Source organism: Paracoccus sp. P2 (genome assembly GCF_046335115.1).
In the GTDB taxonomy this organism is placed as follows: Bacteria; Pseudomonadota; Alphaproteobacteria; order Rhodobacterales; family Rhodobacteraceae; genus Paracoccus; species Paracoccus pantotrophus.
Window position 1 is genome coordinate 1 of record NZ_JBGOSN010000009.1, and the last position, 53,411, is coordinate 53,411.

The 53,411-nt window shown below is 69.2% G+C and carries 58 protein-coding genes and 1 pseudogene; 35 read left to right on the forward strand and 24 right to left on the reverse strand.

Features of this window, described 5'->3' with window-relative positions; translation table 11 throughout:
• Positions 1-102: 102 nt before the first annotated feature.
• Both ACDP63_RS07770 and ACDP63_RS07775 read right to left on the reverse strand, forming a co-directional pair.
• Positions 103-648, reverse strand: a pseudogene (locus ACDP63_RS07770) (AMP-binding protein); the annotation flags it as partial.
• A gap of 241 nt (positions 649-889) precedes the next feature.
• On the reverse strand, positions 890-3,169 hold the full coding sequence (locus ACDP63_RS07775) for an NADP-dependent malic enzyme (RefSeq protein ID WP_024843147.1): 2,280 nt from the start codon (positions 3,167-3,169) through the stop codon (positions 890-892).
• 160 nt (positions 3,170-3,329) lie between these two features.
• Here ACDP63_RS07775 and ACDP63_RS07780 point away from each other — a divergent pair, with 160 nt between their 5' ends.
• The 6 genes from ACDP63_RS07780 (at position 3,330) to ACDP63_RS07805 (ending at position 8,920) form a co-directional block, all read left to right on the forward strand.
• Positions 3,330-3,725, forward strand: coding sequence for a cytidine deaminase (locus tag ACDP63_RS07780; protein ID WP_011748510.1), 396 nt, complete (start codon positions 3,330-3,332; stop codon positions 3,723-3,725).
• Positions 3,722-5,002, forward strand: coding sequence for a thymidine phosphorylase (locus ACDP63_RS07785; RefSeq protein WP_024843146.1), 1,281 nt, complete (start codon positions 3,722-3,724; stop codon positions 5,000-5,002). Before ACDP63_RS07780 ends, ACDP63_RS07785 begins: the two co-directional genes overlap by 4 nt.
• Entirely contained in the window at positions 4,999-6,183 is a 1,185-nt protein-coding gene (locus ACDP63_RS07790) for a phosphopentomutase (RefSeq protein ID WP_028709926.1), read from the forward strand. Before ACDP63_RS07785 ends, ACDP63_RS07790 begins: the two co-directional genes overlap by 4 nt.
• Positions 6,180-7,148, forward strand: coding sequence for an adenosine deaminase (locus tag ACDP63_RS07795; RefSeq protein ID WP_024843144.1), 969 nt, complete (start codon positions 6,180-6,182; stop codon positions 7,146-7,148). Before ACDP63_RS07790 ends, ACDP63_RS07795 begins: the two co-directional genes overlap by 4 nt.
• The gene (gene upp, locus ACDP63_RS07800) at positions 7,145-7,780 is read left to right on the forward strand and encodes a uracil phosphoribosyltransferase (RefSeq protein ID WP_024843143.1); all 636 of its coding nucleotides are present in this window, start codon (positions 7,145-7,147) and stop codon (positions 7,778-7,780) included. The genes ACDP63_RS07795 and upp overlap by 4 nt, the downstream gene beginning before the upstream one ends.
• 69 nt (positions 7,781-7,849) lie before the next feature.
• The gene (locus tag ACDP63_RS07805; protein WP_028709925.1) at positions 7,850-8,920 is read left to right on the forward strand and encodes an SPOR domain-containing protein; all 1,071 of its coding nucleotides are present in this window, start codon (positions 7,850-7,852) and stop codon (positions 8,918-8,920) included.
• 7 nt (positions 8,921-8,927) lie between these two features.
• On the opposite strand, the gene ACDP63_RS07810 is transcribed toward ACDP63_RS07805, so the two are convergent.
• The 3 genes from ACDP63_RS07810 to ACDP63_RS07820 all read right to left on the reverse strand — a co-directional run bounded on the left by ACDP63_RS07810 (position 8,928) and on the right by ACDP63_RS07820 (position 12,276).
• Complete coding sequence (locus ACDP63_RS07810) at positions 8,928-9,947, reverse strand: hypothetical protein (protein WP_024843141.1); 1,020 nt, start codon at positions 9,945-9,947, stop codon at positions 8,928-8,930.
• Between the two features lie 331 nt (positions 9,948-10,278).
• On the reverse strand, positions 10,279-11,184 hold the full coding sequence (gene rpoH / locus ACDP63_RS07815; RefSeq protein ID WP_024843140.1) for an RNA polymerase sigma factor RpoH: 906 nt from the start codon (positions 11,182-11,184) through the stop codon (positions 10,279-10,281).
• A 66-nt stretch (positions 11,185-11,250) separates the two neighbouring features.
• Positions 11,251-12,276 (reverse strand): pseudouridine synthase, encoded by a 1,026-nt coding sequence (locus ACDP63_RS07820; RefSeq protein WP_024843139.1) that lies wholly within the window; start codon positions 12,274-12,276, stop codon positions 11,251-11,253.
• Here ACDP63_RS07820 and ACDP63_RS07825 point away from each other — a divergent pair.
• A complete protein-coding gene (locus tag ACDP63_RS07825) occupies positions 12,275-12,580 on the forward strand; it encodes a DUF6476 family protein (RefSeq protein WP_231486613.1) in 306 nt (101 codons plus the stop codon). The two genes, ACDP63_RS07820 and ACDP63_RS07825, sit on opposite strands and share 2 nt — an antisense overlap.
• On the opposite strand, the gene ACDP63_RS07830 is transcribed toward ACDP63_RS07825, so the two are convergent.
• Positions 12,571-12,864 (reverse strand): accessory factor UbiK family protein, encoded by a 294-nt coding sequence (locus ACDP63_RS07830; RefSeq protein WP_024843137.1) that lies wholly within the window; start codon positions 12,862-12,864, stop codon positions 12,571-12,573. The genes ACDP63_RS07825 and ACDP63_RS07830 overlap by 10 nt on opposite strands.
• Before the next feature lie 126 nt (positions 12,865-12,990).
• On the opposite strand from ACDP63_RS07830, the gene lgt reads away from it, so the two are divergent.
• Genes lgt through pgeF form a run of 3 tightly spaced genes read left to right on the forward strand, consistent with a single transcriptional unit; the run spans position 12,991 to position 15,690 of the window.
• Positions 12,991-13,881, forward strand: coding sequence for a prolipoprotein diacylglyceryl transferase (lgt, locus tag ACDP63_RS07835; RefSeq protein WP_024843136.1), 891 nt, complete (start codon positions 12,991-12,993; stop codon positions 13,879-13,881).
• Complete coding sequence (locus ACDP63_RS07840) at positions 13,878-14,942, forward strand: class I SAM-dependent methyltransferase (protein WP_024843135.1); 1,065 nt, start codon at positions 13,878-13,880, stop codon at positions 14,940-14,942. Before lgt ends, ACDP63_RS07840 begins: the two co-directional genes overlap by 4 nt.
• Positions 14,926-15,690 (forward strand): peptidoglycan editing factor PgeF, encoded by a 765-nt coding sequence (gene pgeF, locus ACDP63_RS07845; protein ID WP_024843134.1) that lies wholly within the window; start codon positions 14,926-14,928, stop codon positions 15,688-15,690. The genes ACDP63_RS07840 and pgeF overlap by 17 nt, the downstream gene beginning before the upstream one ends.
• A 96-nt stretch (positions 15,691-15,786) precedes the next feature.
• Here pgeF and ACDP63_RS07850 read toward each other — a convergent pair whose 3' ends face one another.
• The gene (locus ACDP63_RS07850) at positions 15,787-16,212 is read right to left on the reverse strand and encodes a hypothetical protein (protein ID WP_147277957.1); all 426 of its coding nucleotides are present in this window, start codon (positions 16,210-16,212) and stop codon (positions 15,787-15,789) included.
• Between the two features lie 92 nt (positions 16,213-16,304).
• A complete protein-coding gene (locus tag ACDP63_RS07855; protein WP_024843133.1) occupies positions 16,305-16,805 on the reverse strand; it encodes an Lrp/AsnC family transcriptional regulator in 501 nt (166 codons plus the stop codon).
• Between the two features lie 163 nt (positions 16,806-16,968).
• Between ACDP63_RS07855 and trxB the strand changes: the two genes are divergently transcribed.
• Positions 16,969-17,985, forward strand: coding sequence for a thioredoxin-disulfide reductase (gene trxB / locus ACDP63_RS07860; RefSeq protein ID WP_024843132.1), 1,017 nt, complete (start codon positions 16,969-16,971; stop codon positions 17,983-17,985).
• 30 nt (positions 17,986-18,015) lie between these two features.
• Positions 18,016-18,783: a transcription antiterminator BlgG gene (locus ACDP63_RS07865; protein WP_024843131.1), complete on the forward strand. Its 768-nt coding sequence runs from the start codon at positions 18,016-18,018 to the stop codon at positions 18,781-18,783.
• 127 nt (positions 18,784-18,910) lie between these two features.
• Here ACDP63_RS07865 and ACDP63_RS07870 read toward each other — a convergent pair whose 3' ends face one another.
• From ACDP63_RS07870 to ACDP63_RS07880, 3 genes are all read right to left on the reverse strand, one after another.
• On the reverse strand, positions 18,911-19,138 hold the full coding sequence (locus tag ACDP63_RS07870) for a DUF1150 family protein (RefSeq protein WP_024843130.1): 228 nt from the start codon (positions 19,136-19,138) through the stop codon (positions 18,911-18,913).
• A 13-nt stretch (positions 19,139-19,151) separates the two neighbouring features.
• Positions 19,152-19,562, reverse strand: coding sequence for an Hsp20 family protein (locus ACDP63_RS07875; RefSeq protein WP_024843129.1), 411 nt, complete (start codon positions 19,560-19,562; stop codon positions 19,152-19,154).
• A gap of 120 nt (positions 19,563-19,682) precedes the next feature.
• Positions 19,683-20,270 carry a hypothetical protein gene (locus ACDP63_RS07880; RefSeq protein ID WP_143091236.1) on the reverse strand — a complete coding sequence of 196 codons (588 nt, stop codon included), beginning with the start codon at positions 20,268-20,270 and terminating at the stop codon, positions 19,683-19,685.
• 161 nt (positions 20,271-20,431) lie between these two features.
• Here ACDP63_RS07880 and ACDP63_RS07885 point away from each other — a divergent pair, with 161 nt between their 5' ends.
• The 3 genes from ACDP63_RS07885 to ACDP63_RS07895 are packed head-to-tail and all read left to right on the forward strand — an operon-like array spanning position 20,432 to position 22,236.
• Positions 20,432-20,650 (forward strand): YdcH family protein, encoded by a 219-nt coding sequence (locus ACDP63_RS07885; protein ID WP_024843127.1) that lies wholly within the window; start codon positions 20,432-20,434, stop codon positions 20,648-20,650.
• A 52-nt stretch (positions 20,651-20,702) separates the two neighbouring features.
• A complete protein-coding gene (gene purE, locus ACDP63_RS07890) occupies positions 20,703-21,200 on the forward strand; it encodes a 5-(carboxyamino)imidazole ribonucleotide mutase (protein ID WP_409927888.1) in 498 nt (165 codons plus the stop codon).
• A complete protein-coding gene (locus ACDP63_RS07895) occupies positions 21,193-22,236 on the forward strand; it encodes a 5-(carboxyamino)imidazole ribonucleotide synthase (RefSeq protein WP_409927889.1) in 1,044 nt (347 codons plus the stop codon). The genes purE and ACDP63_RS07895 overlap by 8 nt, the downstream gene beginning before the upstream one ends.
• Here the strand turns inward: ACDP63_RS07895 and cobD are convergent.
• A complete protein-coding gene (gene cobD / locus ACDP63_RS07900; protein WP_024843124.1) occupies positions 22,220-23,182 on the reverse strand; it encodes a threonine-phosphate decarboxylase CobD in 963 nt (320 codons plus the stop codon). The genes ACDP63_RS07895 and cobD overlap by 17 nt on opposite strands.
• A gap of 226 nt (positions 23,183-23,408) precedes the next feature.
• Here cobD and ACDP63_RS07905 point away from each other — a divergent pair, with 226 nt between their 5' ends.
• From ACDP63_RS07905 to ACDP63_RS07930, 6 genes are all read left to right on the forward strand, one after another.
• A complete protein-coding gene (locus ACDP63_RS07905; RefSeq protein WP_024843123.1) occupies positions 23,409-23,909 on the forward strand; it encodes a YbjN domain-containing protein in 501 nt (166 codons plus the stop codon).
• Between the two features lie 39 nt (positions 23,910-23,948).
• Entirely contained in the window at positions 23,949-24,752 is an 804-nt protein-coding gene (proC, locus tag ACDP63_RS07910; protein WP_024843122.1) for a pyrroline-5-carboxylate reductase, read from the forward strand.
• Positions 24,749-25,090 carry a tRNA-binding protein gene (locus ACDP63_RS07915; protein WP_024843121.1) on the forward strand — a complete coding sequence of 114 codons (342 nt, stop codon included), beginning with the start codon at positions 24,749-24,751 and terminating at the stop codon, positions 25,088-25,090. The genes proC and ACDP63_RS07915 overlap by 4 nt, the downstream gene beginning before the upstream one ends.
• Positions 25,090-26,040, forward strand: coding sequence for a 2-hydroxyacid dehydrogenase (locus ACDP63_RS07920; protein ID WP_024843120.1), 951 nt, complete (start codon positions 25,090-25,092; stop codon positions 26,038-26,040). Before ACDP63_RS07915 ends, ACDP63_RS07920 begins: the two co-directional genes overlap by 1 nt.
• Complete coding sequence (locus tag ACDP63_RS07925) at positions 26,040-27,266, forward strand: glycerate kinase (RefSeq protein ID WP_024843119.1); 1,227 nt, start codon at positions 26,040-26,042, stop codon at positions 27,264-27,266. Before ACDP63_RS07920 ends, ACDP63_RS07925 begins: the two co-directional genes overlap by 1 nt.
• Positions 27,267-27,367: 101 nt before the next feature.
• Positions 27,368-28,429: a DUF475 domain-containing protein gene (locus ACDP63_RS07930; protein WP_024843118.1), complete on the forward strand. Its 1,062-nt coding sequence runs from the start codon at positions 27,368-27,370 to the stop codon at positions 28,427-28,429.
• Positions 28,430-28,596: 167 nt separating this feature from the next.
• Here the strand turns inward: ACDP63_RS07930 and ACDP63_RS07935 are convergent, their stop codons facing one another.
• From ACDP63_RS07935 to cobS, 5 genes are all read right to left on the reverse strand, one after another.
• A complete protein-coding gene (locus ACDP63_RS07935) occupies positions 28,597-30,414 on the reverse strand; it encodes an aminopeptidase P family protein (RefSeq protein WP_024843117.1) in 1,818 nt (605 codons plus the stop codon).
• 27 nt (positions 30,415-30,441) lie between these two features.
• Positions 30,442-31,695, reverse strand: a complete 1,254-nt coding sequence (epsE, locus tag ACDP63_RS07940; protein WP_409927890.1) for an exopolysaccharide biosynthesis GT4 family glycosyltransferase EpsE — start codon at positions 31,693-31,695, stop codon at positions 30,442-30,444.
• A 97-nt stretch (positions 31,696-31,792) separates the two neighbouring features.
• Positions 31,793-33,655, reverse strand: coding sequence for a cobaltochelatase subunit CobT (cobT, locus tag ACDP63_RS07945; RefSeq protein WP_028709922.1), 1,863 nt, complete (start codon positions 33,653-33,655; stop codon positions 31,793-31,795).
• An 88-nt stretch (positions 33,656-33,743) separates the two neighbouring features.
• The gene (locus tag ACDP63_RS07950) at positions 33,744-34,151 is read right to left on the reverse strand and encodes a hypothetical protein (protein ID WP_231486611.1); all 408 of its coding nucleotides are present in this window, start codon (positions 34,149-34,151) and stop codon (positions 33,744-33,746) included.
• A 26-nt stretch (positions 34,152-34,177) separates the two neighbouring features.
• Entirely contained in the window at positions 34,178-35,152 is a 975-nt protein-coding gene (cobS, locus tag ACDP63_RS07955) for a cobaltochelatase subunit CobS (RefSeq protein ID WP_024843113.1), read from the reverse strand.
• A gap of 154 nt (positions 35,153-35,306) precedes the next feature.
• Between cobS and ACDP63_RS07960 the strand changes: the two genes are divergently transcribed.
• From ACDP63_RS07960 to ACDP63_RS08000, 9 genes are all read left to right on the forward strand, one after another.
• On the forward strand, positions 35,307-36,275 hold the full coding sequence (locus tag ACDP63_RS07960; protein WP_024843112.1) for a DUF808 domain-containing protein: 969 nt from the start codon (positions 35,307-35,309) through the stop codon (positions 36,273-36,275).
• Between the two features lie 66 nt (positions 36,276-36,341).
• On the forward strand, positions 36,342-37,721 hold the full coding sequence (locus ACDP63_RS07965) for an FAD-binding oxidoreductase (protein ID WP_024843111.1): 1,380 nt from the start codon (positions 36,342-36,344) through the stop codon (positions 37,719-37,721).
• 81 nt (positions 37,722-37,802) lie between these two features.
• The gene (locus tag ACDP63_RS07970; RefSeq protein ID WP_024843110.1) at positions 37,803-38,261 is read left to right on the forward strand and encodes a DUF2267 domain-containing protein; all 459 of its coding nucleotides are present in this window, start codon (positions 37,803-37,805) and stop codon (positions 38,259-38,261) included.
• A gap of 171 nt (positions 38,262-38,432) precedes the next feature.
• The gene (locus ACDP63_RS07975; protein WP_024843109.1) at positions 38,433-39,215 is read left to right on the forward strand and encodes a GH25 family lysozyme; all 783 of its coding nucleotides are present in this window, start codon (positions 38,433-38,435) and stop codon (positions 39,213-39,215) included.
• The gene (locus ACDP63_RS07980; RefSeq protein WP_409927891.1) at positions 39,191-39,847 is read left to right on the forward strand and encodes a CPBP family intramembrane glutamate endopeptidase; all 657 of its coding nucleotides are present in this window, start codon (positions 39,191-39,193) and stop codon (positions 39,845-39,847) included. The genes ACDP63_RS07975 and ACDP63_RS07980 overlap by 25 nt, the downstream gene beginning before the upstream one ends.
• 60 nt (positions 39,848-39,907) lie before the next feature.
• The gene (gene aspS, locus ACDP63_RS07985; RefSeq protein WP_024843107.1) at positions 39,908-41,683 is read left to right on the forward strand and encodes an aspartate--tRNA ligase; all 1,776 of its coding nucleotides are present in this window, start codon (positions 39,908-39,910) and stop codon (positions 41,681-41,683) included.
• Positions 41,684-41,812: 129 nt separating this feature from the next.
• Complete coding sequence (locus ACDP63_RS07990; RefSeq protein ID WP_024843106.1) at positions 41,813-43,180, forward strand: DUF1800 family protein; 1,368 nt, start codon at positions 41,813-41,815, stop codon at positions 43,178-43,180.
• Between the two features lie 12 nt (positions 43,181-43,192).
• A complete protein-coding gene (locus ACDP63_RS07995; protein ID WP_024843105.1) occupies positions 43,193-44,374 on the forward strand; it encodes a DUF1501 domain-containing protein in 1,182 nt (393 codons plus the stop codon).
• A gap of 21 nt (positions 44,375-44,395) precedes the next feature.
• On the forward strand, positions 44,396-45,127 hold the full coding sequence (locus ACDP63_RS08000; RefSeq protein ID WP_051419471.1) for a GNAT family N-acetyltransferase: 732 nt from the start codon (positions 44,396-44,398) through the stop codon (positions 45,125-45,127).
• A gap of 3 nt (positions 45,128-45,130) precedes the next feature.
• Here ACDP63_RS08000 and ACDP63_RS08005 read toward each other — a convergent pair whose 3' ends face one another.
• A complete protein-coding gene (locus ACDP63_RS08005; protein ID WP_024843103.1) occupies positions 45,131-45,859 on the reverse strand; it encodes a response regulator in 729 nt (242 codons plus the stop codon).
• Positions 45,860-45,995: 136 nt separating this feature from the next.
• Here ACDP63_RS08005 and mce point away from each other — a divergent pair, with 136 nt between their 5' ends.
• Both mce and ACDP63_RS08015 read left to right on the forward strand, forming a co-directional pair.
• The gene (mce, locus tag ACDP63_RS08010) at positions 45,996-46,400 is read left to right on the forward strand and encodes a methylmalonyl-CoA epimerase (RefSeq protein ID WP_024843102.1); all 405 of its coding nucleotides are present in this window, start codon (positions 45,996-45,998) and stop codon (positions 46,398-46,400) included.
• Complete coding sequence (locus ACDP63_RS08015; protein WP_024843101.1) at positions 46,400-46,660, forward strand: DUF1467 family protein; 261 nt, start codon at positions 46,400-46,402, stop codon at positions 46,658-46,660. The genes mce and ACDP63_RS08015 overlap by 1 nt, the downstream gene beginning before the upstream one ends.
• On the opposite strand, the gene ACDP63_RS08020 is transcribed toward ACDP63_RS08015, so the two are convergent.
• Both ACDP63_RS08020 and ACDP63_RS08025 read right to left on the reverse strand, forming a co-directional pair.
• Positions 46,626-47,327 (reverse strand): EI24 domain-containing protein, encoded by a 702-nt coding sequence (locus ACDP63_RS08020; RefSeq protein ID WP_024843100.1) that lies wholly within the window; start codon positions 47,325-47,327, stop codon positions 46,626-46,628. The genes ACDP63_RS08015 and ACDP63_RS08020 overlap by 35 nt on opposite strands.
• On the reverse strand, positions 47,327-47,893 hold the full coding sequence (locus ACDP63_RS08025; RefSeq protein ID WP_028709919.1) for a nitroreductase: 567 nt from the start codon (positions 47,891-47,893) through the stop codon (positions 47,327-47,329). The genes ACDP63_RS08020 and ACDP63_RS08025 overlap by 1 nt, the downstream gene beginning before the upstream one ends.
• A gap of 105 nt (positions 47,894-47,998) precedes the next feature.
• Between ACDP63_RS08025 and ACDP63_RS08030 the strand changes: the two genes are divergently transcribed.
• Positions 47,999-48,247 carry a DUF167 domain-containing protein gene (locus tag ACDP63_RS08030; protein ID WP_024843098.1) on the forward strand — a complete coding sequence of 83 codons (249 nt, stop codon included), beginning with the start codon at positions 47,999-48,001 and terminating at the stop codon, positions 48,245-48,247.
• Positions 48,248-48,273: 26 nt separating this feature from the next.
• Here ACDP63_RS08030 and ACDP63_RS08035 read toward each other — a convergent pair whose 3' ends face one another.
• Positions 48,274-48,525: a hypothetical protein gene (locus ACDP63_RS08035; RefSeq protein WP_024843097.1), complete on the reverse strand. Its 252-nt coding sequence runs from the start codon at positions 48,523-48,525 to the stop codon at positions 48,274-48,276.
• Between the two features lie 128 nt (positions 48,526-48,653).
• Between ACDP63_RS08035 and ACDP63_RS08040 the strand changes: the two genes are divergently transcribed.
• The gene (locus ACDP63_RS08040; protein ID WP_024843096.1) at positions 48,654-49,391 is read left to right on the forward strand and encodes a M48 family metalloprotease; all 738 of its coding nucleotides are present in this window, start codon (positions 48,654-48,656) and stop codon (positions 49,389-49,391) included.
• Between the two features lie 239 nt (positions 49,392-49,630).
• Positions 49,631-49,987: a hypothetical protein gene (locus tag ACDP63_RS08045; RefSeq protein WP_024843095.1), complete on the forward strand. Its 357-nt coding sequence runs from the start codon at positions 49,631-49,633 to the stop codon at positions 49,985-49,987.
• Between the two features lie 5 nt (positions 49,988-49,992).
• Here the strand turns inward: ACDP63_RS08045 and ilvN are convergent, their stop codons facing one another.
• The 3 genes from ilvN to ACDP63_RS08060 form a co-directional block, all read right to left on the reverse strand.
• The gene (gene ilvN / locus ACDP63_RS08050; RefSeq protein ID WP_024843094.1) at positions 49,993-50,553 is read right to left on the reverse strand and encodes an acetolactate synthase small subunit; all 561 of its coding nucleotides are present in this window, start codon (positions 50,551-50,553) and stop codon (positions 49,993-49,995) included.
• A 15-nt stretch (positions 50,554-50,568) separates the two neighbouring features.
• Positions 50,569-52,323 carry an acetolactate synthase 3 large subunit gene (locus ACDP63_RS08055; protein WP_024843093.1) on the reverse strand — a complete coding sequence of 585 codons (1,755 nt, stop codon included), beginning with the start codon at positions 52,321-52,323 and terminating at the stop codon, positions 50,569-50,571.
• A 164-nt stretch (positions 52,324-52,487) separates the two neighbouring features.
• Positions 52,488-53,333, reverse strand: coding sequence for an arginyltransferase (locus ACDP63_RS08060; RefSeq protein ID WP_024843092.1), 846 nt, complete (start codon positions 53,331-53,333; stop codon positions 52,488-52,490).
• Positions 53,334-53,411: the final 78 nt, after the last annotated feature.

Consider the following 53,411-nt stretch of genomic DNA (forward strand, 5'->3'; position numbering starts at 1 on the left):
AACCGCTTCAATGCCCTCGGATCCGCCGAGATCAAACGCGTGGCATGAACTCAACGCGGAAAGGGAAAACTGCGCTCACACACTGACTTCTGCAACAACGCCGGCGGCGTCCAAGAGCGGCTTGTAATGCACCACCCGGTTCGGCTCGAGCCCGCAGGAGGCGGCGATGATCGCCTTGGGCTGGCAATCGTCGATGCGCACGGCGAGTTCGTTTGCCGCGAAGCCGCCGAAGACGACCGAATGGATGGCGCCAAGGCGGGCGCAGGCCAGCATCGCCTCCAGCGCCTCGGGGATCATCGGCATGTAGATGATGACCCGGTCGCCCTTTTCGACGCCGCGCATCCGCAGCGCCCCGGCCAGCGAGGCGACGCGCTCCTGCAACTGCCTGTAGGTGATGCCTTTGGTCGAAAGCGTGATCGGGCTTTCATGCTGGATGGCGATCTGGTCGCCGCGCCCGGCCAGCACATGGCGGTCGACCGCGTTCCAGCAGGTGTTCACCATCCCGTCCGAGAACCATTCGTAGATCGGGGCCTTGTCGTCGAACAGCGCCTTCGAGGGCTTGCGCTCCCAGTCGATCGCCCCGGCGGCCTGCATCCAGAAACCCTCGGGATCCGCCTGCCACGCAGAATAGACCTCACGATATCCCATGAAACAACTCCTCCCCGGATGAATGGGGCGGAGTTATGCGCGCCGGACGGCGAGGCGCAAGGATGTTATCGCCCACAGCCGGGGGGTGCGACAGAAAGTTTTGCAGAATGGCGCTGCGCGGCGCGGATTAATTTGCAAACGGCGCGGGACTTTGCTGCAGGCTGAAAAAACCGCGCGGTTTTGCAAAGCTGCGCGGACAGGCTGGGCCGCGGCAGAATCACCGCGGCCCCGCTGCTTGCGCCTAGCGATAGTGATCGACCGGGGTGCCGGCGATCGCGCTCATGTTCAGCAGCCCGCGGGTGGTGATCGAAGGGGTGACGATATGGGCGCGGTTGCCCATGCCCATCAGGATCGGCCCGACCTCGAGCCCGTTGGCCTTGAGCTTGAGCGCGTTGCGCACCCCCGAAGCCGAATCGGTGCCCGAGAACACCAGCGTATTCGCCGCGCCCTCGATGCGCGAGCGCGGCAGCAGGCGTTCGCGGATCGCGGGGTCGAGCGCGGAATCGACATGCATCTCGCCGTCGAAGATGAAATCGACGCCGCGCGCCTCGAGGATCGCCATCGCCGCGCGCATCTTGCGCCCCGACTCGGTGTCGAGGTTGCCGAACTGCGAATGGCTGCACAGCGCCACCTTGGGCGTCACGCCGAAGCGGCGCACATGGCGGGCGGCGCCGATGGCGGCCTCGGCGACCTGTTCGGGGGTGGGGGCGTGGTTGACCTGGGTGTCGGCGATGAACAGCGGCCCGTCCTCCAGGATCATCAGCGACAGCGCGCCATGCGGGCGCAGCCCGTCGCGGGCCAGGATCTGGGTGATATAGTTCAGGTGCCAGCTGTATTGGCCGAAAGTGCCGCAGATCAGGCTGTCGGCCTCGCCGCGATGCACCATGACGGCGCCGATGGCGGTGGTGTTGGTGCGCATGATGGCGCGGGCGATGTCCGGCGTCACGCCGCGCCGCGCCATCAGTTCGTGATAGGTGCCCCAGTAGTCGCGATAGCGCGGGTCGTTTTCCGGGTTCACGATCTCGAAATCGCGGCCGGGGCGGATCGGCAGGCCGGCGCGCTCGGCGCGCATCTCGATCACCTCGGGCCGGCCGATCAGGATCGGCGCGTCGGTGGTTTCCTCGAGCATGGCATTGGCGGCGCGCAGCACCCGCTCGTCCTCGCCCTCGGCAAAGACGATGCGGCGATTGGCGGTCGCCGCGGCCTCGAAGACCGGCCGCATGATCAGGGCCGAGCGGAAGACCGAACCGTCCAGCTTGCGCTTGTAGGCGGCGACGTCCTCCAGCGGCCGGGTGGCGACGCCGGTTTCCATCGCGGCCTTGGCCACGGCGGTCGAGACCACGCCGATCAGCCGTGGATCGAAGGGCTTGGGGATCAGGTAGTCGGCGCCGAAGCTCAGCTTTTCGCCGCGATAGGCCATCGCCGCCTCGGCGCTGGTGGTGGCGCGGGCCAGCGCGGCGATGCCCTCGATGCAGGCCAGCTGCATCTCGTCGTTGATCGTGGTCGCCCCCACGTCCAGCGCGCCGCGGAAGATGAAGGGGAAGCACAGGACGTTGTTGACCTGGTTCGGATAGTCGCTGCGCCCGGTGGCGATGATCGCGTCGGGGGCGACGGCGCGGGCATCCTCGGGCAGGATCTCGGGCGTGGGGTTGGCCAGCGCGAAGATGATCGGCCGCTTGGCCATCCGGGCCACCATCTCGGGCTTCAGCACGCCGGGTCCGGACAGGCCCAGGAACAGGTCCGCGCCCTCGATCACCTGATCCAGCGTGCGCAGGTCGGTCTTTTGCGCATATTCCGCCTTTTGCGGCGTCATCTCCTCGGTCCGGCCTTCATGGACCAGGCCGGCGATGTCGCAAAGCCAGACGTTCTCGCGCTTCACGCCCAGCTTCAGCAGCATGTTGAGGCAGGCGATGCCGGCCGCGCCGCCGCCGGTCGATACCACCTTGATGTCCTCGAAACGCTTGTGGGCGATGTGCAGGGCGTTGGTCGCGGCGGCGCCGACGACGATGGCGGTGCCGTGCTGGTCGTCATGGAAGACCGGGATGTTCATGCGCTCGCGGCACAGCTTCTCGACGATGAAGCAGTCGGGGGCCTTGATGTCTTCCAGGTTGATGGCGCCGAAGGTCGGCTCCAGCGCGCAGACGATCTCGGCCAGCTTCTCGGGGTCGGGCTCGTTCAGCTCCAGGTCGAAGCAGTCGATATTGGCGAATTTCTTGAACAGGACGGCCTTGCCCTCCATCACCGGCTTCGAGGCCAGCGCGCCGATATTGCCCAGCCCCAGCACGGCGGTGCCGTTCGAGACCACGGCGACAAGGTTGCCGCGCGCGGTATAGCGGGCGGCGGTGGCGGGGTCGGCCTTGATCTCCAGGCAGGCTTCTGCCACGCCGGGCGAATAGGCGCGGCTCAGGTCGCGGCCATTGGCAAGGGGCTTGGTCGCGCGCACCTCGAGCTTACCGGGGCGCGGGAATTCGTGATAATCCAATGCCGCCTGCCGGGCGTTGTCCTGTCTGCGTTCTTCCATCGCCAGACCCTCTCCTCTCAAGATGGTTCAGCGTTAAACTATTTTTTCGGCGGAGAACAGGGGGCATCGCGGCCGGGGGCGGGGATGCGCCGGACTTGCATCGCGATGGGCGGGCGCGCAAACTCGCAATCCGGTCGGGTGGCAGGCGAAAGGTGGGGTAATGGCGCTTCTGGATGCGGCGCGCGAGGTGCGCGAAAGGGCCTATGCGCCCTATTCCAATTTCAAGGTCGGCGCGGCGGTGCGCGGGGCCTCGGGGCGGATCTATGCCGGCTGCAATGTCGAGAACGTGGCCTATCCCGAGGGCACCTGCGCCGAGGCCGGCGCCATCGCCGCCATGGTCGCGGCGGGCGAGACCGAGATCGTCGAGGTCGCCGTCATCGCCGACTCGCAGGGCCCGGTGCCGCCCTGCGGCGGCTGCCGCCAGAAGCTGGCCGAGTTCGGCCGCCCCGAGACGCCGGTGCTGCTGGCCACGACCCGGGGCCACGAGCTGGCCACCACCATCGGCGAGCTGCTGCCGGGGCGCTTCGGCATCAGCCACATGTCGGGCACCGAATGAGCCCTGCCGATCCGCGTCCGGTGATCGCCGCCGTCCGCGACGGGCGCGGGCTGGACGCGGCGGGCGCGGCGCTGGTCGCGCGCGGCCTGGCCGATGGTTCGGTCAGCGATGCGCAGGCCGCAGCCTTCGCCATGGCGGTGCTGCTGCGCGGGCTGGACGAATCCGGCCGGGTGGCGCTGACCCGGGCGATGCGCGATTCCGGCCATGTGCTGCGCTGGGACCTGCCGGGGCCGGTGGTGGACAAGCATTCGACCGGCGGCATCGGCGATGCGGTCAGCCTGATCCTGGCCCCGCTGGTGGCCAGCTGCGGTGCCTATGTCCCGATGATCTCGGGGCGGGGGCTCGGCCATACCGGCGGCACGCTGGACAAGCTGGAGGCGATCCCCGGCCTCCGCACCGCGCTGTCCGAGGACGATTTCCGCCGCGTGGTGGCCGGGGTCGGCTGCGCCATCGTCGCAGCCGGGCGCGACCTTGCGCCGGCCGATGCGCGGCTTTACGCGATCCGCGACGAAAGCGCGACGGTGGGCTCGGTCGACCTCATCACCGCCTCGATCCTGTCGAAGAAGCTGGCGGCGGGGCTCGATGCGCTGGTGCTGGACGTCAAGCAGGGCAGCGGCGCCTTTCTGCGCGGACCGGATGCGGCGCTGGGGCTGGCCCGCGCGCTGGTCGAGACCGCGACGGGCGCCGGTTGCCGCACCCGCGCCTATGTCACCGACATGGACCAGCCGCTGGCCCGCGCCGCCGGCAATGCGCTGGAGCTGCGCGAGGCCATTGCGGTCCTGAAGGGCGGACAGGGCGCGCTGCGCGAGCTGTCGCTGGCGCTGTCCTCGGCCTGCCTCGACCTTGGGGGCCTGTCCGATGGCGCCTTGCGGGCGCTGGAGAGCGGCGCCGCGGCCGAGCGTTTCGCCCGCATGGTCGCGGCGCAGGGCGGGCCCGCCGACCTGCTGGAGCATCCCGACCACCACCTGCCCTCCGCGCCGGTGGTGCGTGCCGTGCCCGGCCATGGCCGCGTCGCGGCCATCGACACCGAGGCGCTGGGTCATGCCGTGGTGGCGCTGGGCGGCGGGCGGCTGCATGCCGGCGACCGGATCGACCCGCGGGTGGGGCTTGCGCAGATGCTTCGCATCGGCGAGGAGGCGGGCGAAGGGCGCCCGCTGGCGCTGGTCCATGCCGCCTCCGAGGCGGCGGCCGAGGCGGCGGTCGCCACCGTCGCGGCCGCCTATCTCATGGGTGATGGCCCCGAGCCCGGCCCGGTGATCCGCAGCGAGGTAACATGACCGACAGACGCGCCTTCCTGATCGTGATGGATTCGGTGGGCATCGGCGGGGCGCCCGATGCGGGCGCCTATTTCAACGACGGCCGGCCCGATACCGGCGCCAATACCGTCGCCCATATCGCCCGGGCGCGGCCGCTGCACATGCCGCATCTGGACGCGCTGGGCCTGGGCGCCGCGATCCGGCTGGCCAGCGGCGAGGCGGCCCCGGGCCTTGGCGCCCGGCCGCAGGGGCTCTGGGGCGCTGCGACCGAGATCTCGCGCGGCAAGGACACCCCGTCCGGCCATTGGGAGATCGCGGGCGTTCCCGTGCCCTGGGACTGGCATTATTTCCCCAACATCCGCCCGGCCTTTCCGGCCGATCTGACCCGGCGCATTGCGCAGGCGGCGGGGACCGAGGGCATCCTTGGCAACGAACATGCCTCGGGGACCGAGATCATTGCCCGGCTGGGGGCCGAACATCTGCGCAGCGGCTGGCCGATCTGCTATACCTCGGCCGACAGCGTGCTGCAGATCGCCGCGCATGAGGAAGGCTTCGGCCTCGACCGGCTTTTCCGGCTCTGCGAGCAGGTGGCCGCCCTGGTCCACCCGATGCGCGTGGGCCGCGTCATCGCCCGGCCCTTCCTGGGCACCGAGGGCAGTTTCGTCCGCACCCCGAACCGCCGCGACTATGCCATCGCCCCGCCGGCGCCGACGCTTCTGGACGTGGCGCAAGAGGCAGGGCGGGCGACCCATGCGGTCGGCAAGATCGGCGACATCTTCTCGCATCGCGGCATCGACCGACTGCACAAGGGCCGCTCCGATGCCGAACTGGCCGATCATCTGCTGGCGCTGGCCGATCAGGCCGAAGCGGGCAGCCTGACCTTTGCCAATTTCGTCGAGTTCGACAGCCTTTACGGCCATCGCCGCGACGTGGCGGGCTATGCGGCGGCGCTGGAATGGTTCGACGGGGTGGCCGGCGCGCTGATGGCGCGGCTGCGGCCGGGGGATCTGGCGATCTTCACCGCCGACCATGGCAACGACCCGACCTGGCACGGCACCGACCACACGCGCGAGCGCGTGCCGGTGCTGGGCTGGGGCCATGGCGCGCGGGGCATCGGCCAGGTCGGTTTCGCCGATATCGCCGCCTCGGTCGCCGCGCATCTCGGCCTGCCACCGGTCGGGCCGGGGAGGTCGTTCCTGTGAAATCGCTGAAGAAGATCGAGCTGCACCTGCATCTGGAGGGCGCGGCGCCGCCCGGTTTCATCCGGGCGCTCGCGGCCGAGAAACATCGCGACATCGCCGGCATCTTCGATGAGAAGGGCGCCTATGCCTATCGCGATTTCAAGGACTTCCTGCGCGTCTATGAGGCAGCGACCTCGGTTCTGACCACGCCGCGCGACTATGCCCGGCTGCTGTCCGAGGTGCTGGCGGAATGCGCCGAGCAGGGCGCGATCTATGCCGAGCTTTTCGTTTCGCCCGAGTTCTGCGGCGGCGCGGACCTGCCGGCCTGGCGCGACTATCTTGCCGCCATGGAGGAGGCCGCGGCCGAGGCCGAGTGCGGCGGCATCGCCAGCCGCGCCGTGCTGACCTGCATCCGCCATTTCGGCCCGGACCGCGCCAAGCGCACCGCGATCTGTGCCGCCGAGACCTCGGGCGGCTGGGTCGCGGGCCTTGGCATCGGCGGCGCCGAGGACGTGGGCGAGCTTGGCGATTTCGCCTGGGCCTTCGACTGTGCGCGCGAGGCCGGGCTGGGCCTGACCGCCCATGCTGGCGAGTGGCGTGGGCCGCAGTCGATCCGCGACGCGCTGGCGCTTGGCGCGACCCGCGTCGGCCATGGCATCCGCGCCGTCGAGGACGCGGCGCTGCTGCGCGACCTGGCCGAGCGCGGGATCACGCTGGAGGTCTGCCCCGGCTCGAACGTCGCGCTGGGGCTGGTGCGGGACTGGGCCGCCCATCCCATTGCCCGGCTGGCCGATGCCGGGGTGCGCGTCACCGTCTCGACCGACGATCCGCCCTTCTTTCACACCACGCTGTCGCAGGAATATCAGCGGCTTGCCGATGCTTTCGGCTGGGCCGAGGCCGAGTTTCGGCAGATGAACCTCTGGGCCGTCGACGCGGCCTTTTGCGACCAGACCACCCGAACCCGCCTGCGAAAGGAACTGACATGACCCAAGCGCATCTGACCGTCGTCGATCACCCGCTGGTGCAGCACAAGCTGACGCTCATGCGCGACAAGACCACCTCGACCGCCGGCTTCCGCCGGCTCCTGCGCGAGATCAGCCTGCTTTTGGCCTATGAGGTCACGCGCGAGCTGGAGATGACCACCATCCGCATCGAGACCCCGCTTTGCGAGATGGAGGCGCCGACGCTGGAAGGCAAGAAGCTGGCGCTGATCTCGATCCTGCGGGCCGGCAACGGGCTGATGGACGGCATCCTGGAGCTGATCCCGGCCGCGCGCGTGGGCTTCATCGGGCTTTACCGCGACCCCGAGACGCTGCAGCCGGTGCAGTATTACTCCAAGGTTCCCAAGGAGTTGGACGCGCGGATGACCATCGTCGTCGATCCGATGCTGGCCACTGGCAATTCCTCGGTCGCGGCCATCGACCTGCTCAAGGCGGCGGGGGCGCGCAACCTGCGCTTCTTGTGCCTGCTCGCCTCGCCCGAGGGGGTGGCGCGGATGCGCGAGGCCCATCCCGACGTGCCGATCGTGACCGCCGCGCTGGACGAGCGGCTGGACGAGCACGGCTATATCGTGCCGGGCCTGGGCGATGCCGGCGACCGCATGTTCGGCACGAAATGAGCCGGCGTTAACCGGGCCTTCAGGGCTTTCGGCCTATCACCGGGTCAGGCGTGATTCGAGGATGGGGCGATGCGGGTTGTTCTGTGGCTGATGCTGGCGCTGCTGCCGGGGCTTGCGCTGGCGCAAGCGCCGCGCCCGGCCGAGGAGCCGCCGGCGGATTTCACATCGCGGCAATATATCGACAGCCGCGGCTGCGTCTTCCTGCGCGACGAGCTGGGCGGCTGGGCGGCGCGGCTGGCGCGCGACGGCACGCCGATCTGCGGCTATCCGCCGACGCTTTCCGCCCGCGGCGCCCAGGGCGAGCCGAAGCTGCGGGCGCTCGCCCCGGCGGCCGGACGCGGCCGGGCCGAACTGCTGGAAGAGGCGCTGTCGCAGCAGGTCATCACCAACCTGCGCCCCGGCGAACTGGCCAGCGACCCCCGGCCGATGGAGCGCCTGCCGGACCTGGGCCCCGAGCCGCATCCTCCGGCCCCGGCCGATGCGCTGCGGGCGGCGCTGACGGCCGCGCCTGCGCTGCGCCAGGGCATGGGCGCCGCCCTGCATCCGAACCGCCGGCTGTGCGAGCTGCTGGGCTATGACGGCGGGCCGGGCGCGGCCGGGCTGGACGATCCGACGCAGGGCTATTGCGGGGGATTGCCGAAGTCCGAACTGTCGCGGCTCAGCTTCATGCGCCCGGTGGGCAGCGCGGCGGGGGCGGGGATGATTGCCCCGCCCGACCGCGAAACCGCCGTGCCGCCGCCGCCCGCAGCGGTCCGGCCCGCGCCGCCCCCCGCCGCAAGGCCGGCGCCGGAAAAGCCGCTTCCCGCCGGGTCTGCATCCGCATCCGCACCGACGGCCAAGGCATCCGCCCCGGCCCGCGGCAAGGCGCCGGCCGCTGCCCCCGCCGCGCCGTCATCGGCCGGGATGATCCCGGCCGGGGCGCGCTATGTCCAGGTCGGCACCTTTGCCGATCCGCGCAATGCCGAACGCGCGGCCGCGCGCATCGCGCAGATGGGTTATCCGCTGCTGCGCGGCAGGGACCAGGCCGGCGGGCGCGAGGTGCAATTCCTGGTCGCCGGCCCCTTCCCGGATCGCGAAAGCATCGTCCGGGCGCTCGACGCCATCCGCAAGGCGGGATTCCGCGATGCCTTCCCGCGCTGACCGGCGGCTACTGGTCGCAGATCTCTTGCAGCGCGACCCATTCGCGGTCGGCAAGCACCGGGCGCGGCTCGGCCGTGCGAAAGGGATCTGCCTCGATCAGGCCCAGCACCGCCTCTCCGGTCGGATCCAGCGAGCGGGCATAGGGTTCGCTCGAGATGCCGGCGCGGGTGAAATAGGCCAGCAGCGGCTCGTCCTCGGGGCGGGGCGGCGGGCCGGCCAGCAGCTTCTCGCCATAGCCCGACAGCGATTTCTCCGGCAGCGTCCCGGCGGTCAGAAGGTGAAAGGTCGCGCGCGGCCCGGCATGGCGCAGCGCGGCCAGCAGCGGGTCGTCCCTGACCGCCGCCGCCTGCGCGGCCAGGATATGGCCGGCCGCGACCTCGGGCGTGATCTCGCCCGCGATCAGGTCTTCGCCGATGACGGTGATCGGGCCGGGCAGGCGCAGGGCGCCGCGCAGGCTGGCCGGCACCACGACGATCTGCGCATCCGGGCCGATCAGCCGCATCGCCAGCTTCTGGCGCACCATGTCGCCGGCCGGGCGCGAACAGGGGCTGCCGGTGGTCTTGGCGATCTCGGCCAGCACCATGCGCCCGATCTCGGCCCGCTGCGCCGGGGGGGCGATGTCGGCGGCGTGGCGCACCAGCGCCGGCGGCACCCAGAACACGGCCAGCAACGCCATGACCGCGGCCGCGCTCAGCATCAGCCCGCCGCGCAGCCGGCCGGGATGCGGCTTGCTGGCCTCGATCACCTGGTGCACCTTGGAAATGGCCGAGATCATCAGTTCGTCGTCGATCTCCAGTTCCTCGCCGGCGTCAAGGCCGCCCGGCGCATAGCGCGCCGGCAGCTTGCCGGGGTTGAGCCGGGTGACGGCGGGCAGCGACCAATGCGCCAGCGGCACCTCGGAACGCGGATCGGTCAGCACCAGGGTCGCATCCCCGAAGGAAACGATGACGTCGCGCAGCTGCGATCTGGGCGATTCGCGCCAGATCCCTGCGGCTTCCAGCCGTTGATATTGATTCAGCGCCGTCATGTCCGCGCCATCGGCCCTTGCTGTCCTGTTTTGACCATAAGCCAAGCCGGGCGCCGGTCAACTCTGCCCGCTGTCACGATAATTTCCGCATCGGCGCCATGGTCTGCAAGGGGCGTCGCGCCGGAAAATCGCCTGCCCTGCGCAGGGATCGCCCGCCCGGCGCCGCCTGACCTTTCTGGCCGGACCCCCGAAGCCCTTTCGGTTCCTGCCGCCGGGAAGGAAGGCGGCGCGGGCAAGGTGGAGGTTCGCGCCGAAATCCCGACGCCCCCTCTGCGCAAGGGGGCGCCAGCGGCTGCGGGGATGGAGCGGGCGGGCCGGCGCCAAGACCAAGTCAGGCGGTTTCGGGCACGGTCATGCCTCGCTCGCGCGCCAGTTCGCGGATGCGGTTCTGCAGTTTCTCGAAGGCGCGGACCTCGATCTGGCGGATCCGTTCGCGCGAGACCTCGTAGCGCGTCGACAGATCCTCCAGCGTCATCGGGTCGTCGCGCAGCCGGCGCTCCATCAGGATGTCCTTCTCGCGGTCGTTCAGCACGTCCATGGCGGCGATCAGCATCTCGCGCCGCGCCGAAAGCTCGTCGGCCTCGGCAAAGGCCTGGGCCTGGTCGGCATCCTCGTCCTCCAGCCAGTCCTGCCATTGCGCGGTCGATTCCCCGTCGCCCGACCCGACCGTGGCGTTCAGCGAGGCATCGCCCCCCGAAAGCCGGCGGTTCATGTCGATGACCTCTTGCTCGGTCACGTTCAGGTCATGCGCGATCTGGGCGACGTTTTCGGGGCGCAGGTCGCCTTCCTCCAGCGCGCCCAGGCGCGACTTGGCCTTGCGCAGGTTGAAGAACAGCTTCTTCTGCGCCGAGGTGGTGCCCATCTTGACCAGGGACCAGGACCGCAGGATGTATTCCTGGATCGAGGCGCGGATCCACCACATCGCATAGGTGGCCAGGCGAAAGCCCTTTTCCGGGTCGAAGCGCTTGACTGCCTGCATCAGGCCCACATTCGCCTCGGAGATGACCTCGGCCTGCGGCAGGCCGTAGCCGCGATAGCCCATGGCGATCTTGGCGGCCAGCCGCAGGTGGCTCGTCACCAGCTTCTGCGCGGCCTCGGCGTCCTGGTGATCAACCCAGGCCTTGGCCAGCATGTATTCCTCTTCCGGCTCCAGCAGGGGGAACTTGCGGATCTCCTGCAAATAGCGGTTGAGGCCCTGTTCGGGGCTGGGTGCCGGAAGGTTGGTGTAGTTCGCCATCTGAAAATTCCCTGTCCCGCGCTTGGGCGGGTAATTGTGAACGCTGTCGGCGCGGTCCGGGTTCCGTCAGCCCGGCGCGCGGCGCAAGGTCGCCAGCAAGCCGGCCATGTCGGGCGGCAGCGAGCTGGCAAAGGTCAGCGCCTGGCCGCTGACCGGATGTTCGAAGCCCAGCTCGGCCGCGTGCAGCGCCTGGCGGGGAAAGGCGGCGACGGCCGCGGCACCCTCCGGCCCCAGCGCCCGGACCGAGGCCCGCCTGTTGCCACCATAGACCGGGTCGCCGACCAGGCCCAATCCCGCATGGGCCATATGCACGCGGATTTGATGCGTGCGCCCGGTCTCCAGCCGGCATTCGACCAGCATGGCGGCGGGAGGGGCGCCGAAGGTCTCGATCACGCGGGCGCGGGTCACGGCATGGCGGCCGTTCTGGAAGCTGACGGCCTGGCGCTGCCGGTCGCCGGGATGGCGGCCGATCAGCGTGGCGATGCGCAGCACGCCGCCCGGCTCGAACCCCACGCCCGGCAGGCCGCGCAGCCGCGCATCGGCCGGGTCGATCATGCCATGCGCGACGGCCAGGTAGCGCCGCTGCGCCGTGTGATCGGCGAATTGCCGCGCCAGGCCCTGATGCGCGCGGTCGGTCTTGGCCACCACCAAAAGGCCCGAGGTTTCCTTGTCGATGCGATGCACGATGCCGGGCCGCGCCGCGCCGCCGATGCCCGACAGGCTGCCCGCGCAATGCGCCAGCAGCGCATTGACCAGCGTCCCCGAGGGGGCGCCGGGCGCGGGATGGACCACCATGCCGGCGGGCTTGTCCACCACGATCAGGTCGGTATCCTCATAGGCGATGGTCAGCGGGATCGGCTCGGGCTGCGCGTCCAGGGGCTCGGGCGCGCCGATCTCGACCAGGTAGACGCCGGTTTCCGCCCGTGCCTTGCCGTCCGTGACCGGGCCCGAGGGGCCCCGGACCGCACCCTCGGCGATCAGCCGCGCCAGGCGCGAGCGCGACAGCGCCGCCTGCTCTGGCGCGGCAAGGGCAAGCGCCTTATCAAGGCGCTCGGACAGTCCTTCGGGGATGGTGATGAGGATTTCGGCCATGGCACGGGATGATAGGCTGGATGCGGGGCCAGAGGAAGCGTTGCCGATGCTGCGCTGGCTGCGCATCCTGGTGACGGCCCTGGCGGCGGTGATGGGCATCGGCATGCTGGTGATCGCGGCGCTTTTGTGGCTGCGCCTGTCGCAGCCGCCGCTGCCCGAACTGCCCGAGCAGGTCGCCCTGCCCGAGGGCGCGGTGCCCGCCGCCGTCACCTTCGCCCGCGACTGGCTGGTGGTGGTGACCGAGGCGGGCGAGGTGCTGCTTTATGATCGTCAGGGCCGGCTGCGCGAGCGGGTTCAGCCCTGAGCGTCGCCGGTGCCGAGCGGGCCGGTCGCATTGACCGAGGCCACGCCCTTGCCCTCCAGCGCGTCCAGGCGGGCGCGCAGCTCGGCGTTTTCGGACCGGGCCTTGATCGCCATCTCGCGCACCGCCTCGAATTCCTCGCGGGTGACGAAATCGCGCTCGGCCAGCCAGCGGTCGATCCAGCCGTTGAAGGCGGTCTGCGCCTCGTCCTTGGCGCCCTGGGCCACGCCCATGGCATTGGTCATCAATTTCGAGAGATCGTCGAGAAAGCGGTTGTTCGCGGTCATGGCGGGCCTTTCGGTTCAGCGAGACCCCCTATATGGCCCTGCGGGCGCGGCTGTTCAATTGCCTGACAGCGTCGGTTGACACCCGGCTGCCCCCGCGTAGCCTGCCCGCGCCGAAACGAGGAGCCCATGATCCCCTTTCCCGACATCTCGCCCGAGATCTTCACCATCCATGTTTTCGGCATGGCCTTTTCGCTGCGCTGGTATGCGCTGGCCTATCTGGCCGGGCTGCTGATCGGCTGGCGCATCATCGTGGCGCTGATGCGGCGGCCGCGGCTTTGGGGCGACGCGGCGCCCATGCGGCCCGAGCGGGTCGAGGAATTGCTGACCTGGGTGATCGTCGGCGTGGTGCTGGGTGGGCGGCTGGGCTTCGTGCTGTTCTACGAGCCGGCCTATTACCTGGCCAATCCGGGGCAGATCCCGGTGATCTGGCAGGGCGGCATGTCCTTTCACGGCGGCTTCCTGGGCGTGGTCTTGGCCTCCTGGTGGTATTGCCGGCGCCACGGCATCCCGGCGCTGCGGCTGGCCGATGCGTTGTCGATGGCGACGCCCATCGGGCTCGGCCTCGGCCGGGTGGCGAATTTCATCAATGCCGAGCTGTGGGGCCGGCCGACCGATATGCCCTGGGGCGTGATCTTCCCGGGCGAGGCGGCGCAGAACTGTCCCGGCATCGCCGGCCCCTGCGCCCGCCACCCGAGCCAGCTCTACGAGGCGGGGCTGGAGGGCGTGCTGCTGGCCGCGGCGCTGTTCCTGCTGGTTCGCATGGGCGGGCTGCGCCGGCCAGGGCAGGCGCTGGGGCTGTTCCTGATCGGCTATGGCCTGTCGCGTTTCGTCGTCGAGTTCTTCCGCCAGGCCGATGCGCAATTCATCACCCCCGACAATCCGCTGGGCCATGTGCTGGGCGGGCCGCTCTGGGGCGTGACCATGGGCCAGCTTCTGTCGCTGCCCATGGTGCTGGTCGGGCTGGCCTTCCTGATTCGCGCGCGCATGCGGCCGGCCCTGCCGCAGACGGACGCATGACGCCGCTGGCCCGCCTGATCGCGGCGCGCATCCGGCTGTCGGGGCCGATGGGCCTGGACGAATACATGCGGCTTTGCCTGCTGCATCCCGAGCATGGCTATTACGCCACCCGCGACCCGTTCGGCGCGGGCGGCGATTTCACCACCGCGCCCGAGATCAGCCAGATCTTCGGCGAGATGGTCGGCCTGGCGCTGGCGCAGGCCTGGCTGGACCAGGGCGCGCCCAGCCCCTTTACCCTGGCCGAAATCGGACCGGGGCGCGGCACGCTGATGGCCGACATCCTGCGCGCCATCCGCATCGTGCCCGGCATGGCCGAGGCGGCGCGGGTGGCGCTGGTCGAGGCCTCGCCGCATCTGCGCCGGATCCAGCGCGACCGGCTGGGCGCGGTCGCGCATCTGGACGACGTGTCGCAACTGCCGCAGGCGCCGCTGTTCCTGGTCGCCAACGAGTTCTTCGACGCCCTGCCGATCCGGCAGTTCCGGCGCGGCGCCCGAGGCTGGGCCGAGCGGGTCGTGGCGCTGGACGGGCAGGGCGGGCTGGAGATGGGGCTGGTCCCGGCCTCCGATGCCGCGCTGCCCCCGGCGCCACAGGGGGTGATCCGCGAAACCTGCCCCGAGGCGTTGCCGATCGTCGCGCAGCTCGCCGCGCGGATCGCGGCGCATGGCGGCTGCGCCATCCTCATCGACTATGGCGGCTGGGACGGGCAGGGCGATACCTTCCAGGCCCTGCGCCGCCACCGGCCCGAGGATCCGCTGGCCAATCCGGGCCAGGCCGACCTGACCGCGCATGTCGATTTCGCGCCCCTGGCCGCGGCGGCGCGGGCGGCGGGGGCGCGCGTCTCGCGCATGGTCGCGCAGGGCGACTGGCTGAAGCGGCTGGGGATCGAGGCGCGGGCGCGGCGACTGGAACGCGCGGGCGACGGGGGGGCGATGGCCGCGCTTCATCGCTTGACCGCACCCGATGAAATGGGACAGTTGTTCAAGGTGCTGGCCTTCTGGGCTCGCCATGCGCCCGTCCCCGCCGGATTCGAGCCCCTGGACGACGATGCAGACGACGCTTGAGATCCTGACCCATCCGCTGCTCGCCTCGGTGCGGCATGGCTTCTTCACCCGCCGCGGCGGCGCCTCCTCGGGGCTGTTCTCGGGGCTGAACTGCGGCTACGGCTCCAGCGACCAGGCCGAGATCGTCAGCATCAACCGCACCCGCGTCGCCGAGGCGATGGGCGTGCCGCCCGCCGGCCTCGCCACCGTGCACCAGGTGCATTCCCCCGACATCGCGGTGCTGCGCGTGGGCGACGATCCCGCCGGTCTTGCGGGGATTCGCGCCGACGGCATCGTCACCGACCGGCCCGGCGTGGCGCTGGCGGTGCTGACCGCCGATTGCCAGCCGATCCTGCTGGCCGATCCCGAGGCCGGGGTGATCGGCGCCGTCCATGCCGGCTGGCGCGGCGCGCTGTCCGGCGTGATCGAGGCGGCGGTGGGCGCGATGAACGACCTGGGTGCCAGCCGCATCCGCGCGGCGATCGGCCCCACGATCAGCCAGCGCGCCTATGAGGTCGGCGAGGATTTCATGGACGAATTCCTGGCCGAGGATCCGGATTACCACCGTTTCTTCGCCGGCGGGCCGAACGGGCGGCCGATGTTCGACCTGCCCTCCTTTGGCCTGATGCGGCTGCGCGAGGCCGGGGTTGAGGCGGAATGGACCGGGCATTGCACCTATTCCGATCCGGAGCGGTTCTTCTCCTATCGCCGCAGCACGCATCAGAACCAGGCCGATTACGGCCGGCTGATCTCGGCGATTGCGTTGTAGGTCGGGGGGATGGCGCGCGGGCTACGGCATTCGATGCCGGGGCGGGTGGCCGCGGGATGTCTGGCCGGTTTCCGCGATGCGGGACGAAGCTGTCAGTCACCCAGATATTGCGATGAAGATACCGCGTTGCGGATCGAAAACGGCGACATTCCCGCTGTGGTCAGACGAGATCATTGGCTGTACGGCTTTGGTATAGTGCCAGGGGTCAGGCGAACCACTCGCTTTGCGGATTTCCGCATCCCAACATTCGCCAGCATTGTTTAGGGCTCGCAGTTCAACCGCTGTTTCGTTCACCCGATCAGACAATGGAGTCGAGCTCCATGGCTCGAAGCCGTTAGCCAATTCGGGTGGTTTTATGCTGGGCGAGGCACGATAGATGGCAACCACGCATACAAAAGACTGCGCTTCGCTGGCCAAGAGAGACAAAGGTTTCGCGTTTCCTTTGGCCACAAATCGGTAAGCAATGTCCTCCTCTACGCACCCAGACAACACGGCGAGCGCAATAAGTGACAGGAGCTTCAAGTGGGCCTCCAAGACATAGCCGCTGTCGGCAGAGTATGCGTATCATGACCGTCGGCTAAGAACTCAAAAGCTCTCGCCGTCACCGCATCCCCTCACCCCAGCGCCGCCGCCCGCTCCTCGACCACGCTGAAGGGCACGCCCGGCTCGTCCTTGGCGCAGCGGATCACCAGCGAGGTCTTGACCGAGGCCACGTTGGGCGCCGCCGTCAGCTTCTCGGTCAGGAAGCGCTGGAAGCTGGTCAGGTCGGGCGAGACGCATTTCAGGATGAAGTCGATCTCGCCGTTCAGCATGTGGCACTCGCGCACCAGCGGCCATTCGCAGGCCAGGGCCTCGAAGGCCGACAGGTCGCGCTCGGACTGGCTCAGCAGCCGGACCATGGCAAAGACCTGCACCTCGAAGCCCAGCTCGCGCGCATCGATGTCGGCATGGTAGCCGCGGATATAGCCCATCTCCTCCAGCGCGCGGACGCGGCGCAGGCAGGGCGGGGCGGAAATGCCGACGCGGCGGGCCAGTTCGACATTGGTCATGCGGCCGTCGGCCTGCAACTCTGCCAGAATTTTGCGGTCGATTTCGTCAAGTCTGGCGGCGGTCATCGCATCCCCTGGCTTGCCTTGCGGGCAAAAAACATGCCGGAAACTATCCCGCGGGGCCGGGTTGCGCAACATTCTTTCCACCGATGCGGGAACGGGCCTTATGGATTGCATGCGGGGCCGGCGGTGATTAGCTAAGGCTGCGCCAAGCGAAAGGTTCCCTGCCATGTCCCATGTTCCCGCCGAGATCGCCGCCGATACCAGCCTGCCCGCCCACAGCCGCGTGCTGATCGTGGGCTCGGGACCGGCCGGCTATACCGCCGCCGTCTATGCCGCGCGCGCGATGCTTTCGCCGGTGCTGATCCAGGGCATGCAGCCGGGCGGCCAGCTAACCATCACCACCGAGGTCGAGAACTGGCCCGGCGAGACCGAGATCCAGGGCCCCGACCTGATGGTCAGGATGGAGGCCCATGCCCGCGCCATGGGCGCGCGCATCTTTACCGATACGGTGACGCGGCTGGACCTGGGCCAGCGCCCCTTCCTGGCCGAGCTTGATTCGGGCGCGCGCATCACCGCGGATGCGGTGATCCTGGCCACCGGCGCCCAGGCGCGCTGGCTGGGCCTGCCCAGCGAGGAAAGGTTCAAGGGCTTCGGCGTCTCGGCCTGTGCCACCTGCGACGGATTCTTCTATCGCAACCGCGAGGTCGTGGTGGTGGGCGGCGGCAATACCGCGGTCGAGGAGGCGCTGTTTTTGACCAATTTCGCCAGCAAGGTGACGCTGATCCATCGCCGCGACAGCCTGCGCTCCGAAAAGATCCTGCAGGAGCGGCTGTTCCGCAATCCCAAGGTCTCGATCCTGTGGGATCACGAGCTGGTCGAGGTGCAGGGCGAGGACCAGCCGCCGGGCGTGACCGGCGTGCGCGTGCGCCATGTCCGCCAGGGGACCGAGCAGGTGGTGCCCGCGGACGGTGTCTTCATCGCCATCGGCCATGCGCCGGCCTCGGAACTGGTCAAGGACCAGCTGGAGCTGCATCACGGCGGCTATGTCAAGGTCGAGCCGGGCACGACCCGGACCTCGATCCCCGGCGTCTTCGCGGCGGGCGACCTGACCGACCACGTCTATCGCCAGGCGGTGACCAGCGCCGGCATGGGCTGCATGGCGGCGCTGGATGCCGAGCGTTACCTGGCCGAGCATGACATGGCCGGCGCGCCGAACCCGCATGCGGCCGAGATCCTGGCCTGAGATGGCCGGTTCTTTGCCGGGGCCCGGCCGATGAGCTTGCCGCATCACCAGCCGATCCGTGCGCTTCTGGTCAGCCCCGAGGCCGGCCAGAAACTGCGGGCCGAGGCGGCGCGCATGGCCGCCTGGGATCTGACGCCCCGGCAGTCGGCGGACCTGGACCTGCTGGTCGGCGGCGGCTTCTTGCCCTTGCGGGGCTTTCTGACCCAGGCGGATCACGATTCGGTGCTGGCGGGGATGCGGCTGGCCTCGGGCGCGCTCTGGCCCATGCCGCTGGCGCTGGAGGTCGATGCGGATTTCGCGGCCAGGGTCGAGCCGGGCGAGGACATCGCCCTGCGCGGCCCCGATGGCATGGTCATGGCCATCCTGTCGGTCACGGACAAATGGAGCCCCGAGAGGGCGGAAGGCGCTGAGATGCCGGGCGTGGCCGGGCCGGTCTGCCTGGGCGGGCCGGTCAAGGGGCTGCCCGGCGCGGATGAGGTCCGCCTGGGTCCGAATGCCTGGCGGGCGCGCTTCCGTGCGCGGGGCTGCGAACGGGTTCTGGCCTGCGATCCCGCCGATGCGGCCGCTGGGGCGCGGTTGGCGGCCGAGCTTGGCGCCGAACTGCTGACGGCCGGGGCCGAGCCGCGCCATGCCGGCCCGCGCGAGGCGTTGTGGCAGGCGCTGGTCCGGCGCAACCATGGCGCCACGCATCTGCTGCTGCCCGCCGATCCCGCCGCGCAGGCGCTGCTGCGGCAATACCGGGCCGAGATCGGGCTGGAACTGGTCGAGGCCGGGATCACCCAGGCGCACGGCATGTGACGGCCCTTGCCGCGCGCCGTCCCGGCATTTGCTGATGGTGTTGGAAGGGTGGACGGCCGCCCCGCGGACGGCGCGAATGTCGCCATCGCCGCCGCCTTGCCCGGCGGCGGCATCGGCATCCTGCGGCTTAGTGGACGCTGACCGGGGTCAGTTCGTTCTGGCGGGCCAGCATGAAGGCCAGGCTGCGGTCCTTGACCAGGGCCAGCCGCTCTCCGTCGGGGCCATGCACGGCGTAAAGCGCGTCGGCTCCGGGCACCTGGCGGCGCACCTCGTCGGGCAGGCTGTCCATCGCGACGCGGCGGATATAGACGATGTTGCCCGCGTTTTCCGGGCCGAAATCGAATTTCTCGTTCATTTGCGATCCCCTTTCACTTGCGGCTGATCGGTATGGTCTGCACGATGCTGTCAGGCACCGAGCGGCGCAGGTCGATGTTCAGAAGCCCGTTTTCCAGTCCCGCCGACACCACCTCGACCCCGTCCGCCAGCACGAAGCTGCGCTGGAAGGCGCGGGACGCGATGCCGCGGTGCAGGAAGACGCGGCCTTCCTCGGCCTCGGCCTGGCGGCCGCGAACCACCAGCTGACGGTCCTCCAGCGTGATCGACAGGTCGTCCTCGGAAAAACCGGCCACGGCCAGCGTGATGCGAAAGCCGTTGGGCCCCTGGTGTTCGATGTTGTAGGGCGGATAGCCCTCGGCGCCCTTGGCGGCCCTTTCGGCCAGGCGTTCCAACTGGTCGAACCCCAGCAGGAACGGATGAGCGGCCAGACTGATCTTGGTCATTCCCAAGCCCTTTGCATCAAAGCGACTGTCGGCCGGACCCCGGAACGGCGATCCGGCAAGACCAATATGTGGATGGATGCCGCCGGAAACAAGGGCTTGCCGCATCGCGGCGGCGCGATCTCAGGGCCGCAGGCCGCAGGCGGCCATCGCGGCCCGGATCGCCCGGCCCGAGCCGGCCAGCGGCAGGCTGCCCCGGCCGCGATCATCCGCAAGCTCGACCCCGCTGCCGCCCAGCAGCCCCGCCAGCAGCGCCGAGCCGCGCGCCGCCTGCGCCGCGCGCATGCCGCCGCTGGCGGCAAAGGGCTGGGCCACCCGCCGGCCGTCGATGCGCAGCACCAGCGAGCCGGGCGATCCGGCCATGCCCTCGACGGCGACCAGCCCCTCGCGGCCGCGCTGGCACATGTAGCTCAGCGCCAGCCGTCCGGATTGCACGCGGGCGTAATGCGTCCTGCCGCCATCTGCGGCGGCGTTGCTCCAGCCCGCGCCCTGTCGCGGCGGCTGGGCGGGCTTTCGGCCGGGCGCCGCCCCCTCGCATTGCTCGGCCACGCAGGCGTGATAGCGCGGGTTCGAGGCGGGACCGAAGTGATACAGGCACTGGTTGACGCAAAGCTGCATTTGCTCGCCCCCGGCCTGCGCAGATGCGGGGCCAGGCGGCAACAGCAGGGCAAGCGCAAGGGCGCAGGGCCTGAGAGGGGCGGTGCGGGGCATCGGCTGCTCCTGCATGGGTTCGGATGCAAGTTTCGGGCCGAAAGCCGCTTCGTGGCAAGCGTTTTCCACACCGGCTGCCTTGCGTTAACGCGTTCCCGCAAAACCATTAACAACGCCCGGAGGCCGCGCTATAACCAAGGCGATCCAGCCCGAGGCCCGAGATGAACGCCCAGCACGAGATGTCCCATGAAGAGATCGCCCGCGCCAAGCTGGAGGTGCTGCGGCGCGAACATCGGGATCTGGACGAGGCGATCGCCGCGCTGTCGAGCCAGAGCCTGACCCATTCGCTGACCCTGCAACGGCTGAAAAAGCAGAAGCTGGCGCTGAAGGACCGCATCGCCCGGCTCGAGGACGAGCTGACCCCCGACATCATCGCCTGATTGCATGATCCCGCCCGGCGCTGTAGGGCGGGGCGCAAAAGGGGGTCGAGCCATGGAAAAAGCCGCCGAAAAACCCGTCGGAATCATCATGGGCAGCCAGTCCGACTGGCCGACCATGCGCGAGGCCGCCGCCATCCTGGACGAATTGGGCATCGGCTACGAGGCCCGGATCGTTTCCGCCCATCGCACGCCGGACCGGCTGTGGGACTATGGCAAGGCGGCGGTGGCGCGCGGGCTGAAGGTGATCATCGCCGGCGCCGGCGGGGCCGCGCATCTGCCGGGCATGATGGCCAGCAAGACCCGGGTGCCGGTGATCGGCGTGCCGGTGCAGACCAGGGCGCTGTCTGGCGTCGATTCGCTTTATTCCATCTTGCAGATGCCCAGGGGCTACCCGGTCGCCACCATGGCCATCGGCGCGGCGGGTGCCGCCAATGCCGGGCTGATGGCGGCGGGGATCCTGGCGATCTCGGACCCCGGACTGGCGGCGCGGCTGGAGGCCTGGCGCCAGGCGCTCAGCGATTCCATCCCCGAGGAGCCCAAGGATGAGTGAACTGGAACCCGGCGCCACCATCGGCATCCTGGGCGGCGGACAGCTGGGCCGCATGCTCTCGGTCGCGGCCAGCCGGCTGGGCTATCGCTGCCATGTCTATGAGCCGGGCGCCGCGCCGGCGGGCGATGTGGCGCATCGGCTGACCACCGCGCCCTATGAGGACCAGGCGGCGCTGCGCGCCTTCGCCGAATCGGTCGATGTCATCACCTATGAATTCGAGAACGTGCCGACGGCGGCGCTGGACCTGCTGGAATCGATCCGCCCGATCCGGCCGAACCGCCATGCCCTGGCGATCTCGCAGGACCGGCTGAGCGAAAAGGATTTCCTGGCCGGCATCGGCTTGCGCACCGCGCCCTATCGCAATGTCGAAACCGAATCCGACCTGCCCGAGGCACTGGCGACGCTGGGCGCGCCCGCGATCCTCAAGACCCGGCGGCTGGGCTATGACGGCAAGGGGCAGATCCGTTTTTCCGATGCCGGGCAGCGGGACTGGACCGGCGCCCCCTCGGTGCTGGAAGGGTTCGTGGAGTTCTCGGCCGAGATCAGCGTCATTGTGGCGCGCGGCGCGGACGGGCAGGTCGAGGCCTATGATCCGGGCCTGAACGTGCATCGCGAGGGCATCCTGCGCGCCACCACCGTGCCCTGCGGCCTGCCGGCCAGCCTGCTGACCGATGCGGTGCTGATCGCGGCGCGCATCGTCAACGCGCTGGACTATATCGGCGTCATGGGGGTCGAGCTGTTCGTGACCGCGGACGGGCTGGTGGTGAACGAGATCGCGCCGCGCGTGCATAATTCCGGCCACTGGACGCAGGCCGGCTGCGCCGTGGACCAGTTCGAGCAGCATATCCGCGCCGTGGCCGGCCTGCCGCTGGGCGACGGCCAGCGTTACGCCGATGTCGAGATGGAGAACCTGATCGGCGACGACGTGCTGCGCCTGCCCGAGCTGCTGAAGCAGCCGCGCTGCCAGGTCCATCTTTACGGCAAGGGCGAGGCGCGCCCGGGCCGCAAGATGGGCCATGTCAACCGGGTGCGGTAAAGGCGCCCGCCACGCGGTCGAATTCCGCGCGATTGCCGGGAATGCCCAGGCGAATCCAGCGCGGATGCCAGGGAAAGATGCGGCTCCAGATGCCGGCGCGGGCCAGCCGCTCATGCGCGGCCTGCGCGTCGGGCGTATCGTAGAGCCGGAACAGATGCGTGCCGCCCACCAGCGGCCAATGCGGGGTGACGATCTGGTCGAGATGCAGCGCCGCCTCGGACAGCCAGACCACGGTGTCGTCGATCCATGCCGCGTCGGCCAGCGCCTGCGCGCCGATCTCCAGCGCCGGGCCGCTGACCGACCAGGGGCCGGTGCGCTCGGCAAGGCGCGCCAGCAGATCAGGGGCGGCGATGGCGAAGCCCAGCCGCAGCCCCGCGAGGCCCCAGAACTTGCCGAAGCTGCGCAGCACGGTGACGTTATCGGCACGCGTCGCGGCTGCCGACAGGTCGGGGCGCGGATCGGCAAAGCTTTCGTCCACCACCAGATGCCCGACCGTGGCGGCGATGGCGGCGATCTGCGCGGGCGGGAACTCGCGCCCGTCCGGGTTGTTCGGGTTCACGATCACCGCCAGGTCGGCGCCCTCCAGCGCGGCCGGGTCGGTGGGCTCTGCCACCTCCCAGCCGGCGGCGCGCAGGCTGGCGGCGTGTTCGTTATAGGTCGGGGACAGCACCGCCGCGCGCCGGCCCGCCAGCACCTGCGGCAAAAGCTGGATCGCCGCCGAGGCGCCGGCCAGCGGCAGCACCTGGTCCTGCGGGCAGCCGAATCGGGCCGCGGCCGCGGCGCAGAGCCGGGCGGCATCGGCCCGCGTCGGCAGCGCGGTCAGGGCGTGGGGCGAAAGCGGCCCGGCAGGCCAAGGCCGGCGGTTGATTCCCGTGGACAGGTCGATCCAGTCCGCCCGGCCGAAGCGGCTGGCCGCCTTGTCGATGTCGCCGCCGTGGTCGCGCATGGGCAGGTTCCTCCTTGGCCGCCGTTGAACCTGCATGAAGGCCGGCGGTCAAGCGGCGGAGGCTGGCCGTCGCGCTCCGGTAACGGAATTTTCGCTTTACACCCTCGTGGAACCGGCACACGATATGTTGTAGGCACATCCCGGATACTACGCCGGGTGTAGTCTGGGCCACCAAGGGTTGGGGTTTTGACCTTGCCCCGCTCTCAGACAGGCAGGGGGACAGGATATGGCACAGCTGGACTTCATCCATAGCGATGACATCCATCCCATCGACATCGTGGAAACCGTCGCGGCGCATCACGAATGGGATTTCGACCGCCTGGCCGAGGACCAGATCGCCATGGCGGTCGAGGGCCAATGGCGCACCTATTCCATCACGCTGGCCTGGTCGCCGCGCGAGGAGGTGCTGCGGCTGATCTGCACCTTCGACATGGATCCGCCGGCCGAGAAGCTGCCGGCGCTCTACGAAGTCCTGAACCTGGCCAACGATCAGGTCTGGGACGGCGGCTTCACCTTCTGGGGCCCGCAGAAGCTGATGGTCTGGCGCTACGGGCTGGTGCTTGCGGGCGATGCCATCGCTGCGCCCTCGCAGATCGACCAGATGATCGGCAATGCCATCCTGGCCTGCGAGCGGTTCTATCCCTGTTTCCAGTTGGCCTGCTGGGGCGATGCGACGCCGGATGCCGCCATGGACATCGCCCTGTCCGAGGCCTACGGTCGCGCCTGAAATTTCCGCGGCAGCGCGGACAAGATCAGGGGGCAGGACATGGATTTTTCGGATCTGAATGCGCGCGGGCTGGTGCTGGTCGGCTGCGGCCGCATGGGCGGCGCGCTGCTGGACGGCTGGCTGAAGAACGGGCTGGCGGCGCGGGCGGTGCATGTGGTGGACCCCAATCCGCGGGCGGAACTGTCGGATCTGGGTATTTCGGTAAACGGAAAGCTGCCCGCGGCGCCCGCCGTGCTGGTAATCGCCGTCAAGCCGCAGATGATGGCGGATGTGCTGCCGCGGCTTTCGGTCGGGGCGGGGACGCTGGTCATCTCGGTCGCGGCAGGGGTGACGCTGGCGGCCTATGAGGCGGCGTTTCCGGCCGCGCCCATCGTGCGCGCCATGCCGAACACGCCGGCGGCCATCGGCCAGGGCATCACCGCCGTCATCGGCAATGCCAGGGCCGGTGAGGCCGAGATGGCGCTGGCCGAGGCGCTGCTTTCCGCCGTCGGCCGCGTCGTGCGGCTGGAGGGCGAGGACCAGATGGATGCGGTGACGGCGCTTTCTGGTTCGGGTCCGGCCTATGTCTTTCACATGATCGAGGCCATGGCGGCGGCCGGCGAGGCCGAGGGGCTTTCCGCCGCGCTGGCGCTGGACCTGGCGCGGGCCACCGTGGCCGGGGCCGGCGCGCTGGCCGTGCATGAGGACGCGGATCCGGCCAGGCTGCGCGAGGCCGTGACCTCGCCCGGCGGCACCACGGCGGCCGGTCTGAAGGAGCTGATGGACCCCAAGGCCGGCCTGCCGCCGCTGATGCGCCGCACCATAGCCGCCGCCGCCGCGCGGGGGCGGGAGCTGGGGAAATGAGCGAGCCGATCGCCTGGGCGGATTTCGAGAAGGTCGAGATCCGCGTCGGCCGCATCACCCGTGCCGAGCCTTTCCCCGAGGCGCGGCGCCCGGCCTTCAAGCTGTGGCTGGATTTCGGACCCGAGATCGGCGAGCGGAAAAGCTCGGCCCAGATCACCCGGCATTACGCGCCGGACGGGCTGGTCGGCCGGCAGGTGCTGGCGGTGGTGAATTTCCCGCCGCGCCAGATCGGCCCCTTCATGTCCGAGGTTCTGGTGCTGGGCCTGCCGGACGAAGATGGCGAGGTGGTGCTGATCGGTCCCGAGCGCGAGGTGCCGGTCGGGGGGAGGATGTATTGATGAAGCTTCTGGTGACGCGCCGCATGACACAGGCGGCGGAACATGCGCTGTCGACCCGGTTCGAGACCGAGATCCTGGATCGTCAGGACGGGCTCAGCGTCGACGAGGCGGCGCGGGCGCTGGCCGATTACGACGCGATCCTGCCGACGCTGGGCGACCGCTTCACGGCCGAGGCCTTTCAGGGCCGGCCGCGCTGCCGCCTGCTGGCGAATTTCGGGGCCGGCTACAACCATATCGACGTGGCGGCGGCGGCGGCGGCCGGCGTCGCCGTGACCAACACCCCCGACGCCGTGACCGAGGCCACTGCCGACATCGCCCTGACCCTGATCCTGATGACCGCGCGCCGGGCGGGCGAGGGCGAGCGGCTGCTGCGCCGCGGCGCCTGGACCGGCTGGCAGCCGACGCAACTGCTGGGCCGCCATGTCACCGGCTGCACCGTCGGCATCATCGGCATGGGGCGCATCGGCAAGGCCATCGCCCGGCGCTGCCATTTCGGCTTCGGCATGGACGTGATCTTTCACAACCGCTCGGTGGTCTCGTCGCTGGATTTCCCGGCCCGGCAGGTGGCCAGCCTGGACGATCTGCTGGCGCAGTCGGATTTCGCCGTCATCGCCGTGCCCGGCGGGGCCGAGACCCGGCACATGATCGGCGCGCATGAGCTGGAGCGGCTGGGGCCGCGCTCCTACCTGATCAACATCGCCCGCGGCGACGTGGTCGAGGAGGCGGCGCTGGTCGAGGCGCTGGCGCAGGGCCGGATCGCCGGGGCGGGGCTGGATGTCTACGAGTTCGAGCCCCGTGTCTCGCCCGCGCTTTGCGCCATGGAGAACGTGACCCTGCTGCCGCATCTGGGCACCGCGGCCGAGGAGGTGCGCACCGCCATGGCCATGCGGGCGATGAACAACCTGGTCGCCTTTGCCGAGGGGCAGGCGCTGCCCGACCGGGTGAACTGATGGCGCCCGGCGACCGCGCCATGGCGCTGATCCGCGCGGGCATCGCCGCCGCCGATCCTGCTGCCGCGGTGGCGCGCGGCATGGCCGAGGTGCTGGCCGATCCGCCGGGGCCGGGCGGGCGCTGGCTGGTGATCGCCGTCGGCAAGGCCGCCCGCGCCATGGCCGCGGCGGCGCTGGAGGCGCTGCCGGGGGCCGAGGCGCTGGTAGTGACCAATGCCGGCAATGACGCGGCGCTGGCCGGGGCGCGGGTCATGCGCGCCGGCCATCCGCAGCCCGACGCCGATGGCGCGGCGGCGGCCGAGGCGGTGATCGCCAGGCTTGCCTCTGCGGGGCCGCAGGACCGGGTGCTGGCGCTGATCTCGGGCGGCGGCTCGGCCATGCTGCCGGCGCCGGCCGAGGGCATGGCGCTGGCCGACAAGCAGGCGGTGAACCGGCTCTTGCTGGCCTCGGGTGCGGATATTGCACAGGTGAACCTGATCCGGCAGGGCCTGTCGCGGCTCAAGGGCGGCGGCTGGCTGCGGCTGTCGCGGGCGCCGCTGACGGCGCTGATCCTGTCGGATGTGCCGGGGGACGACCTGCGGGTCATCGCCTCGGGACCGACGGTGGCGCCGGTCGGCACGCGGGCGCAGGCGGCCGATCTGGCGCGTGCGCTGGGCATCTGGGAGCATATGCCCGAGGCGGCCCGCGCGGCGCTCAAGCGCCCCGAGGACCGCCGCGCCCTGCCGCAGGCCAGGAACATCCTCGTCGGCTCGAACGCGCTTTCCGTCGCGGCCATGGTCGCGGCCGGGGCCGATCCCGCGCCGATCCTGCTTTCGGGCGACGTGCAGGATTGCGCGCAGGCGATCTGGGCCTTGGCACCGGGGTTGCGGCCCGGCCAGGCGCTGGCCTTCGGCGGCGAGACCACGGTGAAACTGGTCGGCGATGGCATGGGCGGGCGCAACCAGGAACTGGCGCTGCGCCTGGCGCTGCTGGCCGAGGCGCAGCCGGTGGATTTCGACTGGGCCTTTGCCGCGGTCGGCAGCGACGGGCGCGACGGGCCCGGCGAGGCCGCGGGCGGGCTGGTCGGCCCCGCCACGCCGGCGGCGATCCGGGCGGGCGGCATCGATCCCGCCACGGCGCTGGCAAGGAACGATTCGACCCCGGCGCTGGCGGCGGGCGATGCGCTGGTGGTGACGGGCGCGACCGGCACCAATGTCGCCGACCTGGCGGTGCTGGTGCGCGGCTGAGCGGCGCGCGGTCCCGGGTTCGCCTGCCTGCAAGGCTGCCCTGCACCCGCCCGCCTTGCCCGTCCTTCCGGCAGGGCCTAAGACCGAAAGGCACGAGCCGCATGACGGGGAACCCGATGAGATCCACCCTGAGCTACATGACCTGGCCCTTCGTCGTCACCGGTGCGGGCCTGGCGCTGGCCGCCTTCCTTGGCTGGGAATATCACGGCACCGGCTCGGGGGCCTTCGCATTCTTCCTGATCGCCGGCATCCTGGCGGTGCTGGAAATCTCGCTCAGCTTCGACAATGCGATCGTCAATGCCAACAAGCTCAAGCAGATGGTGCCGAAATGGCAGCGCCGCTTCCTGACCTGGGGCATCCTGATCGCGGTCTTCGGCATGCGGGTGATCTTTCCGCTGCTGGTGGTGGTCATCGCCGCCCATCTCGCACCATGGGAGGCCATTCGTCTGGCCGCCACCCAGCCGCAGGAATATTCCCGCATCATCCACGAGGCGCATCTGCCCATCGCGGCCTTCGGCGGCTCGTTCCTGATGCTGGTGGCGCTGAACTATTTCTTCGACGAGGCCAAGGACGTGGACTGGATCAAGGGCGTCGAGGCCGCGCTGCGCAAGCTGGGCGAGATCCGCGGCATGGAGGTCGGCTTCGTGCTGGTCTGCATGCTGGTGATCGTCGGCCAGCTGCCGGCGGAAAAGGAGCATGCCTTCATCATCGCCGCGATCTGGGGGGTGATCACCTATCTGCTGGTGGACATGCTGGGCCATGTTCTGGACCGCTGGGGCGGCGGGCCGCAGCCGGTCGACATGGCGCGCGGCGGTTTCGGCGCCTTCCTCTATCTCGAGGTGCTGGACGCCTCTTTCAGCTTCGACGGGGTGATCGGCGCCTTCGCGCTGACCCAGAACCTGTTCCTGATCGCCATCGGGCTTGGCATCGGCGCGATGTATGTGCGCTCGATGACGGTGATGCTGGTCGAACGTGGCACGCTCGCCGCCTTCCGCTATCTCGAACATGGTGCCTTCTGGTCGATCTTCGTGCTGTCCATCCTGATGTTCGTCCAGACCCTGCGGCCGATCCCCGAAGTGGTCACCGGCCTTCTGGGCGCCTGTTTCATCGGCATGGCCTTCCTCAGCTCGCTGGCCTGGCGCCGCCGTCACCCGCACGGCTGAGATTGCCGCTCTTTCCGTTTTCCAAATACCCATGCTACGGCGCCCAGGGGCGCGGTTGCCGGGGTATTTGGGGAACAGAGAAGGCGCGCCGGGATGTCCCACCGGGTCGCGCCTTGCCGGTTGCGCCGTTCGGATGAGTATTTGGGAAACGGTGATAGCGCCGGTCTTCAGGCCCTGCCGTCCAGCGGCCGGGTCGCGCGATGGAGCCAGTCGCGCACCTCGCCCTCGACCAGGGGCGAGATCTTCTCCCAGACCTGCGCGTGATAGGCGTCGAGCCAGGCGATCTCGGCCGGGGCGAGCAGTCCGGGCTCGATGAGGCGACGGTCGATCGGGGCAAAGGTCAGGGTCTCGAAGCCCAGCATCTCGCGGCCATCCGGGCTTTCGCGCTTCTCGACCACGATCAGGTTCTCGATGCGGATGCCGAAGGCGCCCTCGCGGTAATAGCCCGGCTCGTTCGACAGGATCATGCCGGGCTGCAGAGGAATCTCCGAGATGCGCGAGATCCGGACCGGCCCTTCATGCACGGACAGGCCGGCGCCGACGCCATGGCCGGTGCCGTGGTCGTAATCCATGCCCTCGGACCAGAGCGGTGCACGGGCCAGCGCGTCGATATGGCAGCCGGCGACGCCCTTGGGGAACTGCACCTGCGAGATGGCGATCATGCCCTGAAGCACGCGGGTATAGGGCCGCCGCGCCGCCGGATCGGCTGGGCCCATCGGCAGGGTGCGGGTGATGTCGGTGGTGCCGTTGGCATATTGCCCGCCGGAATCGACCAGCAGCACATGGCCGGGCAGGATGCGCAGGTTGCTTTGCCGGTCGACATGGTAATGCGGGATCGCGGCATGCGGGCCTGTGGCTGCGATCGTGTCGAAGCTGATGTCGAGGATGCCGCGCGCCACGCGCAATTCCTCAAGCCTTTGCGCCACGTCGATCTCGGTCAGCGGCTCGGCGTCCAGATGCGCGGCGCGGGCGTCGAGCCAGCACAAGAGTTCCGCCACCGCCGCGCCGTCCTGCAGATGCGCGGCGCGCATGCCGGCGATCTCGGCCGGGTTCTTGCAGGCTTTCGGCAGGATCACCGGGTCCGGGCCCTCGGCAATGGGGGTCTTCATGCTTTCGATCAGCGCGAAGACCCGGTCGGGCGCGCTGGCCGGATCGACCCGCACCGGGCCGGCAAGGTTGGTCAGCGCCGGGGTCAGCGCATCGAGCGGCAGCACCGAGACCGCGTTGCCAAGCGCCGCCCGCACCTCCGCGCCGAACTTGGCCGGGTTGGTGAAGACGGCGACATGGCCGTTCTCCTCGATGATGGCGAAACATTGCACCACCGGGTTCTTCGGCACGTCCGCCCCGCGGATGTTCAGAAGCCACGAGACCGAATCGGGCAGCGTCAGCACCGCCGCCTGCTGCCCGGCCTCGCGCAGCGCCTGGGCGATGCGGGCGCGCTTCTCGGTCGCGGTCTCGCCGGCGATCGCGTCGGGCCAGAGCCGCACCGCGCCCACCGGCGCCTCGGGCTGGTCGGGCCAGATCGCATCGACCGGGTTCGTGTCGAGCGCGATCAGGGCGATGCCCGAACCGGCCAGGCCCTTTTCCATCTCGCGGATCTCGCGCCGCGTGTGCAGCCAGGGGTCGTAGCCGATGCGCCCGCCCTCGGGCAGCGCCTCGCGCAGCCAGTCGGCGGGCTTGGTTTCCGGCCAGGGCACCGGGGTGAAATGCGCGGGGTCGACCTCGGCCTTGACCTGCACGCGATAGCGGCCGTCGATGAACACCCCGGCGCGGTCGGGGGTGACGATGCAGAAACCGGCGCTGCCGGTGAAGCCGGTCAACCAGGCCAGCCGCGCGTCGCGCGCCGCGACATATTCGCCCTGATGCGCATCGGCGCGCGGCACCAGGAAGCCGTCGAGCCCGCGCGCCGCCAGTTCGCGGCGCAGCGCGGCCAGCCGGGGCGGATGCGCGGCGGGGTCGGAATGGCTGTCGTAATTCTGGAACATGCTTGCCTCTGGGTCTTGTTCTGGGTGTCAGGCGCGGGCCAGCGCCGCGCGCGCGCCGGGCAGGGTGCGCGCGAGGCCGTCGGCCAGGGCCTGGGCGCTGCGGCGGTGGTGGAAATCGGCGGCGACGCGGGCGCGGGACGCCTGGGCCAGCCGCCGCGCTTCCGCGGGATCGGCGTGCAGCTGGGCGATCTCCTCGGCCATGATCTCGGGGCGTTCGGGCGGCACCAGGATCGCGTCGCGGCCCGAGGTGATCAGCTCGTGATTGCCGCCGACATCGGTGACGACCACCGGCATCTCCATCGCCATCGCTTCCATGATCGCGACCGAGATGCCCTCGTTCAGGCTGGCCAGCGCAAAGATATGCGCGCGCTCCAGCCCCTCGCGCACCCGATCCTCGCTGACCGCGCCCAAAAGCGTGACCGCGTCGCCGAGGCCCTTCCCGGCGATCAGCGCGTCGAGCTGGCGGTGATAGCCCGAACCGCCCTGCTCGTCCTCGCCGGCGATTTCCAGCCGGGCGTCGATGCCCTGGGCGCGCAGCAGGGCGACGGTCTCGATCAGGTGGTCGTGGCCCTTGACCGCGTTCAGCCGGCCGCAGCTGAAAATGCGCAGCGCCTCGCCGGGGGCAGGAGGCTGCCAGGGCGTCCGGCGCCGGATCTGGTCGAGGTCCACGCCCATCGGCGCGACATTGATGACGGCGGGGCGGTCGGTGCCGATCTCGCGCTCGGCCACCCGCGTCAGCAATTGCGAGATGATGGTGGCGAAGCGCGCATGGCGCCATTTCTGCCGCTGGTTCGGCCCGTAGCCCTCCAGCGTCGGCCCGTGCAGGGTCAGGCTGTAGCCGGGCCCGCCCAGGCGTTCGGCGAGCATGGCGATATTGGCGCTGTCGGCGCAGCTGTGGACATGGACATGGTTCCAGCCCTGCTGGCGGGCGATACGCTTCAGCCGCGCGCCCATGGCCAGCAGCGCCAGCATGCGCAGACGGCCCTTGACGCCCTGCGCCTCGGCGGTCAGCGCCGCGCCCAGGCCGCGCGCCCAGCCGGCGGGCCCCGAGCGCAGGAATTCCGCAAGGATGCCCAGGCCCTCGCCGCCCAGCGGCATCAGGTAGCGGGTCCGGGCCTGTGCCTCGGCCGCCCAGGCATGCGAGGCGACGGCGCGCGGCGGCGGCCGGGTCGAGATCAGCTCGGCCTCGATCCCCAGTTCCGCCAGCGCCTGCCGCTCGCGCCACAGGAAGATATGGGTCTGGCCCGGAAATTCGGGAATGAAGAAGCCGATCTTCAGCACGTCAAATCCTTTGGCCTGTCAGGCGGAAAGCGGCCCCGGTCCGACGAAATTGGTCGCATGGGACGCCGGGCAGATCAACCAGCCCGAAAGAACAGGTTCAGCCGGCGCGGCGCAGGTTCATGGCGCGGGCGCGTTTCCTGGGATCGGCCTCGAACAGGGCGGCAAGCTGCTCGGTCATGGCGCCGGCCAACTGTTCGGCATCGGTGATCGTCACCGCGCGCTGGTAATAGCGGGTCACGTCATGGCCGATGCCGATGGCCAGCAGTTCCACCTGCTTCTTGCGCTCGATCATCGCGATCACGTCGCGCAGGTGCTTTTCCAGGAAATTCGCCGGGTTGACCGAAAGGGTCGAATCGTCCACCGGCGCCCCGTCCGAGATCACCATCAGGATGCGCCGCGCCTCGGGCCGCCGGGCCAGCCGCCGATGCGCCCATTCCAGCGCCTCGCCGTCGATATTTTCCTTGAGGAGCCCCTCTTTCATCATCAGGCCCAGGTTCGGCCGCACCCGCCGCCAGGGTGCATCGGCACCCTTGTAGATGATATGACGCAGGTCGTTCAGCCGCCCCGGCTGCGCCGGCCGGCCGGCGGTCAGCCATTTCTCGCGGCTCTGGCCGCCCTTCCAGGCGCGGGTGGTGAAGCCCAGGATCTCGACCTTGACCTGGCTGCGTTCCAGCGTCCGGGCCAGCACATCGGCGCAGATCGCGGCGATCGAGATCGGCCGGCCCCGCATCGAGCCGGAATTGTCCAGCAGCAGCGTGACCACGGTGTCGCGGAACTCGGTGTCCTTTTCGACCTTGAAGGACAGGGGCGTCGTCGGGTTCGCCACCACGCGGGCCAGGCGGCCGGCGTCCAAGACCCCCTCCTCCTTGTCGAATTCCCAGCTGCGGTTCTGCTGCGCCTGCAGGCGGCGTTGCAGCTTGTTGGCCAGCCGCGAAACCGCGCCGCGCAGGGGCTCCAGCTGCTTGTCCAGATAGGCGCGCAGCCGCTCCAGCTCGGCCGGGTCGGCGAGGTCCTCGGCGCGGATCTCCTCGTCGAATTCCTGGGCATAGACGCGGTAGTCCGGGCTCGCCTCGCTGACCTGCGGCGGCAGGTCGGGCGGCGTCTCGGCCTCGGACATCTCGGCCTCGTCCACCAGTTCCTCGTCGGACTGGTCGTCCATGCTGACCTGGGCCTGGCGTTCGTCCTGGGTCTGGTCCTGGGTGCGCTCGGGGCTGGCCTCGGCGTCCTCGTCCTGGTTCTGGTCGCGGGACTGGTTGTCGCCAGCCTCCTCGTCCTGCTCGGCGTTTTCCTCGGCCTCGTCTTCCTGCGGCTCGTCGGGGTCTTCGCCCAGCTGGTCGCCATAGCCCAGGTCGGCGATCACCTTGCGGGCGAGCCGGGCGAAGGCCGCCTGGTCGGCCAGCACCTCGCCCACATGATCGAGATCGGCGCCGGCCTGTTCCTCGACGAAGGGGCGCCACAGGTCCGCGACATGCTGCGCGGCCGAGGGCAGGGCGCGGCCCGTCGCCGCCTGCCGCACGATATAGCCCGCCGCGACGGCCAGCGGCGCATCGGCCGGGGCCTTGATCTGGCCATAGCCCTTGCGCTCGGCCTCCTGGCCCAGCTTGGCGTCGATGTTGCTGAGCGCGCCGGGCATGTCGCGCGCGCCCAATGCCTCGCAGCGCGCGGTCTCCATCGCCTCGTAGAGGTCGCGCGCCATCGGCCCGGCGGGGGCGTATTTCGCATGGGTCGCGGCGTCGTGGTGGCGCAGCTTCATCGCCAGGGCGTCGGCGGTGCCGCGCGCCAGCAGCACCTCGTCTCGGGTCATGCGGCGGCTGACCTGCGGCAGGCGCATGGTGTCGCCCGCCACGCCGGACGGGTCGGCGGTGAAGGTCACGTTCAGCTCGTGATCCTCGGCCAGCGCGCGGGTGGCCTCGGTCAGGGCCTTCTTGAACGGATCGGCGGGGTTGTCGGATTTTTTCATGGGCTGTTCCAGAAATCGCCTTTGTCCGCCATTGCACTACATTCGCAGCAAAAGGCCAAGAAACGAGCGTAGCGAGGTTGCTCTTCCATCATTCGTAAAACCTCAGCAGCGGTGCGCAGGAGGCTTTGTCTTGTGCGTAGATTGTCGCCGTGGGTTCGGGTTGATGGACGTCGAAGCCGCCGAATGCGTCAAGATAGGCTTTCGTAAAGCTGGTCTCCGTCATCGGCGAGGCCAGCGGGAAGCTCTTGACCGTATCGACCTCCAGAGCCCAACGAACGGAATCCCCGCGCTTTTCGTCGCGCCCGGTCACCGGATTGCTGCGCAGAACCATCCCGACTGCAATTGTAGCTTGCACGAAGTCCCGGCAACGGGTCTGCACATAGGCCGCGTCGTCAGCGTTCGGGTCGGCCGAGAGGGGTATCAGCGTTGCAGCCTTATCCTCGTTCGGCATGCCCGCGGTCAGGGCTGCGGCCATCGCCGGCAGGGCCATGGCCATCGTGCAAATGCTGACCGCCCCCCGCATCACCCCGCCTTGACCGCCGCGCTTTCCGGCAGTTCCTCGTCGAAGAGCCGCTGATAGAACTCGGCCACCGTCTGCCGCTCCAGCTCGTCGCATTTGTTCAGGAAGGTCAGGCGGAAGGCATAGCCTACGTTATCGCCGAAGATCCGCGCGTTCTGCGCCCAGGCGATCACCGTCCGGGGCGACATCACCGTCGAAAGATCCCCCTGCATGAAGGCCGTGCGCGTCAGGTCGGCCAGCGTCACCATCTGGTTGATGATCTTGCGGCCCTTCTCGGTGTTGTAGGTCGGGTTCTTGGCCAGCACGATGGCGGCCTCGGCGTCGTGGCTCAGGTAATTCAGCGTCGAGACCAGCGACCAGCGGTCCATCTGGCCCTGGTTGATCTGCTGCGTGCCGTGATAGAGGCCCGTGGTGTCGCCCAGGCCCACGGTGTTCGCCGTCGCGAACAGGCGGAAATAGGGATTGGGCGTGATGACCTCGTTCTGGTCCAGCAGCGTCAGCTTGCCATCGGCCTCCAGCACGCGCTGGATCACGAACATCACGTCGGCGCGGCCGGCGTCGTATTCGTCGAAGACGATCGCGGTCGGGTTGCGCAGCGCCCAGGGCAGGATGCCTTCGTGAAAGACCGTGACCTGCTTGCCGTCCACCAGCTTGATCGCGTCCTTGCCGATCAGGTCGATGCGGCTGACATGGCTGTCCAGGTTCACCCGCACGCAGGGCCAGTTCAGCCGCGCCGCCACCTGCTCGATATGCGTCGATTTGCCGGTGCCGTGATAGCCCTGGATCATCACCCGGCGGTTATAGGCAAAGCCCGCCAGGATCGCCAAGGTGGTATCGGGATCGAACTTGTAGGTCGTGTCGATGTCGGGCACCCGGTCCGAGCGTTCGGCAAAGCCCTTGACCTTCATGTCGCTGTCTAGGCCGAAGACCTCGCGCAGGTCGATTTCCTCGGTCGGTTTCGCGTTCTGATCCAGCATGGGCGGCCCTTTCGATTGTCCCATGCTTGATGAATGATTCCCCGCGCGGGTGCAAGCCGGGCAAGGGGCGGGAACCGTCGCCGGGGCCGCGAATTGCGCATGGGCGCGCCGCCGCCTAGAGTGCGGCGCGGGAAACCAGGGACGGGAAACGGGCATGAGCGGATTGCTGGCGCTGCTGGATGACGTGGCGGGGATCGCCAAGATCGCGGCGGCGTCGATCGACGACGTGGCGGGGCAGGCGGTCAAGGCCGGCAGCAAGGCCGCCGGCGCGGTGATCGACGACGCGGCGGTGACGCCGAAATACGTGCACGGCTTTTCCGCCGCGCGCGAGGTGCCGATCGTGATGAAGATCGCCCGCGGCTCGCTTTACAACAAGCTGGTGATCCTGCTGCCCATCGCGCTGCTGCTCTCGGCCTTTGCGCCCTGGGCGATCACGCCGCTGCTGATGCTGGGCGGCTCCTACCTGTGTTTCGAGGGCGCCGAGAAGGTCCTGCATGCGCTCAGCCACCACAAGGTCAACGAGCCGCATCTGAAGACGACCGCCGAGGGCGCCGCCGGGCTGGAAGAGGAACGGGTGCGCGGCGCGATCAAGACCGACTTCATCCTCTCGGCCGAGATCATGACCATCGCGCTGGCCACGATCCCGAACGGCGACGCGATCTGGATGAAGGCGCTGATCCTGGCCGTGGTGGCCCTGGGCATCACCGTCGCGGTCTACGGCTTCGTGGCGCTGATCGTGAAGGCGGACGATTTCGGCCTGCACCTGCACGAGCGCGGCGGCCCCGGCGCGGCGCTGGGCCGCGGCATCGTCCATGTCATGCCGGGCTTCATGAAGGTGCTGACCGTGGTCGGCACCGCGGCGATGATCTGGGTCGGCGGCCAGATCGTCATCCACGGGCTGCACGAACTGGGCCAGCACCAGCCCTATGAATGGATCCATGGCATGGCCGCGGCCGCGGCCCGGGCCCTGCCCGCTGCGCCCGGCTTCGCCGCCTGGGCCGCCACCGCCTTCTTCGACGGCATCTTCGGGGTGCTCTGGGGCATGATCCTGATCCCGGTGGCGCATTACGCCGTCACCCCCGCCATCGAGGCGGTGAAGGGCGCGGTGGGCGCCAAGTCCTGACCCCGGCTTGCCCTTGGCCGGCTGCCGGGACTATCAACTGCCATACCAATGCCGCAGGAGATCTCCATGCCGATTCCCGCCCCGGCCCTCGACGCGCTTTCCGCGCTTCTGGGCGCGCGCCTGTCCACCAGCGGCGCCGACCGCGAGTTGCACGCCCAGTCCGAGACCTTTCACCGCGCCCCGCCGCCCGATGCCGTGGCCTGGCCGGTCTCGACCGAGGAGGTCTCGCGCATCGCCGCCATCTGCCACGCGCATCGCGTGCCGATGATCGGCTGGGGCACCGGCACCTCGCTGGAGGGGCAGGCCCTGGCGCCGCAGGGCGGGCTGGTCATCGACCTGTCGAAGATGGACCGGGTGCTGGAGATCCGGGCCGAGGACATGCAGGCCAGCGTCCAGCCCGGCTGCACGCGCGAGGCGCTGAATACCGAATTGCGGGCGACCGGGCTGTTCTTCCCGGTCGATCCCGGCGCCAATGCCTCGCTGGGCGGCATGGCGGCGACGCGCGCCTCGGGCACTACGGCGGTGCGCTACGGCACCATGCGCGACAATGTGCTGGCGCTGGAGGTGGTGCTGGCCGACGGGCAGGTGATCCGCACCGGCACGCGGGCGGCGAAATCCAGCGCCGGCTATGACCTGACCGGGCTTTTCGTCGGCTCGGAGGGCACGCTGGGCATCATCACCGAACTGACCCTGAAGCTGCACGGCCAGCCCGAGGAGGTCGCCGCGGCGGTCTGCGGCTTTCCGACGCTGGAGCAGGCGGTGGAATGCGTCACCGCGACGATCCAGTCGGGCATCCCCATGGCGCGGATCGAGTTCATCGACGCCGACGTGGTGCGTGCCTTCAACCGCGCCTCGGGCACGCAGATGCACGAGGGCCCGCACCTGATGGTCGAGTTCCACGGCGGACCCGCCTCGGTCAAGGGCGATGCCGAGGCCTTCGGCGCGCTGGCGGGCGAGTTCGGCGGCACCGGCTTCGACTGGGCGACCACGCCCGAGGCGCGGGCGGCGCTGTGGAAGATGCGGCATAATGCCTATCGCTCGTGCCTGGCCTTGCGGCCGGGGGCGACGGCGGTGGTGACGGATGTCTGCGTGCCGATGTCGCACCTGCCCGCCGCCGTGGCCGCGGCGGCCGAGGACATCCGCGCCGAGGGCCTGCTGGGCCCCATCGTCGGCCATGTCGGCGACGGCAACTTCCACGCCCAGATCCTGGTGATGCCCGGAGACGAGGCCGAGCTGGCCGCCGCCAAGCGCGTCGCGCTGCGCATGGCCGAGCGCGCCATCGCGGTGGGCGGCACCATCACCGGCGAGCATGGCGTGGGCATCGGCAAGAAGCCCCTGATGCCCGCCCAGCACGGCGCTGCCATCGGCGTGATGGCGGCGATCAAGCTGGCACTGGACCCCCAGGGGGTGCTGAATCCCGGCAAGCTGGTGCCGGAGGTGGGCTGAGGCGCAAGGCGCGCCGGCACAGTCCGGCCGGGGCGCCGCCCGTCCGCATCGGCAGCGCATCCCGGCAAGGAGGAACGGGAAATGCCAATGCCATGGACCTATCGCCATGCGTCCAAGGAATGGCGCGCGATTCTCGACGATCTCAAGGACCGCATGGACCTGGTCTCGGACAACAGCGCCTATACCGCCCTGGACGGCGTACTCCAGGCCTTTCGGCGCCGACTCACGGCGCAGCAGGGGCTGGACTTCGCATCCGTCCTGCCAGCGATTCCCAGGGCGATCTTCGTCGCCGACTGGAAACCCGACGAGAAGCCGGTGCCCTTTGCCGACCGCCGGACCATGACCCGAGAGGCGCAACAGCTCCGGCCGCATCACAACCTGACCCCGGACAACGCCATCGAGGCCGTGGCCTGGACCATCCGCCGCTATGTGAACAAGGCGGATTTTCAGCGCGTCCTGGAATGCCTGCCGCCGGGCGCAGTCCAGTTCTGGCATGTCGATGTGGCCGACCCCAGGGAGATCGGGCCGCGGATCTTCTGAAACGTGCCGCACAACCTGCGGTGGAGATGCGCGCCGGCCGGGGTGTCCCTGACAAACTCGTGACTGTCACGCCATCGTGACAGAGCGTCGCACCTTTGCGATAAGGACACGAAGCGCCGAGTACAGGCGCAGGGGCAGAGCGCGCGACATGCGCGCAGGCAGAGGGCAGAGATGACATTCCTGGGCAAGATTTTCACGGCGTTGGCGCTGGTCGCGCTGGCCTCCTGCGGGGGGCCTTCCAGCGGGCCGGCGGTGATGGCGGGGCAGGGCAGCGGCCCGCAATTCGGCGACAGCGCGCCCCATCCCTGGATCGGCGGGCATCCCTATGACCACCCGATCCACGGCATCGACATCTCGCGCTGGCAGGGCGACATCGACTGGCACCGGGTGCGCGGCTCGGGCATCAGCTTCGCCTTCATCAAGGCGACCGAGGGCGGCGACCATGCCGACCCGAACTTCCGCCGCTACTGGCGCGAGGCGGCGCAGGCGCGCATCCCGCGCGGCGCCTATCACTATTTCTATTTCTGCCGCTCGGGCTCGGAGCAGGCGGCCTGGTTCATCGCCAACGTGCCCAGGGAGCGCGGCGCCATGCCGCCGGTGCTGGACCTGGAATGGACCGCCTCCAAGACTTGCCCGCATCGCCCGGCCAGCCATGAGGTGCTGCGCGAGGCCAAGATCTTCAAGGACATCCTGCACCGGCATTACGGCCAGCGCCCGATCATCTACACCACGGTCGATTTCTACCGCGACAACAACCTCGGCTCCTGGCCCGAGGAGTTCTGGCTGCGCTCGGTCGCGGGCCATCCGCGCATCGTCTATCCCGGCCAGCGCTACACGTTCTGGCAATATACCGGCACCGGCATCGTGCCGGGGATCCGCGGCAACGTGGACCTGAACGTCTTTGCGGGCTCGCCCGCGCAGTGGCGGGCATGGCTGAACCAGCGCCTGCAATAAGGCGCGGCCTGCTCTGGGCCGAGTTCGCGGCGCTCTATGTCGGGACGCCGCTGGTGATCGCGCTGTTCCTGCCCGGCCATATGCTGTTCGAGGCGCTGGCGGTGTTCAGCCTGGCGGGGCTGGGCCTCTTGTGGCGCACCGGCGGCTTTCACTGGCACAGCCTGGTGCGCGGCTGGAGCCGGCTGCCCTGGCGCGAGATCCTGGCCGTGGCGCTGGCCACCCTGCTGGTGGGGCTGGCGATCCTGGCGCTCGACCGCCCGAACTCGATCTTCCAGATCGTGCGGCAGCGGCCCGAGTTCCTGCCGGTGATCTGGACCTTCTATCCGATCCTCTCGGCCCTGCCGCAGGAACTGATCTTTCGCCCGCTGTTCTTTCACCGCTACGCCGCACTGCTGCCGGCGGGGCAGGGGGCGATCGCGCTGAACGCGGCGGTGTTTTCCTTTGCCCACCTGATGTATTGGTCCTGGGTGATGGCGGTGCTGACCTTCGTCGGCGGCTGGGTCTTTGCCCGCGCCTATCTGGAGCGCGGCTTTCCCTCGGCCTGGGTGCTGCATGCGGTGGCGGGGAACGTCCTCTTCGCTGTCGGCATGGGCGCCTATTTCTACACCGGCAACGTGGTGAGGCCGTTCTGATTGCTTGACTTCGCCGGCGCGGCGCGGTTCATGCGGGGCCGATACGCAAGGGGAAAAACGATGAGCGCCTATCGCAGCCATACCTGCGGCGAGCTGACCGCCGCTGCCGCCGGGTCCGAAGTCCGTCTGTCCGGCTGGGTCCACCGGGTCCGCGACCATGGCGGGGTGCTGTTCATCGACCTGCGCGACCATTACGGGATCACACAGGTGATCGCCGACAGCGACTCGCCCGCCTTCCCGGCGCTGGAAAAGCTGCGGGCCGAGACGGTGATCCGCATCGACGGCCGCGTCAAGCTGCGCGACCCGAGCCTGGTCAACCCCAAGCTGCCCACCGGCGAGATCGAGGTCTATGCCACCGCCATGGAGGTGCTGGGCGCCTCGGACGACCTGCCGCTGCCGGTTTTCGGCGATCAGGACTATCCCGAGGAGACGCGGCTGACCTATCGCTTCCTCGACCTGCGCCGCGAAAGCCTGCACAACAACATCATGCTGCGCTCGCGCGTGGTGAAATGGCTGCGCGACGCGATGTGGGATCAGGGCTTCACCGAGTTCCAGACCCCGATCATCACCGCCTCCTCGCCCGAAGGGGCGCGCGACTTCCTAGTGCCCTCGCGCCTGCATCCGGGCAAGTTCTACGCCCTGCCGCAGGCGCCGCAGCAGTTCAAGCAGCTGATCATGGTTGCGGGCTTTGACAAGTATTTCCAGATCGCGCCCTGCTTCCGCGACGAGGATCCGCGCGCCGACCGCTCGCCCACCGATTTCTACCAGCTCGACATGGAGATGTCCTTCGTCGAGCAGGAAGACGTGTTCCGCGCCATCCAGCCGGTGATCCAGGGCCTGTTCGAGACCTTCGGCGGCGGCCGCCGCGTCGATGCGACCTGGCCGCGCATCCCCTATGCCGAGGCGATGCTGAAATACGGCTCGGACAAGCCCGACCTGCGCAACCCCATCGAGATGCAGGTGGTTTCGGATCATTTCCGCGGCTCGGGCTTCGCGATCTTCGCGAAGCTGCTGGAACAGGAGGGCACCGAGGTCCGCGCCATTCCCGCGCCCACCGGCGGCTCGCGCAAGTTCGCCGACCGCATGAACGCCTTTGCGCAGAGCCAGGGCCTGCCCGGCATGGGCTATATCTTCTGGCGCAAGGCCGAGGACGGCACGACCGAGGCCGCCGGCCCCATCGCCAAGGCGCTGGGTGCCGAGAAGACCGAGGCGATCCGCATCCAACTGGGCCTGGGCGAGGGCGATGCGGCCTTCTTCCTGGGCGGCAAGCCCGAGACCTTCGAGGCCGTCGCCGGCCGCGCCCGCAACGAGATCGGCCGCGAGCTGGGCCTGATCGACGAGAACCAGTTCAAGTTCGCCTGGATCGTCGATTTCCCGATGTATGAAAAGGGCGAGGACGGGCGCATCGACTTCAGCCACAACCCGTTCTCGATGCCGCAGGGCGGGCTGGATGCGCTGGAGGGCGACCCGCTGGCGGTCAAGGGCTATCAATACGACCTGGCCTGCAACGGCTATGAACTGGTCTCGGGCGCGATCCGCAACCACCGGCCGGAAATCATGTTCCGGGCCTTCGAACTGGCCGGCTATGGCCGCGACGAGGTGGAAAAGCGGTTCGGCGGCATGGTCAAGGCCTTTCGCTATGGCGCGCCGCCGCATGGCGGCTGCGCGGCGGGGATCGACCGCATCGTCATGCTGCTGGCCGACGAGGTGAACATCCGCGAGGTCATCATGTTCCCGATGAACCAGCGCGCCGAAGACCTGATGATGGGCGCCCCCAGCGAGCCGACGAACGAGCAGCTGCGCGAATTGCGCCTGCGGGTGCTGCCGCGCGAGTAAGCGTGGCGGCGCTGCGTCGGCAGTCTGTTGCCGCATCGCCGCATGCTGAAGAAAGCGTGAACTGACCTTGGGCCGAGGCCGTGCCATAACCCTGTGCATGGGGGCGATTTCCCCTGCAAGGATGATTGCATGAGCTTTGGATTTCCCGAACTGGCGGCGATCCGGCTGGGCTTTGGTCTGTCGCCGCTGATGCCGCCGCCCGCCGATGTCGAGGCGGTTCTGGCCGGTCCCGCAAGCGCCGGTCCTGGCCCCGAGGCGATGACCACCGAAAAGGCCAGCGCCTTCGCGACGCGGTTTCGCGAACTCCGCCTGGCCCGGCGCGAGGAGCGGCCCGAGCCGCCCGAGGGGCAGGAGGCCGAGCGCCGGCTCGGCGAACTGCCGGTCGAGGGCCTGCGCCTCCGGGTGATCCGCGCCCTGGACGACCCGATCGGCTTCGGCGAAAGGCTGGTGCAGTTCTGGGCCGACCATTTCACCGTCCGCGCGACCGACAAGATGAACAATGCCCTGGCGCTGGCCTTCGTGGACGAGGCGATCCGCCCGCATGTGAACGGCCGGTTCGAGGACATGTTCCTTGCCGCCGACACCCATCCGATGATGCTGGTCTATCTGGACCAGATCTCCAGCCGCGGACCGGGCTCGCCCGTCGCCCGGCGCCGCCCGGATCGCCATTTCGGGCTGAACGAGAACCTGGCCCGCGAGGCGCTGGAGCTGCATTCGCTGGGCGTGGGCGCCGGCTACGACCAAAAGGACGTGCGCGAACTGGCCAAGCTGCTGACCGGGCTCAGCTTCTCGCATCAGGCGGGCTTCGCCTTTCGCCCGCTCTGGGCCGAGCCGGGCGCCGAGACGGTGTTGGGCCGGGCCTATGGCGGCGGCCGGCGCGACGGGCTCGACGCCATCCGCGACGCCTTTCGCGACATCGCCCGCCGGCCCGAGACCGCGCGGCACCTGTCGCGCAAGCTGGCGGTGCATTTCGTCTCGGACGACCCGTCCGAGGATCTGGTCGAGGCCATGGCGGCCACCTGGCGCGACACGGGCGGCGACCTGCCGCAGGTCTATCGCGTGCTGGCCAGCCATCCCGACCTGGCGTCCGGCCTGCGGCAGAAGGTGCGCCAGCCCTTCGATTTCTGCGTGGCCGGGCTCAGGGCGCTGGGCATCCGCGGCGAAGGGATCGCCCGGCTGGAACTGTCCGCGTTCCGCCGCATCGCCTGGGGCCCGCTCGAGGCCATGGGCCAGCCCTGGGGCCGGCCCAAGGGCCCCGACGGCTGGCCCGAGGCGGCCGATGCCTGGATCGCGGCGCAGACCCTGGCCGCGCGGATCAACTGGTCGCTGCGCATTCCCCGCCTGCTGCTGGACGAATTGCCCGACCCGCGCGAGATGCTGGTCTCGGCCTTCGGCGGCACGCAATCGGCGGAACTGGCCTGGGCCGTACCCAAGGCGGAATCGGCGGCCGAGGGCGTGGCGCTGATCCTCGCCTCGGGCGATTTCAACCGGCGATAGGAGGATGGTCAGATGCTGACACTGGACCGGCGCCTGTTTCTGAAGGGGGCGGCGCTGATCGGCTGCTCGGCCGCGGCGCATCCGCTGATGAGTTCGATGACCTTCGCGGCGCTGCCGGGCGAGAACCGGCTGGTCGTCATCATCCTGCGCGGCGCCATGGACGGGCTGGACGCGATCCAGCCCTATGGCGACCCGATGCTGCGCAAGCTGCGCCGCAGCCTGTCGGTCGGGCCGGAAAACGGTGCGCTGGACCTCGATGGCTTCTATGCGCTGCATCCGCGGCTGGAGCCGCTCTTGCCGCTGTGGCAAAAGGGCGAGCTGGCCTTCGCCCATGCCGTCTCGACCCCCTATCGCGACAAGCGCAGCCATTTCGACGGCCAGGATCTGCTGGAGGCGGGCACCGGCAACGACCTGCCGGTGGACCGGCGGGTGGGTGGCTGGCTGAACCGACTGCTGCAGGCGATGCCGGACGCCACGGCCGAGACCGCCTATTCCGTCGGCGTCGAGCAGATGAAGATCCTGACCGGCAAGGCCGCGCATCTCAGCTGGGCGCCGCGGGCCTGGCTGAAGCTGTCGCCGCAGGCGCAGATGCTGCTGGAGCATGTCTATCACGACGACCCGCTGTTTCGCGACGCGGCGCAGGATGCGACGCAGATCAGCGCCGAGACCTCGGACCTGGGCAAGATGCCGGGGCCGACCGCCGATGCGCAGGCGCTGGCCGCCTTTGCCGCCAGCCGGCTGAATGCCGCAAGCCGCATCGCCGCCTTTTCGCTAGCCGGCTGGGACAGCCATGCCAACCAGGCCGCCGTGCTGGGCCGGGGGTTGGACCGGCTGGCGGCGGCGATCCTGAAGCTGCGCGAAGGCCTGGGGCCGAACTGGGATCGCACCACGGTTCTGGCCATGACCGAGTTCGGCCGCACCGTGCGCGAGAACGGCTCGGGCGGGACAGATCACGGCACCGGCGGCGCGCTGTTGATGGCAGGCGGCGCGATTCGGGGCGGGCGCGCCTTCGGCGACTGGCCGGGCCTGGGCGAGGGCCAGCTTTATGCCGGCCGCGACCTGATGCCCACGCGCGACATCCGCGCCTATGCCGCCTGGGCCATGCATGGGCTGTTCGGGATCGCGCGCGACAGGCTGGAGCGCGAGATCTTTCCCGGCCTTGACCTTGGCGGCGATCCGCGGATGCTGGCCTGAGCCTTCGCCGGAGCTCTGCCCATGTCCCAGGATCACCTCGACCGCGCGCCCGCGCCTTCGGCCCAGGGCGGCGGCTTGCGGCCGACCGGCCCGCTGGTCGCGGGCTTCGTTCCGCCGTCCCCGCCCGGTCCTGAGCGGATCGAGGGCCGCCATGTGCTGCTGGAGCGCCTGGACCCCGACCGCCATGCCGAGGATCTGTTCGCGGCCAACCAGGGGCAGGATTGGGTCTGGGACTACCTGGGCTATGGCCCCTTCGCCGATCTGCCGGCCTATCGCGCCTGGCAGGCCGGGATGGCGGCCAAGGCGGACCCGTATTTCTATGCCCTGCGCGACCGCGCGACCGGCAAGGTCGGCGGGCTTGCCTCGTTCCTGCGCATCGACCCGGCCAATGGGGTGATCGAGATCGGCCATATCGAGATCGCGCCGCCGATGCAGCGCAGCCCGGCCGCGACCGAGGCCATCTCGCTGATGATCGGCTGGGCCTTCGATGCGGGCTATCGCCGGGTCGAATGGAAATGCGACGCGCTGAACGCCCCGTCCCGCCGGGCGGCACTGCGCTATGGCTTCGCCTTCGAGGGCGTTTTCCGCCAGCACATGATCTACAAGGGCCGCAACCGCGACACGGCCTGGTATGCGATCATCGACCGCGACTGGCCTGCCCTGGCGCGTGCGCACCAGGCATGGCTCGCGCCCGGCAATTTCGATGCCGAGGGGCGCCAGCGGCAAAGCCTGTCGGCGCTGACCGCGGGCTAGGGCTTATGCGTTCCGCGCGCTTGCCAGCCGGTCCTGCACCAGCCCGCTGATCCGCGCCAGGCCGGTGGCGAGCGCCCGGCCCTGTGCATGGTCGCGCGCCAGCGTGGCCGCCGCATCCTCCAGCATCCGGTCATGGGCCGAGCGCGCAACCCCGGCCAGGAAGCGCGCGATATAGTCGATGGCCGCGGTGTCCTCGGCCTCTGCCAGCACGTCGGCGACATGCGCCAGATCGTCGCGCAGCGCCTCGGGATCGGCGGGGATCGTCTCGTCGGGCAGGATGCGCAGTCCTTGCGGCCGCGCATCGGGCGGCAGGGCGGCCAGGATCGCCTCCTGGAACAGCGCCAGGCTTTCGACGGGTTTCGCCAGGAAACCGTCCGCGCCGGCCGCGATCGCCGCCTCGCGCCTGGCCGGGTCGCCCGAGATGCCCAGGATTACCGGCACCCGCGGCATGGCGCGGGCGATGGTGGCGATCATGTCGGCACCGTCGCCGTCGGGCAGGCCCATGTCCACGATCACCGCCCCCGGCCGGTAGGTCTTTAGATGCCGCAGGGCCGAGCGGATGCTGTCGGCCCGCCGGATGCGCGCGCCCGAGCGCAGGCACAGCAGCCGCACCGCCTCCGAGGCGACGCGCGAATCCTCGACCACCAGCACCGTCAGCCCGGTCAGCGGCCGGTTCGGTAGGGTGGCCCGCCAGGTGGGAAAGTCTTCCGCACCGATGTTTTCCTGTTCCATCTCGTAAAATCCTAACTGGGAATCACATTCTGTCCCAAGGATTGCGCGTTTTCCCTAAGAAGCGGTTAACGGCGGCTTCTTTTCCTTTCCCCCGCGGGGCTCTGGCCTTAGAAGGGCGCAAATGACGGAGGAAGTGATGATCGGACGCCTGAACCATGTCGCCATCGCCGTGCCCGACCTGAAGGCGGCGGCAGCGCAATATGAAAACAGCCTTGGCGCCAGGGTGGGCGCGCCGCAGGACGAGCCCGATCACGGCGTCACCGTCGTCTTCATCGAATTGCCGAACACCAAGATCGAATTGCTCTATCCGCTGGGCGACGAAAGCCCGATCAAGGGCTTCCTGGAAAAGAACCCCTCGGGCGGCATCCATCACATGTGCTTCGAGGTCGACGACATCCTGGCCGCCCGCGACAAGCTGAAGGCCGAGGGCGCGCGCGTGCTGGGCAATGGCGAGCCGAAGATCGGCGCGCATGGCAAGCCGGTGCTGTTCTTGCATCCCAAGGATTTCAACGGCTGCCTGATCGAGCTGGAGCAGGTCTGATGAGCCTGACCGGGGGCATCGTCCTTTACGCCGTGCTGTGGTTTCTGGTGCTGTTCGTGCTGCTGCCGATCGGCCAGCAAAGCCAGGCCGATGTCGGGCAGGTGACGCCCGGCACCCCGGCCGGCGCCCCGCATGAGCCCAAGCTGAAGAAGAAGGCGCTGTGGGCGACGCTGATCGCCGCCCTGGTCTGGGGCGTGATCGCCTATGTTATCATCGCCGGGGTCATCACCCGCGCCGACCTCGAGGCCTGGACGCGCTGAGATGGTAGAGGTGGGTGAAGCCCGCCGCCGCTAGCACCGGGACGACCACGTTCAGGACCGGCACCGTCAGCAGGGCCGCGATCAGCACCCCCAGCGCCGTGGCCTGCACCGCCAGGCCGCGGCGCAGCGCGGTCGCCTGCGGCTCGTGCAGGTGGCGCCGCGCCGCCATCTGGAAGAACTCGCGCCCCAGCAGCCAGCCGTTGCCGCCATAGAACAGCAGCGAGGCCAGCGGGCCCAGGAAGGGCGCCAGCGCCAGCGTGACCAGCGTGACCAGGATCACCGCGCCCATGACCGCCAGCGATTCCCAAAGCCCGTCCCAGAAATCGATGGGCAGGCCCTTGTTGCCGGGATAATGCGTCTCTTCGACCGCTTCCGAAACCCGCTCGGCGAACAGGCCCGAAAAGCCCGCGGCGACCGGGATCATCAGGAAGATGCTCATCAGCGGGAACAGCAGCAGCGAGCCCCAGGACAGCGCCGGCGCCAGCGGCACCGGGCCGATCCAGGGCAGGGCCAGGGTCTCGGGCGCAAAGGCGCGGATCGCCCAGAACGCCCCGACCTGCAGCGCCACCAGCAGGGCCAGCGTCAGCGCCACGCCAAGCGCGACCACGCCGAAGATGCGCGGCCGCAGCAGGTCGCCCCAGGCCAGAATCAGCGCCCGCAGCACCATCACAGGAAGGTCGTCTTGGCCGCGACATCCGGGCGCGGCCGCTCGGGCGGGGTCGGGCCGCGCCGGCCGATATGGATCAGCCCGACGATGCGCTCGCCCGCGCCCAGGCCCAGATGGGCGCGGGCGAAATCCGGCTCGGCCGCCGGGCCGGTCAGCCAAGCCGCGCCATAGCCCGCCGCCAGCGCCGCGTTCACCAGCTCCAGGCAGACCGCGCCCGCGGACAGGAACTGCTCCCATTCCGGCACCTTGGGGCTTTCGACCGGGGTCGAGACCACCGCCACGATCAGCGGCGAGCCAAAGGCGGAGCGCGCCTTTTCCGCCGCCGCCTCGTCCCCGCCCTTGGTCAGCACATGCTGGGCCAAGACGGGCGCCAGCCGGTCCAGCGTCGCGCGCTCCAGCACCGTGAAGCGCCAGGGTTCCAGCTTGCCGTGGTCGGGCACGCGGGCGGCCAGTTCCAGCAGTTCCATCAACGCCTCGCGCGAGGGGGGCGGGCCGGTCAGCAGTTTCGGCGGGTGCGAGCGTCGGCGTGCCAGGAAGGCCAGGGTGGCGGGATCGGCATATTCCATTCGGTCCTCGTCGGGTTCGCGCATGTCCTGCCCTTCAGATAGCCGCGCCGGCCCGCCGGCACCAGCCGGCATTGCCTTTTTCGCCGCGCCCGGCTTGAAAGGGGCATGACCGACCTGAGCCATCTTGCCCGGCCCGGCGCCGAAATCGCCGTCCGCGTCACTCCGCGCGCCTCGCGCAATGCGGTGATCCTGGACGGCGAGGCGATCCGCGTCACCGTCACCGTGGTCCCCGAGGACGGCAAGGCCAATGCCGCGGTGGTCAAGCTGCTGGCCAAGGCGCTGGGGGTGGCCAAGTCGCGGCTGGTGCTGGTCCGCGGCGCCACGGCGCGCGACAAGCTGTTCCGCATCGACTAGCCGGCCCGACTGGCTGGACCGACGAGCTAGCCGCGTTGCAGCCGATAGTTGCCCTCGGGCAGGTTCAGCGCGGCGCGCAGCTCTTCCAGCTGCTCGATGGTCAGGACGATCTGCGCCAGCTCGCCGGTATCGGGGTCGAATTGCTCGACCACGACGCGGTCGTCGAAGCTGTGGATGACCACATCCTCGTTCAGCGGGCGCGAACCGATCTCGCCCTGCGGCAATTCGTCGATCAGGGTGATGACGGTCGCGTCGAAATCATGCTCGATGGTGAACATCGGGGATCCTTCCCGTTCGGCTTTCCCCGACAATCGCGTGATATTGCGGCCGGGGCAAGTCCGGGGCTTGGCGCGGGGCGGCCGCCACGGCTAAAGTGGCGCAAACACCGGGCAGGCGAGGGCGGCAGATGATCAGGACATGGCAGGCGGTGGCGGCGGTCGTGCTGGTGCTTGCGGGCTGTGTCGCCGCGCCCGTGCCGCAGCCGGGCGGGCCCGATGTCGTCATCACTCCCGCCCCGGACACGCCGGCCAATGCCTCGGCCTCGGCGCGCACCTTCGTCTCGGTCGTCAGCCGCATGGAGCCGGCGGTTGAGCGCGAATGCCTGCAGCGGCGCACCCAGCCGATCAACTGCGATTTCCAGTTCGTCGTCGATGACCGCGCGGGGCTCGAGCCGAATGCCTTCCAGACCGTCGATCCCAGCGGCCGGCCGATCATCGGCTTCACCCTGTCGCTGATCGGCGAGGCGCGCAATGCCGACGAGCTGGCCTTCGTCATCGGGCACGAGGCGAGCCATCACATCCTGGGCCATATCAGCCGCAAGACCGGCGCCGCGACCGTGGGCGCGGTGATCCTGGGCGGGCTGGCCAGCGCCTATGGCGGCGATCCCGAGACGATTCGCACCGCGCAGGATTTCGGCGCCCAGTTCGGCGCCCGCTACTACTCGAAGGATTGGGAGCTTGAGGCCGATTACCTGGGCGCGATCATCACGCTGAATGCCGGTTTCGATCCCGAGCACGGCGCGCTGTTTTTCGCCCGCATCCCCGATCCGGGTGATAAAATTCTGGGCACCCACCCGTCGCGCAGCGCGCGGATGGGGCAGGTCGCGCGGGCGGTGGCCGATTACCGGGCGGGCCGGGTGCGCTAGCGTGGCCGCCGCGGCATTGCCGCAAGGGCTACGATCCGAACGGAACGGTTTGTTTTTGCGAAGGAAAGTTGCGATCCTGGCAATCTGCGGACGTAAAAGATCAATTTGCTTGCCGATTCTGCCCCGAACTGAACTGTTCCGCCAAAAATTGCTTTCATAGGCGAGAAATTGCCGATAGTTTCCCGCTTGGGTTGGGTCACGTCCTCGTTTGCCGGGCGGCTTTGTGTTTAGGAGCTTTCATGATCGGGGTTATTTTATGGAGCAGTCCGGCCAAGGAAAAGGCCGTGATCTGGTGCGAGGATCATGGCGCCCTGGCCTATTTGCAGGGCAGGGAGAACCTGTTCGTCCCGACGGAATGGCCCGAGGCCGGCGATCTGGTCGAGCTTGAGTTCGAAATGCAGGCCGACCTGCGCCATGCCCGCCTTGTCAGCATCGTCGGGGGCGACAAGCGGTCGGAACTGCCCGGCCTGCTGCGGGACATGGGCGAAAGGAACAGGGACGGAAAGGCCGCACCGGCCCGTCCTGTGTTGCGGGTGATCTCGAACGCCGAAGGCGAGGCGCAAGAGCGGCCACTGAAACTGGTGGCCGCCCGCTGATTCGTTCAGGCGCCGCGCGCCAGCGCGGCGACGCCGGTCCGGGCCTGGTCCGACAGGCCCAGCGGCCGCATCAGCTCGGCGAAGGCGTCCAGCTTTTCGGGCGTGCCGGTGATCTCGAAGACAAAGCTTTCCAGGGTCGAATCGACCACGCTGGCGCGGAAGATCTCGGCGATCCGCAGCGCCTCGACCCGCTTGTCGCCCTTGCTCGTGACCTTGAACAGGCCCAGTTCGCGCTCGACGCAGGGGCCCTCGACGGTCAGGTCGTGGACATCATGCACCGGCACGATGCGGCCAAGCTGCGCCTTGATCTGCTCGATCACCGCGGGCGTGCCGCGGGTGACGATGGTGATGCGCGAACGGTGGCCCAGGTGGTCCACCTCGGCCACGGTCAGGCTGTCGATATTGTAGCCGCGCCCGGAAAACAGGCCGATGACCCGCGCCAGCACGCCCGGCTCGTTCTCGACCAGCACGGCAAGCGTGTGGCTTTCGATGATCTGGGCGTTCGGGTCGCGCAGGTCATAGGCCGAATGGCTGGATGCGCCTTTCTGGATGTTCAGTGCCGCCATGTTCTTCTCCTAACCTCAGACCAGGGCCGCGCCGGCGCCGGTGATGGCGCCTTCGGTCGATGCCTCGCCCAAGAGCATCTCGTTATGCGGCTTGCCCGAGGGGATCATCGGGAAGCAGTTCTCGTGCTTTTCGACCAGCACGTCCAGGATGAACGGGCCGTCATGGTCGATCATCTCCTGGATGGCCGCGTCCAGGTCGGCCGGATCCGAGACCGTGCGCCCGCCGCAGCCAAAGGCCTCGGCCAGCTTGACGAAATCGGGCAGGCTTTCCGACCAGCTCTGGCTGTAGCGTTCGCCATGCAGCAACTGCTGCCATTGCCGGACCATGCCCAGGCGCTCGTTGTTCAGGATGAACTGCTTGACCGGGGCGCGGAACTGCACCGCCGTTGCCATTTCCTGCATGTTCATCAGCCAGGACGCCTCGCCGGCGACGTTGATCACCAGCGCCTCGGGATGCGCGACCTGCACCCCGATCGAGGCGGGCAGGCCATAGCCCATGGTGCCCAGCCCGCCCGAGGTCATCCAGTGGTTCGGATCCTCGAAATGCAGGAACTGCGCCGCCCACATCTGATGCTGGCCGACCTCGGTGGTGAAATAGGGCTTGCGCGCAGCGGTCAGCGCCTGCAGGCGCTGCAAGGCGTGCTGCGGCTTGATGACCTTGTCCGAGTTGCGATAGGCAAGGCAGTTGCGCGCCTTCCATTGCTCGATCTGCGCCCACCATGCCCGCAGCGGCTCGGCATTGGTCTTGCGGCCGCGGGCCTTCCAGACCTTCAGCATGTCTTCCAGCACATGGCCGACATCGCCGACGATGGGCAGGTCGACATGGATCACCTTGTTGATCGAGCTGGGGTCGATGTCGATCTGCGCCTTGACCGAGCCGGGGCTGAAATCCGCGACCCGCCCGGTGATGCGGTCGTCGAAGCGCGCGCCGACCGCGATCATCAGGTCGCAATCGTGCATGGCCATGTTGGCCTCGTAAAGCCCGTGCATGCCCAGCATGCCGATCCAGCCCTTGCCCGAAGCCGGATAGGCCCCCAGCCCCATCAGCGTCGAGGTGACGGGAAAGCCCGTCGCATCCGCCAGTTCGCGCAGCAGCTGGCTGGCGCCGGGGCCGGAATTGATGACGCCGCCGCCGGTATAGAAAATCGGCCGCTCGGCCGTCTCCATCAGCTCGACCAGCCGGGTGATGGTGGCCAGGTCGCCCTTTTTCGCCGGCTGGTAGCTGGGCGTCTCGATCTGCTTGGGGCCGACATATTCGCCGGTGGCGAATTGCACGTCCTTTGGGATGTCGATCAGCACCGGCCCCGGCCGGCCCGAGGTGGCAATGTGGAAGGCCTTGTGGATCGTCGCCGCCAGCTCGTCCGTTTCCTTCACCAGCCAGTTGTGCTTGGTGCAGGGTCGGGTGATGCCGATTGTGTCGGCCTCCTGAAAGCCGTCGGTGCCGATCAGGAAGGTCGGAACTTGGCCGGTCAGCACGACGATGGGGATCGAATCCATCAGCGCGTCGGTCAGCCCGGTGACGGCATTGGTCGCGCCGGGACCGGACGTGACCAGCACCACCCCCGGCTTGCCGGTCGAGCGGGCATAGCCCTCGGCCATGTGGACGGCGCCCTGTTCGTGGCGCACCAGGATGTGCTTGATGTCGTTCTGCTGGAAGATCTCGTCATAGATGGGAAGTACCGCCCCGCCCGGATAGCCGAATACCGTATCGACGCCCTGATCGCGCAGAGCCTCGATAACCATCCTTGCACCCGTCATCTGTCGGGACATGCCCATTCTCCATCTCTGAACAAAAACGCGGCGGGGATGCCGCCCCGCTGCGACGCGGAAAACTATGGGTCTGGCGCGGTGCGGTCAATGGCGATTGTCCAAGAAAATGACCCGCTGCCGCAAAATCTTGAAATATTCTTACCGAAGCCGCGCTTTTTCGGTAATCATTTCCGGCTCGCGGGCAGGTTGATGCGCGCCACCTGCTCGACGATGGGGTCGATGGACAGCGGGTGAATGTCGGAGGTGTGCTGCGCCGGGTCGCCGATCGGCTGCCAGACGCCGCCCTTGTAGATCTCCAGCGCCGAGAACTTGGCCTTGTAATCCATCTTGCGGCTGCCCGGCACCCAATAGCCCAGATAGACGAAAGGCAGGCCGGCGCTGCGCGCCAGCTCGATATGGTCCAGGATGATGTGGGTGCCCAGGCTCATGCCCTCCAGCGCCGGGTCGTAGAAGCTGTAGACCAGGCTCAGCCCGTCATCCAGCACATCGGTCAGGCAGACCGCGACCAGCCGGTCGCTGCCGGGCGGGGGCGGAGTTTCGCTGCTGTCGCACTGGTGCGTGCGATATTCGATGACGCGGGTGCGCACCGGCGTCTCCTCGATCATCGCGGCGAATTCGAAGATGTCCATGTCGGCCATGCCGCCATCGGCGTGGCGTTCGTCCAGATAGGCGCGAAACAGCTCATATTGCTCCTCGGTCGCCCAGGCGCTGGTGGCGAGGCGGCGCAGATGCGCGTTCCTGCGCAAAACCCGGCGCTGCGTGCGCGAGGGATGGAACTCGGACACCCGGATGCGCGCCGACATGCAGGCGACGCAGCTTTCGCAACTGGGCCGGTAAAGCACGTTCTGCGAGCGGCGGAAGCCCTGGCGCGACAGGGCGTTGTTCAGCTCATTGGCCGAATCGCCGGTCAGCGCGGTGAACAGCTTGCGCTCGGCCCGGCCATGCAGATAGGGGCAGGGCTGCGGCGCCGTCACATAGAATTGCGGCGCATGAGGCAGGCTGTGCCGCATCAGCCGCGCCCCCGGCGTCTGGGGCGCGCCGCGCCTGGCGGCGCATGCTGCGGTCGGGTCATTCTCATCTCGGCGCGC

Coding starts and splice junctions, on each gene's coding strand:
- ACDP63_RS07775 (WP_024843147.1), bottom strand. CDS start 3,169: ATGGAAGAACGCAGACAGGACAACGCCCGGCAGGCGGCATTGGATTAT.
- ACDP63_RS07780 (WP_011748510.1), top strand. CDS start 3,330: ATGGCGCTTCTGGATGCGGCGCGCGAGGTGCGCGAAAGGGCCTATGCG.
- ACDP63_RS07785 (WP_024843146.1), top strand. CDS start 3,722: ATGAGCCCTGCCGATCCGCGTCCGGTGATCGCCGCCGTCCGCGACGGG.
- ACDP63_RS07790 (WP_028709926.1), top strand. CDS start 4,999: ATGACCGACAGACGCGCCTTCCTGATCGTGATGGATTCGGTGGGCATC.
- upp (WP_024843143.1), top strand. CDS start 7,145: ATGACCCAAGCGCATCTGACCGTCGTCGATCACCCGCTGGTGCAGCAC.
- ACDP63_RS07805 (WP_028709925.1), top strand. CDS start 7,850: ATGCGGGTTGTTCTGTGGCTGATGCTGGCGCTGCTGCCGGGGCTTGCG.
- ACDP63_RS07810 (WP_024843141.1), bottom strand. CDS start 9,947: ATGACGGCGCTGAATCAATATCAACGGCTGGAAGCCGCAGGGATCTGG.
- rpoH (WP_024843140.1), bottom strand. CDS start 11,184: ATGGCGAACTACACCAACCTTCCGGCACCCAGCCCCGAACAGGGCCTC.
- ACDP63_RS07825 (WP_231486613.1), top strand. CDS start 12,275: ATGGCACGGGATGATAGGCTGGATGCGGGGCCAGAGGAAGCGTTGCCG.
- ACDP63_RS07820 (WP_024843139.1), bottom strand. CDS start 12,276: ATGGCCGAAATCCTCATCACCATCCCCGAAGGACTGTCCGAGCGCCTT.
- ACDP63_RS07830 (WP_024843137.1), bottom strand. CDS start 12,864: ATGACCGCGAACAACCGCTTTCTCGACGATCTCTCGAAATTGATGACC.
- lgt (WP_024843136.1), top strand. CDS start 12,991: ATGATCCCCTTTCCCGACATCTCGCCCGAGATCTTCACCATCCATGTT.
- ACDP63_RS07840 (WP_024843135.1), top strand. CDS start 13,878: ATGACGCCGCTGGCCCGCCTGATCGCGGCGCGCATCCGGCTGTCGGGG.
- pgeF (WP_024843134.1), top strand. CDS start 14,926: ATGCAGACGACGCTTGAGATCCTGACCCATCCGCTGCTCGCCTCGGTG.
- ACDP63_RS07855 (WP_024843133.1), bottom strand. CDS start 16,805: ATGACCGCCGCCAGACTTGACGAAATCGACCGCAAAATTCTGGCAGAG.
- trxB (WP_024843132.1), top strand. CDS start 16,969: ATGTCCCATGTTCCCGCCGAGATCGCCGCCGATACCAGCCTGCCCGCC.
- ACDP63_RS07865 (WP_024843131.1), top strand. CDS start 18,016: ATGAGCTTGCCGCATCACCAGCCGATCCGTGCGCTTCTGGTCAGCCCC.
- ACDP63_RS07870 (WP_024843130.1), bottom strand. CDS start 19,138: ATGAACGAGAAATTCGATTTCGGCCCGGAAAACGCGGGCAACATCGTC.
- ACDP63_RS07875 (WP_024843129.1), bottom strand. CDS start 19,562: ATGACCAAGATCAGTCTGGCCGCTCATCCGTTCCTGCTGGGGTTCGAC.
- ACDP63_RS07880 (WP_143091236.1), bottom strand. CDS start 20,270: ATGCCCCGCACCGCCCCTCTCAGGCCCTGCGCCCTTGCGCTTGCCCTG.
- ACDP63_RS07885 (WP_024843127.1), top strand. CDS start 20,432: ATGAACGCCCAGCACGAGATGTCCCATGAAGAGATCGCCCGCGCCAAG.
- purE (WP_409927888.1), top strand. CDS start 20,703: ATGGAAAAAGCCGCCGAAAAACCCGTCGGAATCATCATGGGCAGCCAG.
- ACDP63_RS07895 (WP_409927889.1), top strand. CDS start 21,193: ATGAGTGAACTGGAACCCGGCGCCACCATCGGCATCCTGGGCGGCGGA.
- cobD (WP_024843124.1), bottom strand. CDS start 23,182: ATGCGCGACCACGGCGGCGACATCGACAAGGCGGCCAGCCGCTTCGGC.
- ACDP63_RS07905 (WP_024843123.1), top strand. CDS start 23,409: ATGGCACAGCTGGACTTCATCCATAGCGATGACATCCATCCCATCGAC.
- proC (WP_024843122.1), top strand. CDS start 23,949: ATGGATTTTTCGGATCTGAATGCGCGCGGGCTGGTGCTGGTCGGCTGC.
- ACDP63_RS07915 (WP_024843121.1), top strand. CDS start 24,749: ATGAGCGAGCCGATCGCCTGGGCGGATTTCGAGAAGGTCGAGATCCGC.
- ACDP63_RS07920 (WP_024843120.1), top strand. CDS start 25,090: ATGAAGCTTCTGGTGACGCGCCGCATGACACAGGCGGCGGAACATGCG.
- ACDP63_RS07925 (WP_024843119.1), top strand. CDS start 26,040: ATGGCGCCCGGCGACCGCGCCATGGCGCTGATCCGCGCGGGCATCGCC.
- ACDP63_RS07930 (WP_024843118.1), top strand. CDS start 27,368: ATGACGGGGAACCCGATGAGATCCACCCTGAGCTACATGACCTGGCCC.
- ACDP63_RS07935 (WP_024843117.1), bottom strand. CDS start 30,414: ATGTTCCAGAATTACGACAGCCATTCCGACCCCGCCGCGCATCCGCCC.
- cobT (WP_028709922.1), bottom strand. CDS start 33,655: ATGAAAAAATCCGACAACCCCGCCGATCCGTTCAAGAAGGCCCTGACC.
- ACDP63_RS07950 (WP_231486611.1), bottom strand. CDS start 34,151: ATGGCCATGGCCCTGCCGGCGATGGCCGCAGCCCTGACCGCGGGCATG.
- cobS (WP_024843113.1), bottom strand. CDS start 35,152: ATGCTGGATCAGAACGCGAAACCGACCGAGGAAATCGACCTGCGCGAG.
- ACDP63_RS07960 (WP_024843112.1), top strand. CDS start 35,307: ATGAGCGGATTGCTGGCGCTGCTGGATGACGTGGCGGGGATCGCCAAG.
- ACDP63_RS07965 (WP_024843111.1), top strand. CDS start 36,342: ATGCCGATTCCCGCCCCGGCCCTCGACGCGCTTTCCGCGCTTCTGGGC.
- ACDP63_RS07970 (WP_024843110.1), top strand. CDS start 37,803: ATGCCAATGCCATGGACCTATCGCCATGCGTCCAAGGAATGGCGCGCG.
- ACDP63_RS07975 (WP_024843109.1), top strand. CDS start 38,433: ATGACATTCCTGGGCAAGATTTTCACGGCGTTGGCGCTGGTCGCGCTG.
- ACDP63_RS07980 (WP_409927891.1), top strand. CDS start 39,191: ATGGCTGAACCAGCGCCTGCAATAAGGCGCGGCCTGCTCTGGGCCGAG.
- aspS (WP_024843107.1), top strand. CDS start 39,908: ATGAGCGCCTATCGCAGCCATACCTGCGGCGAGCTGACCGCCGCTGCC.
- ACDP63_RS07990 (WP_024843106.1), top strand. CDS start 41,813: ATGAGCTTTGGATTTCCCGAACTGGCGGCGATCCGGCTGGGCTTTGGT.
- ACDP63_RS07995 (WP_024843105.1), top strand. CDS start 43,193: ATGCTGACACTGGACCGGCGCCTGTTTCTGAAGGGGGCGGCGCTGATC.
- ACDP63_RS08000 (WP_051419471.1), top strand. CDS start 44,396: ATGTCCCAGGATCACCTCGACCGCGCGCCCGCGCCTTCGGCCCAGGGC.
- ACDP63_RS08005 (WP_024843103.1), bottom strand. CDS start 45,859: ATGGAACAGGAAAACATCGGTGCGGAAGACTTTCCCACCTGGCGGGCC.
- mce (WP_024843102.1), top strand. CDS start 45,996: ATGATCGGACGCCTGAACCATGTCGCCATCGCCGTGCCCGACCTGAAG.
- ACDP63_RS08015 (WP_024843101.1), top strand. CDS start 46,400: ATGAGCCTGACCGGGGGCATCGTCCTTTACGCCGTGCTGTGGTTTCTG.
- ACDP63_RS08020 (WP_024843100.1), bottom strand. CDS start 47,327: ATGGTGCTGCGGGCGCTGATTCTGGCCTGGGGCGACCTGCTGCGGCCG.
- ACDP63_RS08025 (WP_028709919.1), bottom strand. CDS start 47,893: ATGGAATATGCCGATCCCGCCACCCTGGCCTTCCTGGCACGCCGACGC.
- ACDP63_RS08030 (WP_024843098.1), top strand. CDS start 47,999: ATGACCGACCTGAGCCATCTTGCCCGGCCCGGCGCCGAAATCGCCGTC.
- ACDP63_RS08035 (WP_024843097.1), bottom strand. CDS start 48,525: ATGTTCACCATCGAGCATGATTTCGACGCGACCGTCATCACCCTGATC.
- ACDP63_RS08040 (WP_024843096.1), top strand. CDS start 48,654: ATGATCAGGACATGGCAGGCGGTGGCGGCGGTCGTGCTGGTGCTTGCG.
- ACDP63_RS08045 (WP_024843095.1), top strand. CDS start 49,631: ATGATCGGGGTTATTTTATGGAGCAGTCCGGCCAAGGAAAAGGCCGTG.
- ilvN (WP_024843094.1), bottom strand. CDS start 50,553: ATGGCGGCACTGAACATCCAGAAAGGCGCATCCAGCCATTCGGCCTAT.
- ACDP63_RS08055 (WP_024843093.1), bottom strand. CDS start 52,323: ATGTCCCGACAGATGACGGGTGCAAGGATGGTTATCGAGGCTCTGCGC.
- ACDP63_RS08060 (WP_024843092.1), bottom strand. CDS start 53,333: ATGCGGCACAGCCTGCCTCATGCGCCGCAATTCTATGTGACGGCGCCG.